Annotated in this window: 46 protein-coding genes and 1 tRNA gene; 28 read left to right on the top strand and 19 right to left on the bottom strand. The window is 64.9% G+C overall.

Annotation, left to right across the window (positions count from 1 at the left end; genetic code table 11):
- The first annotated feature begins 259 nt into the window (after nt 1-259).
- The 8 genes from dnaK to I6F28_RS29655 all read left to right on the top strand — a co-directional run bounded on the left by dnaK (nt 260) and on the right by I6F28_RS29655 (nt 7,530).
- Nucleotides 260-2,161, top strand: a complete 1,902-nt coding sequence (gene dnaK, locus I6F28_RS29690; protein ID WP_036003245.1) for a molecular chaperone DnaK — start codon at nt 260-262, stop codon at nt 2,159-2,161.
- A gap of 272 nt (nt 2,162-2,433) precedes the next feature.
- Nucleotides 2,434-3,570: a molecular chaperone DnaJ gene (gene dnaJ, locus I6F28_RS29685; RefSeq protein ID WP_225142479.1), complete on the top strand. Its 1,137-nt coding sequence runs from the start codon at nt 2,434-2,436 to the stop codon at nt 3,568-3,570.
- An 88-nt stretch (nt 3,571-3,658) separates the two neighbouring features.
- Nucleotides 3,659-4,258 (top strand): class I SAM-dependent methyltransferase, encoded by a 600-nt coding sequence (locus I6F28_RS29680; RefSeq protein WP_036003251.1) that lies wholly within the window; start codon nt 3,659-3,661, stop codon nt 4,256-4,258.
- 55 nt (nt 4,259-4,313) lie between these two features.
- Nucleotides 4,314-4,892 (top strand): NADPH-dependent FMN reductase, encoded by a 579-nt coding sequence (locus I6F28_RS29675; protein ID WP_225142477.1) that lies wholly within the window; start codon nt 4,314-4,316, stop codon nt 4,890-4,892.
- Between the two features lie 6 nt (nt 4,893-4,898).
- Entirely contained in the window at nt 4,899-5,609 is a 711-nt protein-coding gene (gene pyrF / locus I6F28_RS29670; protein ID WP_036024347.1) for an orotidine-5'-phosphate decarboxylase, read from the top strand.
- 26 nt (nt 5,610-5,635) lie between these two features.
- Nucleotides 5,636-5,947, top strand: a complete 312-nt coding sequence (locus I6F28_RS29665) for a DUF1330 domain-containing protein (RefSeq protein WP_036003256.1) — start codon at nt 5,636-5,638, stop codon at nt 5,945-5,947.
- Nucleotides 5,948-6,064: 117 nt separating this feature from the next.
- Complete coding sequence (dapB, locus tag I6F28_RS29660; protein WP_225142475.1) at nt 6,065-6,880, top strand: 4-hydroxy-tetrahydrodipicolinate reductase; 816 nt, start codon at nt 6,065-6,067, stop codon at nt 6,878-6,880.
- Between the two features lie 26 nt (nt 6,881-6,906).
- Nucleotides 6,907-7,530 (top strand): 2,3-bisphosphoglycerate-dependent phosphoglycerate mutase, encoded by a 624-nt coding sequence (locus I6F28_RS29655; protein WP_036003261.1) that lies wholly within the window; start codon nt 6,907-6,909, stop codon nt 7,528-7,530.
- A gap of 149 nt (nt 7,531-7,679) precedes the next feature.
- Here I6F28_RS29655 and I6F28_RS29650 read toward each other — a convergent pair whose 3' ends face one another.
- On the bottom strand, nt 7,680-8,576 hold the full coding sequence (locus I6F28_RS29650; RefSeq protein ID WP_225142473.1) for a methylated-DNA--[protein]-cysteine S-methyltransferase: 897 nt from the start codon (nt 8,574-8,576) through the stop codon (nt 7,680-7,682).
- Nucleotides 8,577-8,630: 54 nt separating this feature from the next.
- The gene (locus tag I6F28_RS29645) at nt 8,631-9,164 is read right to left on the bottom strand and encodes a DUF2244 domain-containing protein (RefSeq protein WP_109141919.1); all 534 of its coding nucleotides are present in this window, start codon (nt 9,162-9,164) and stop codon (nt 8,631-8,633) included.
- A 22-nt stretch (nt 9,165-9,186) separates the two neighbouring features.
- On the opposite strand from I6F28_RS29645, the gene nth reads away from it, so the two are divergent.
- On the top strand, nt 9,187-9,939 hold the full coding sequence (nth, locus tag I6F28_RS29640) for an endonuclease III (RefSeq protein WP_225142471.1): 753 nt from the start codon (nt 9,187-9,189) through the stop codon (nt 9,937-9,939).
- 20 nt (nt 9,940-9,959) lie between these two features.
- Here the strand turns inward: nth and I6F28_RS29635 are convergent, their stop codons facing one another.
- The 3 genes from I6F28_RS29635 to I6F28_RS29625 form a co-directional block, all read right to left on the bottom strand.
- The gene (locus I6F28_RS29635) at nt 9,960-10,700 is read right to left on the bottom strand and encodes a sulfate transporter family protein (RefSeq protein WP_036003292.1); all 741 of its coding nucleotides are present in this window, start codon (nt 10,698-10,700) and stop codon (nt 9,960-9,962) included.
- Nucleotides 10,701-10,837: 137 nt separating this feature from the next.
- Nucleotides 10,838-11,284 carry a nickel-responsive transcriptional regulator NikR gene (gene nikR / locus I6F28_RS29630; protein ID WP_036003294.1) on the bottom strand — a complete coding sequence of 149 codons (447 nt, stop codon included), beginning with the start codon at nt 11,282-11,284 and terminating at the stop codon, nt 10,838-10,840.
- A 124-nt stretch (nt 11,285-11,408) separates the two neighbouring features.
- Complete coding sequence (locus I6F28_RS29625; protein ID WP_225142469.1) at nt 11,409-13,859, bottom strand: heavy metal translocating P-type ATPase; 2,451 nt, start codon at nt 13,857-13,859, stop codon at nt 11,409-11,411.
- A gap of 63 nt (nt 13,860-13,922) precedes the next feature.
- Here I6F28_RS29625 and I6F28_RS29620 point away from each other — a divergent pair, with 63 nt between their 5' ends.
- On the top strand, nt 13,923-14,198 hold the full coding sequence (locus I6F28_RS29620; protein ID WP_036003300.1) for a metal-sensitive transcriptional regulator: 276 nt from the start codon (nt 13,923-13,925) through the stop codon (nt 14,196-14,198).
- A 152-nt stretch (nt 14,199-14,350) separates the two neighbouring features.
- On the opposite strand, the gene I6F28_RS29615 is transcribed toward I6F28_RS29620, so the two are convergent.
- Nucleotides 14,351-15,316: a YiiX/YebB-like N1pC/P60 family cysteine hydrolase gene (locus I6F28_RS29615; protein WP_225142467.1), complete on the bottom strand. Its 966-nt coding sequence runs from the start codon at nt 15,314-15,316 to the stop codon at nt 14,351-14,353.
- A 189-nt stretch (nt 15,317-15,505) separates the two neighbouring features.
- On the opposite strand from I6F28_RS29615, the gene I6F28_RS29610 reads away from it, so the two are divergent.
- Nucleotides 15,506-16,894: a flavin monoamine oxidase family protein gene (locus I6F28_RS29610; RefSeq protein WP_225142465.1), complete on the top strand. Its 1,389-nt coding sequence runs from the start codon at nt 15,506-15,508 to the stop codon at nt 16,892-16,894.
- Nucleotides 16,895-17,084: 190 nt separating this feature from the next.
- Here the strand turns inward: I6F28_RS29610 and I6F28_RS29605 are convergent, their stop codons facing one another.
- From I6F28_RS29605 to rpmI, 5 genes are all read right to left on the bottom strand, one after another.
- Nucleotides 17,085-17,855, bottom strand: coding sequence for a sulfite exporter TauE/SafE family protein (locus I6F28_RS29605; protein WP_225127997.1), 771 nt, complete (start codon nt 17,853-17,855; stop codon nt 17,085-17,087).
- Nucleotides 17,856-17,910: 55 nt separating this feature from the next.
- Nucleotides 17,911-20,319: a phenylalanine--tRNA ligase subunit beta gene (gene pheT, locus I6F28_RS29600; RefSeq protein ID WP_225142463.1), complete on the bottom strand. Its 2,409-nt coding sequence runs from the start codon at nt 20,317-20,319 to the stop codon at nt 17,911-17,913.
- A complete protein-coding gene (pheS, locus tag I6F28_RS29595) occupies nt 20,316-21,398 on the bottom strand; it encodes a phenylalanine--tRNA ligase subunit alpha (RefSeq protein ID WP_225142461.1) in 1,083 nt (360 codons plus the stop codon). The genes pheT and pheS overlap by 4 nt, the downstream gene beginning before the upstream one ends.
- Nucleotides 21,399-21,612: 214 nt before the next feature.
- The gene (rplT, locus tag I6F28_RS29590) at nt 21,613-21,972 is read right to left on the bottom strand and encodes a 50S ribosomal protein L20 (protein ID WP_027550107.1); all 360 of its coding nucleotides are present in this window, start codon (nt 21,970-21,972) and stop codon (nt 21,613-21,615) included.
- Between the two features lie 80 nt (nt 21,973-22,052).
- Nucleotides 22,053-22,253 carry a 50S ribosomal protein L35 gene (gene rpmI / locus I6F28_RS29585; protein WP_008539890.1) on the bottom strand — a complete coding sequence of 67 codons (201 nt, stop codon included), beginning with the start codon at nt 22,251-22,253 and terminating at the stop codon, nt 22,053-22,055.
- A gap of 275 nt (nt 22,254-22,528) precedes the next feature.
- Here rpmI and I6F28_RS29580 point away from each other — a divergent pair, with 275 nt between their 5' ends.
- Nucleotides 22,529-22,924, top strand: a complete 396-nt coding sequence (locus I6F28_RS29580) for a hypothetical protein (RefSeq protein WP_225142459.1) — start codon at nt 22,529-22,531, stop codon at nt 22,922-22,924.
- A 67-nt stretch (nt 22,925-22,991) separates the two neighbouring features.
- Here the strand turns inward: I6F28_RS29580 and infC are convergent, their stop codons facing one another.
- Entirely contained in the window at nt 22,992-23,531 is a 540-nt protein-coding gene (gene infC / locus I6F28_RS29575; protein ID WP_074447655.1) for a translation initiation factor IF-3, read from the bottom strand.
- Nucleotides 23,532-23,782: 251 nt separating this feature from the next.
- On the opposite strand from infC, the gene I6F28_RS29570 reads away from it, so the two are divergent.
- On the top strand, nt 23,783-24,571 hold the full coding sequence (locus I6F28_RS29570) for an alpha/beta hydrolase (protein WP_225142457.1): 789 nt from the start codon (nt 23,783-23,785) through the stop codon (nt 24,569-24,571).
- Between the two features lie 194 nt (nt 24,572-24,765).
- Entirely contained in the window at nt 24,766-25,233 is a 468-nt protein-coding gene (locus I6F28_RS29565) for a nuclear transport factor 2 family protein (protein WP_036024382.1), read from the top strand.
- Between the two features lie 132 nt (nt 25,234-25,365).
- On the opposite strand, the gene I6F28_RS29560 is transcribed toward I6F28_RS29565, so the two are convergent.
- The 3 genes from I6F28_RS29560 to I6F28_RS29550 form a co-directional block, all read right to left on the bottom strand.
- A complete protein-coding gene (locus I6F28_RS29560; RefSeq protein WP_225142455.1) occupies nt 25,366-26,163 on the bottom strand; it encodes an acyl-CoA thioesterase domain-containing protein in 798 nt (265 codons plus the stop codon).
- Nucleotides 26,164-26,344: 181 nt separating this feature from the next.
- Entirely contained in the window at nt 26,345-27,520 is a 1,176-nt protein-coding gene (gene queG / locus I6F28_RS29555) for a tRNA epoxyqueuosine(34) reductase QueG (RefSeq protein ID WP_225142453.1), read from the bottom strand.
- Complete coding sequence (locus tag I6F28_RS29550) at nt 27,469-28,161, bottom strand: glutathione S-transferase family protein (protein WP_036024387.1); 693 nt, start codon at nt 28,159-28,161, stop codon at nt 27,469-27,471. Before I6F28_RS29550 ends, queG begins: the two co-directional genes overlap by 52 nt.
- Before the next feature lie 169 nt (nt 28,162-28,330).
- Between I6F28_RS29550 and I6F28_RS29545 the strand changes: the two genes are divergently transcribed.
- From I6F28_RS29545 to I6F28_RS29535, 3 genes are all read left to right on the top strand, one after another.
- Nucleotides 28,331-29,137, top strand: a complete 807-nt coding sequence (locus I6F28_RS29545; RefSeq protein WP_036003355.1) for an undecaprenyl-diphosphate phosphatase — start codon at nt 28,331-28,333, stop codon at nt 29,135-29,137.
- Nucleotides 29,138-29,311: 174 nt separating this feature from the next.
- Nucleotides 29,312-30,637, top strand: coding sequence for an FAD-binding oxidoreductase (locus tag I6F28_RS29540; protein WP_225142451.1), 1,326 nt, complete (start codon nt 29,312-29,314; stop codon nt 30,635-30,637).
- 3 nt (nt 30,638-30,640) lie between these two features.
- Nucleotides 30,641-31,381, top strand: coding sequence for an SDR family oxidoreductase (locus I6F28_RS29535; RefSeq protein ID WP_225142449.1), 741 nt, complete (start codon nt 30,641-30,643; stop codon nt 31,379-31,381).
- A gap of 188 nt (nt 31,382-31,569) precedes the next feature.
- Here the strand turns inward: I6F28_RS29535 and I6F28_RS29530 are convergent, their stop codons facing one another.
- The gene (locus I6F28_RS29530) at nt 31,570-32,535 is read right to left on the bottom strand and encodes a complex I NDUFA9 subunit family protein (protein ID WP_225142448.1); all 966 of its coding nucleotides are present in this window, start codon (nt 32,533-32,535) and stop codon (nt 31,570-31,572) included.
- A 151-nt stretch (nt 32,536-32,686) separates the two neighbouring features.
- Between I6F28_RS29530 and I6F28_RS29525 the strand changes: the two genes are divergently transcribed.
- Nucleotides 32,687-32,773: transfer RNA gene (locus tag I6F28_RS29525), tRNA-Leu, on the top strand.
- Between the two features lie 157 nt (nt 32,774-32,930).
- On the opposite strand, the gene I6F28_RS29520 is transcribed toward I6F28_RS29525, so the two are convergent.
- From I6F28_RS29520 to I6F28_RS29510, 3 genes are all read right to left on the bottom strand, one after another.
- Nucleotides 32,931-33,428, bottom strand: coding sequence for a lysozyme inhibitor LprI family protein (locus tag I6F28_RS29520; protein ID WP_057030568.1), 498 nt, complete (start codon nt 33,426-33,428; stop codon nt 32,931-32,933).
- 295 nt (nt 33,429-33,723) lie between these two features.
- Nucleotides 33,724-34,593 (bottom strand): Bug family tripartite tricarboxylate transporter substrate binding protein, encoded by an 870-nt coding sequence (locus I6F28_RS29515; protein WP_193760605.1) that lies wholly within the window; start codon nt 34,591-34,593, stop codon nt 33,724-33,726.
- Nucleotides 34,594-34,866: 273 nt separating this feature from the next.
- Entirely contained in the window at nt 34,867-36,132 is a 1,266-nt protein-coding gene (locus I6F28_RS29510; protein WP_225128024.1) for an MFS transporter, read from the bottom strand.
- Between the two features lie 275 nt (nt 36,133-36,407).
- Here I6F28_RS29510 and I6F28_RS29505 point away from each other — a divergent pair, with 275 nt between their 5' ends.
- The 10 genes from I6F28_RS29505 (at nt 36,408) to I6F28_RS29460 (ending at nt 47,141) form a co-directional block, all read left to right on the top strand.
- On the top strand, nt 36,408-37,718 hold the full coding sequence (locus tag I6F28_RS29505; RefSeq protein ID WP_225142446.1) for a UbiA family prenyltransferase: 1,311 nt from the start codon (nt 36,408-36,410) through the stop codon (nt 37,716-37,718).
- A gap of 208 nt (nt 37,719-37,926) precedes the next feature.
- Nucleotides 37,927-38,541 (top strand): ribonuclease D, encoded by a 615-nt coding sequence (locus I6F28_RS29500; protein ID WP_225142444.1) that lies wholly within the window; start codon nt 37,927-37,929, stop codon nt 38,539-38,541.
- Between the two features lie 164 nt (nt 38,542-38,705).
- Complete coding sequence (lptC, locus tag I6F28_RS29495; RefSeq protein WP_036003378.1) at nt 38,706-39,437, top strand: LPS export ABC transporter periplasmic protein LptC; 732 nt, start codon at nt 38,706-38,708, stop codon at nt 39,435-39,437.
- Nucleotides 39,438-39,442: 5 nt separating this feature from the next.
- Entirely contained in the window at nt 39,443-40,159 is a 717-nt protein-coding gene (locus I6F28_RS29490; RefSeq protein WP_036024401.1) for an LptA/OstA family protein, read from the top strand.
- A 223-nt stretch (nt 40,160-40,382) separates the two neighbouring features.
- A complete protein-coding gene (gene lptB / locus I6F28_RS29485) occupies nt 40,383-41,396 on the top strand; it encodes an LPS export ABC transporter ATP-binding protein (RefSeq protein WP_036024403.1) in 1,014 nt (337 codons plus the stop codon).
- 90 nt (nt 41,397-41,486) lie between these two features.
- The gene (rpoN, locus tag I6F28_RS29480; RefSeq protein WP_225113825.1) at nt 41,487-43,109 is read left to right on the top strand and encodes an RNA polymerase factor sigma-54; all 1,623 of its coding nucleotides are present in this window, start codon (nt 41,487-41,489) and stop codon (nt 43,107-43,109) included.
- An 81-nt stretch (nt 43,110-43,190) separates the two neighbouring features.
- Nucleotides 43,191-43,796 (top strand): ribosome hibernation-promoting factor, HPF/YfiA family, encoded by a 606-nt coding sequence (gene hpf, locus I6F28_RS29475; RefSeq protein WP_036009184.1) that lies wholly within the window; start codon nt 43,191-43,193, stop codon nt 43,794-43,796.
- A 219-nt stretch (nt 43,797-44,015) separates the two neighbouring features.
- Nucleotides 44,016-44,477, top strand: a complete 462-nt coding sequence (gene ptsN / locus I6F28_RS29470) for a PTS IIA-like nitrogen regulatory protein PtsN (RefSeq protein WP_008141251.1) — start codon at nt 44,016-44,018, stop codon at nt 44,475-44,477.
- Nucleotides 44,478-44,824: 347 nt separating this feature from the next.
- Nucleotides 44,825-46,108 (top strand): O-antigen ligase family protein, encoded by a 1,284-nt coding sequence (locus tag I6F28_RS29465; protein ID WP_249782108.1) that lies wholly within the window; start codon nt 44,825-44,827, stop codon nt 46,106-46,108.
- A 13-nt stretch (nt 46,109-46,121) separates the two neighbouring features.
- Nucleotides 46,122-47,141 (top strand): glycoside hydrolase family 5 protein, encoded by a 1,020-nt coding sequence (locus I6F28_RS29460; RefSeq protein ID WP_225142440.1) that lies wholly within the window; start codon nt 46,122-46,124, stop codon nt 47,139-47,141.
- Nucleotides 47,142-47,337: the final 196 nt, after the last annotated feature.

Raw genomic sequence — 47,337 nt, 5'->3', positions numbered from 1 at the left:
CCGGTCTCGTGGGTTTTTTTTTGTATAAAAAGGAAGCGTTAATAATTCCTCACCCGCAAGGGCGGTTGAGCCCGGATATCACCTTCCAAAACCCGATGTTTTAGCGGCAGAAACCTAGCTTCGGTCCTTGCGGGCCCCTCCCCCCCTCCTATATGAGCCTCAATCATCGCAATATCGCGGATGTTTGATCTTAGGGGGTTTCGGTTCGGGTGCCTCTTGGGCCCAGCCAACCTGCCGCAAAAAGAAGGATATCAGGACCATGGGAAAGGTCATTGGGATCGACCTCGGCACCACGAATTCGTGCGTCGCCGTGATGGATGGCAAGAACGCCAAAGTCATCGAGAATTCCGAAGGCATGCGCACGACGCCTTCGATCGTCGCCGTCACGGATGACGGTGAGCGCCTCGTCGGCCAGCCGGCCAAGCGCCAGGCCGTCACCAATCCCGAGCGCACCTTCTTCGCAGTGAAGCGCCTCATCGGCCGCCGCTACGACGACCCGATGGTCGAGAAGGACAAGAAGCTCGTTCCCTACAAGATCGTGAAGGCTTCCAACGGCGACGCCTGGGTCGAGGCCGACGGCCAGACCTACTCGCCCTCGCAGGTCTCGGCTTTCATCCTGCAGAAGATGAAGGAGACCGCGGAAGCCCATCTCGGCCAGAAGGTCGAGCAGGCCGTCATCACCGTTCCTGCCTACTTCAACGACGCCCAGCGCCAGGCGACCAAGGACGCCGGCAAGATCGCGGGCCTCGAAGTGTTGCGCATCATCAACGAGCCGACCGCGGCCGCGCTCGCCTATGGCCTCGACAAGACCAAGGCCGGCACCATCGCGGTATATGACCTCGGCGGCGGTACGTTCGATATCTCCATTCTCGAAATTGGCGACGGCGTGTTCGAGGTGAAGTCGACCAACGGCGATACCTTCCTCGGCGGTGAAGACTTCGACATGCGCCTCGTGGGTTATCTCGCCGACGAGTTCCAGAAGGAGCAGGGCATCAACCTGCGCAACGACAAGCTCGCGCTGCAGCGCCTGAAGGAAGCCGCTGAAAAGGCCAAGATCGAGCTGTCCTCGACGACGCAGACCGAGATCAACCTGCCCTTCATCACCGCGGACCAGACCGGCCCGAAGCATCTGACGATGAAGCTCACCCGCGCCAAGTTCGAGGCGCTGGTCGACGACCTCATCCAGAAGACCGTCGAGCCCTGCCGCAAGGCGCTGAAGGACGCCGGCGTCACCGCCGGTGAGATCGGCGAGGTCGTGCTGGTCGGCGGCATGTCGCGCATGCCGAAGGTCCAGGAAGTCGTGAAGCAGCTGTTCGGCAAGGAGCCGCACAAGGGTGTCAACCCGGACGAAGTCGTGGCGATCGGCGCTGCGATCCAGGCCGGCGTGCTCCAGGGCGACGTCAAGGACGTGCTGCTGCTCGACGTCACCCCGCTGTCGCTGGGTATCGAGACGCTGGGCGGCGTGTTCACCCGCATCATCGACCGCAACACCACGATCCCGACCAAGAAGAGCCAGGTGTTCTCGACGGCTGAAGACAACCAGAATGCCGTCACCATCCGCGTCTTCCAGGGCGAGCGTGAAATGGCAGCCGACAACAAGATGCTTGGCCAGTTCGACCTGATGGGCATTCCGCCGGCGCCGCGCGGCATGCCGCAGATCGAGGTGACCTTCGACATCGACGCCAACGGCATCGTCAACGTCTCGGCCAAGGACAAGGCCACGGGCAAGGAGCAGCAGATCCGCATCCAGGCCTCCGGCGGTCTGTCGGAAGCCGACATCGAGAAGATGGTCAAGGACGCCGAGGCCAATGCCGAGGCGGACAAGAAGCGCCGCGAGGCCGTCACCGCCAAGAACGAGGCGGATGGCCTGGTGCATTCGACCGAGAAGGCTTTGGCCGAGCACGGCTCGAAAGTTGCCGAGAGCGAGCGCCGCGCCATCGAGGATGCCGTCAGCGACCTCAAGGAAGCGTTGAAGGGCGACGATGCCGAGGCGATCAAGGCCAAGACCCAGACGCTGGCGCAGGCTTCGATGAAGCTCGGCGAGGCCATGTACAAGCAGCAGGCCGAGGCCGACGCCAAGAAGGATGCGGCCAAGGACGACGTCGTCGACGCGGAATTCACCGAGGTCGACGACGACAAGAACAACAAGAAGTCCGCTTAAGCCCCGAGAGGGTGACGATGCGGACGGCTTGGACCCCACACACGCTACCGGCCTCCTCCCGCGCGGGGGAGGCCGTCGTGTCGGGACGGACGGGCCAGGACTCCTTTCAAGGCTCCTTCAAAGTCGGCCCCGTTACGATCGATCAATTCCCAGCCGTTATTCTCAGCGCTGCCAGGCTGCCCTCTGCCGCACAGCCGAAGGGCGCTCATACCGCCGCATGTCAGCGTTGTTCCGCGCCAACTTGAATCGCGATTGGATAGACCGAGCCCATCATGTCCACGTCCACCAAGCGCTGCTATTACGAGACCCTCGAAGTCGAACGCGACGCCGACGAAGGCAAGCTGAAATCGTCGTTCCGCAAGCTGGCGATGAAATTTCATCCCGACCGCAACCCCGGGGATGAGACCAGCGAAGTCAAGTTCAAGGAAATCAACGAGGCTTACGAGGTCCTGAAGGACAAGGACAAGCGGGCCGCGTATGACCGTTACGGCCACGCCGCGTTCGAGCAGGGCGGCGGCTTCGGCGGTGGCGCCGGTTTCGGTGCCGGCTTCGCCTCCTCTTTCTCCGACATCTTCGAGGACCTGTTCGGCATGGCCGGGCAGCGCGGCCGCGGCGGCCGCGAGCGCGGCGCCGATCTGCGCTACAACATGGAAATCACCCTTGAGGAAGCCTTTGGCGGCAAGACCGCGCAGATCGAGATTCCTGTCTCGGTCACCTGCGAGGCCTGCTCGGGCATCGGTGCCAAGGCCGGCACCAAGCCGAAGACCTGTTCGACCTGCGGCGGCGCCGGCCGCGTGCGGCAGTCGCAGGGCTTCTTCACGCTGGAGCGGACCTGCCCGGGCTGTCAGGGCCGCGGTCAGATGATCGAGGACGCCTGCCCATCCTGCTCGGGACAAGGGCGGGTCACCCGCGAGCGGACGCTCTCGGTCAACATTCCCCAAGGCGTCGAGGACGGCACACGGATCAGGCTCGCCGGCGAGGGCGAGGCTGGCGTCCGCGGCGGGCCGCCCGGCGATCTCTACATCTTCCTGTCGCTGGCCCAGCACCAGTTCTTCCAGCGTGACGGCGCGGATCTGCATTGCCGCGTGCCGATCTCGATGGTGACCGCCGCGCTCGGCGGCGAATTCGAGGTGCCGACCATCGACAAGGGCAAGACCAAGGTGAAGGTGCCCGCCGGCACCCAGTCGGGCCGCCGATTCCGCATTGCATCAAAGGGCATGCCGGTGCTGCGGTCGCGCCAGATGGGCGACATGTACGTTCAGGTCATGGTCGAGACCCCGCAGAACCTCACCAGGAAGCAGCAGGAATTGCTGGCCGAGTTCGAAAAGCTCTCCTCCGGCAATACCCAGCCGGAAGCCGAGGGTTTCTTCGCCAAGGTCAAGGATTTCTTCGGCAATCGGGCGAACTGACGCGTCTTGACCGTATCGCCTCCGGCCTATACGTCTTTATGACCATTTTCTGACACGCCGCGGTCCTGCGGTTCCGTCCGGTCCCGACATGCCATTGCCATCGTCCGCGCGTGCGTTGAAGAAGCCTCGTCTCGATGACGAGGTGCGCTTTCTCAGGTCGTGGATCGAAAAGCCCTTGCACATGGGCGCGGTGATGCCGTCCGGCAAGCTGCTGGCGCGGACCATGGCTCATTATGTCGATCCCGATTCCGACGCACCGGTGGTCGAGCTCGGACCCGGCACCGGCGCCATCACGTCCGCGCTGATCGAGCGCGGGGTCGACCAGAAACGTCTCGTTCTCGTCGAATACAATCCCGGCTTCTGCGCGCTGCTGCGCGACCGCTACCCGCAAGCCAAGGTGGTGCAGGGCGATGCCTACCGCCTGCGCGACACGCTCTGGAATGTCTTGAGCGCGCCGGCCAGCGCGGTCGTGTCCGGCCTGCCGCTCGTCACCAAACCGATGCTGACGCGGCTGCGGCTCATCCGCGATGCCTTCACCGCGCTCGCGCCCGGTGCGCCCTTCATCCAGTTCACCTATGCGGTGGTGCCGCCGATCCCGAAATCGCTGTCCGGCGTGTCCACAGAGGCCTCGGAACGGATCTGGATGAACCTTCCGCCGGCCCGCGTCTGGGTGTATCGCAAGCATTAAATCCGCCGGCTCCTCCTTGCGCGGCGGGCTCGTTTCGCCGAATGCATGAGATTGGATGCCAGCCCCCAAGATCCTGATCATTCCCGGCTCGCTGCGCACCGGCTCGCACAATGCGAAGCTGGCGGCTGTGGCTGCTTACGAATTCGTCCAGGCCGGCGTCGACGTCACCCGCATCTCGCTCGCCGATTTTCCGCTGCCGATCTATGACGGCGATCTCCAGGCCAAATCGGGCGTGCCCAAGCACGCGATCAATCTGAAGCGCATGATCGGCACGCATCACGGTGTCCTCATCGTCTCGCCCGAATACAACGCCTCGGTGCCGCCGCTCCTGAAGAACGCGATCGACTGGGTCAGCCGCGTGCACGAGCTGCACGAGGCGCGCGGAGAGGTGTTCCGCAACCGGGTCTTCGCGCTTGCCGGCGCGTCCCAGAGCCGGTTAGGTGCCGCCCGCGCGCTGCAGGCGCTGCGGCTGATCCTCTCCGCCTGCCACGCCAACGTGATTGCCAGCCAGCTCACGCTCGCCTTTGCCGACCAGGCCTATGACGACAGGGACAGGCTGAAGAACGAGAGCGATATCGCCGCGCTGAAGCAGCTGGTGACGCAGTTGATCGACGTTTCCCAACGCATGATGTGAGGTGACATGACGCCAGCCGAGATCGCCCCGAAGGACCGCCTGATCGTTGCGCTCGATCTGCCGAGCGTTGATGCCGCGGAGGCGATGATCGCGAAGCTCGGCGACAGCGTCACGTTCTACAAGATCGGCTATCAACTCGCTTATGCCGGCGGCCTGCCGCTGATCGGCAAGCTCGCTGATGCGGGCAAGAAGGTGTTCGCCGATCTCAAGATGCACGATATCGGCAACACCGTGACGCGCGGCGTGGAGAGCGTCGCCAAGCTGGGCGCGACCTTCGTCACCGTGCACGCCTATCCGCAGACCATGAAGGGCGCCGTCGAAGGCCGCGGCAGCGCCAGCCTGAAGATCCTCGCCGTGACGGTGCTGACGTCCTACGACGACGACGATTTGCATGCGGCCGGTTATCGGCTCAGCGTGTCGGAGCTGGTCGAGGCGCGTGCGCAGCAGGCGCAGGTGCTCGGTGTCGATGGCCTCGTGTCCTCGCCGGAGGAGGTGGGTAGCCTGCGCAAGATCGTCGGCCACCAGATGAGCCTCGTCACCCCCGGCATTCGTCCGGCGGGCGCCGCCAGCGGCGACCAGAAGCGCATCATGACGCCTAGCCGTGCGATCGCCGCCGGCGCGGATTATCTGGTCGTCGGGCGCCCGGTTGTGGAAGCCGCCGATCCCAAGGCGGTCGCGGACACCATCCACGCCGAGATCGCGCAAGCGCTCGGCTAACCCACTAAACAACAGGGAGAAGAACAATGGCAAAAGGCTACTGGATCGGGCGTGTCGACGTCAGCAATGACGAGGGCTATAAGCCCTACGCCATCGCCAACGGCCCGATCTTCAAGAAATGGGGCGGCCGCTTCGTCGTCCGCGCCGGCAAGTTCACCGCCGTCGAAGGCGCCAGCCGCAACCGCAACGTCGTGATCGAATTCCCTGACTACGAGACCGCGCTCGCCTGCTACAACTCGCCGGAATACCAGGCCAACATCAAGGTGCGCCAGCCGCACTCGATCGCCGACCTCATCGTCATCGAAGGCTACGACGGCCCGCAGCCGCAGGACGGCTGAAGGCTCTCGTTCTTACCCTCCCGCTCCAGGGGAGGGTAAAGGCACGCGTCGCGCGCGTGGGCCTCGGTTGCCGGAACTGCCTCCCCCCGCTACAACGGCCTCGAAGAGGATCACACCATGTCCGACATGCGCTTGATTGTTGCGGGAGCCGGCGGCCGGATGGGCCGGGCGCTGGTGCGGGCGATTGCCGAAAGCGAGGGCGCCGTGCTGGCGGGCGCGTTGGAGGCGCCGGGCTCCGAGCTGCTCGGCAAGGATGCCGGCGTGCTCGCCGGCCTGCCCGCCAACGGCATCAAGCTCTCCGCCGATCTCTGGGCGATGTGCAAGGAGGCCGACGGCATCCTCGATTTCACGGTGCCTGCGGCGACCATCGCCAACGTTGCGATCGCCGCCGAGCGCGGCCTCGTGCACGTCGTCGGCACGACCGGCCTGTCCGGCTCGGACAATGCCGTGATCAAGAGCGTCACCAATCGCGCCGTGGTGGTGCAGTCGGGCAATATGAGTCTCGGCGTCAATCTGCTCGCCGCCGTGGTCAAGCGCGTTGCCAAGGCGCTCGACCAGAGTTTTGATATCGAGATCGTCGAGACCCATCACCGCATGAAGGTCGATGCACCCTCGGGCACCGCGCTGATGCTGGGGCAGGCCGCAGCGAGCGGCCGCGGTGTTACTCTCGATGACCATTCCGAGCGTGGCCGTGACGGCATCACCGGCGCGCGCCGGCCGGGCAATATCGGCTTCGCCTCCTTGCGTGGCGGCACCGTGGCCGGCGACCACAGCGTCACCTTCCTCGGCCCGTTCGAGCGCCTGACGCTGTCGCATCAGGCCGAGGACCGCATGCTGTTCGCCCATGGTGCGCTCAAGGCGGCGCTGTGGGCGCACGGCAAGAAGCCGGGGCACTACACCATGGCCGACGTGCTCGGCCTCGACGATATCTGATCCAATCAAGCAACGGAAAGCAGTCAATGAGCGAACGCCTTCTCGTGCTCGTGCGCCACGGCCAGAGCGAATGGAATCTGAAAAACCTGTTCACGGGCTGGAAGGACCCTGACCTCACCGAGCTCGGCGTGAAGGAAGCCAAAGAAGCCGGCCGCAAGCTGAAGGCACAGGGCCTGGTGTTCGACGTCGCCTACACCTCGGTGCTGACGCGCGCGCAGCACACGCTCGATCTCATCCTCGCTGAGCTCGGCCAGGAGGGTCTGCCGACTTCGAAGGACCTCGCGCTCAACGAGCGCGACTACGGTGATCTCTCCGGTCTCAACAAGGACGACGCCCGCAAGAAATGGGGCGAGGAGCAGGTGCTGATCTGGCGCCGCTCCTACGACGTGCCGCCGCCCGGCGGCGAAAGCCTGAAGGACACGCTCGCGCGCGCGTTGCCGTACTACGTGCAGGAGATCCTGCCCGGTGTGCTCAACGGCAAGCGCACGCTGGTTGCCGCCCACGGCAACTCGCTGCGCGCGCTGATCATGGTGCTGGAGAAGCTCTCGCCCGAAGGCATTTTGAAGCGCGAGCTCGCCACCGGCGTGCCGATCATCTACCGCCTCAACGCGGATTCGACCGTGGCCTCGAAGCTGGATCTGGCGGGGTAGACTTTGCCGCAAGCGCGGTGCCGTAGGGTGGGTTAGACGGCGACTGCGCAAAGCGCAGTCGCTGGCGTAACCCACCACTTCTGTTCTGCGGAAACCAGAGAGGTGGGTTACGCTGCGCACCCACCCTACGAAATCCTACTGCATCTTGCCTACTGCAGCCCAAGCCGCCCGGCCTCCCAGCCCAGCATCGCCTGCTTGCGGGTGATGCCCCAATGATAGCCGGTGAGCGTGCCGCTCTTGCCGAGCGCGCGGTGGCAGGGCACGACGAACGAGACCGGGTTCTTGCCGACCGCAGCACCGACGGCGCGTGAAGCCTTGGGATTCCTGATGTTGCAGGCGATGTCGGAATAGGACACTGCGCGGCCCATCGGAATCTTCAAGAGCGTCTCCCACACTCGCACTTCGAAATCGGTGCCGATCAGCACCACGCGCAGCGGCTGATCCGGCCGCCACAATTTTGGATCGAAGATGCGCGCGGCGAGCGGCGCGGTGCCTTCGTGATCTTCCACATAGGTGGCGTTCGGCCATCGCCGCGTCATGTCGGCGAGCGCGATCTTCTCCTCGCCGTGATCGGCGAAGGCGAGGCCCGACAGGCCGCGATCGGTGGCGATCACGATCGCGGTGCCGAACGGCGAGGAATGGAAGCCGTAGCGCAGGGTGAGGCCGGCACCGCCGTTCTTCCATTCGCCCGGCGACATCGCTTCATGGGTGACGAAGAGGTCGTGCAGCCGGCCCGGCCCGGACAGGCCGGAGTCGAGCGCCGCGTCAAGGATGCTGGCGGAATCCCTGAGCAGGTTCTTGGCGTGGTCGAGGGTGAGTGCCTGCATGAAAGCCTTCGGCGTGATCGAAGCCCAGCGGCGGAACAGATGGTGCAGCTCATCCGGCGTGACGCCAGCGGCATCCGCCATCGCCTCGATGGTCGGTTGCGCGCGCCAGTTCGCCGAGATGAAGGCGATCGCCCGCCGCACCGAATCATAGTCGCGCAACGCGGCGTTCTGGGTGCCCGGCCTGGCCAGGCGCTGGTCATGTATCGCAAGGGTCATCATGACCGGAAATGTAGGGGAGGCGCTGGCGCGAAACCACCCGATTTCCGACTGTGCTCAGGTCGCCGGATGATAGGTCGGACCGCGCCGCGCGGCGTTGAGAGCCCCCACCAAGGCATTGTAAAAGCTGGCCTTTTCTGCCGGCCCGAGAAAGCCCGCGATGAGCAGGCGGCGGCCGCGGGAGATCAGATAAAGGTGCTCGATGCCGTATTCCTCATCGACCTCCTGGTCGAGCCGGACCCAGAGCGGATTGAAGGTCCATTCGGAAACCTGGCCACGATGGCTGACGCGCCGCACCCGCAATTCCGACGGCGTCACCACGATTTCCTCGCTGGCCCGTGCGGCGCGAAAATTGACCTTGAAGGCCCACCAGATCACGAGCACGTCGAGACCGAAGAAGCCGAACACCGGCCAGGCGCCCATCATCAGGAAAGCGAGGCCCGTGACGAAGCCGACGGCGCTCAGGAACAGCATCACGGCGAGAAAGCCGGTGCGGTTCAGCGAGCGGTGCGGCGTCAGCAGCGCGGAGAAGATCTGAGGCTCATCCTCGCTCTCGGATCGCGACCGCGCTATTTCGTTGCCTGTGCTCATCGTCCATCAGTATATCCCGATCATGGCGAAAATCACCCGCAAGCCGGTCCCGCGCAAAGCGGCGGTGCCGAAGAGAACGGCAAGACCGGTCGCGACCAAGCCGAAAGCGCCCGCGAAGAAATCACTCAAAGCCACAAAGCCGTGGACGCCGGCCGAGGTCCACGAGGTCTTCAGCCGCTTCCGCAAGGCCAATCCGGAGCCCAAGGGCGAGCTCGAGCACGTCAACCCGTTCACGCTGCTGGTCGCGGTGGTGCTGTCGGCACAGGCGACCGATGCCGGCGTCAACAAGGCGACGCGTGCGCTGTTCGAGGTTGCCGACACCCCGCAGAAGATGCTCGATCTCGGCGAGGAGCGCTTGCGCGACTACATCAAGACGATCGGCCTCTACCGCACCAAGGCCAGGAACGTGATCGCGCTGTCGGCCAAGCTGCTCAGTGAATTCGGCGGCGAGGTGCCGCGCACGCGGGCCGAGATCGAGTCGTTGCCCGGCGCAGGTCGCAAGACCGCCAACGACGTGCTCAACATGGCCTTCGGCGAGCACACGATGGCAGTCGACACCCACGTCTTCCGCGTCGGCAATCGCACGGGCCTAGCGCCCGGCAAGACGCCGCTCGAGGTCGAGCTCGGCCTCGAAAAAGTGATCCCGGCCGAGTTCATGCTGCACGCGCATCATTGGCTGATCCTGCACGGCCGTTATACGTGCCTCGCGCGCAAGCCACGCTGCGACGTCTGCCTGGTCAACGATCTCTGTCGCTGGCCGGAGAAGACGGTGTGAGGCAACGCCGCCCCGGGCCGCTATCGCACCTGCCGCGCCGGCTCGATCAGCTCGGGCCGCGGGCCTGACAGGCGCTTGTGCATGTGGACCATGAAGGCCATGCCGAAGATCGGTGTCGCCAGGTTCACGATCGGAATCGAGACGAAGGCGGCGATGAACAGGCCGGCGGTGAAGACCGTCGCGGCATTGTCGCGCCGCATCGCCTTGGCTTCCTCCGGCGGGCGGAAGCGCATCGCGGCGAGCTCGAAATATTCACGGCCAAGCAGCCAGGCGGCGGCGAGGAAGAAGATCAGGAAACCGGCGCCGGCGAACAGCACCAGCGGCAGAGCGGCGAGATAGACCAGGATGGCCACGAGCGCGGTCTTGATGCCCTCGAGCATCGCCCGGCTGAACGGCAGTGCCGCGCCCGGCCGCTCGGCCGGATAATGCTCGCGCTCGACGATGTCGGCGACGTCGTCGACGAACAGGCTCGCCACCAGCGAGGTGATCGCCGGCATCAGGAAGATGCCGCCGAACACGACGCCGAGACCCGTCGCGATCGAGACGATCCAGGAGAGAACCTCGATCGAAGAATGCCAGCCCGGCCCGAGCAGGCCTTCCAGCCACACCTCGCCGGAGGTCGCAAACCAGCTGAGCAGCCGCTGCAAGCCGATCGCCAGCACGGTGATCAGCACCAGCGCAAGCCCGATCGACCGCCACAGGATCGAGCGCATCGGCGGCGAGATCAATTGCGACAGCGCCTTAATGGCGGCATCCAGCATTGGGGACCCTCTGAGGTAGACACTGCGCGAGAGGTAGACACCGGATGCGGCTTCGGCAAGGGCGGTGGGCCGTCTCTCCTTGTCGGTGAAGGTGGCGCGATTTCTTCTTTACCCTCCCCTGGAGGGTAAGATTCAGCCTAGTCGTGTCTATGCCCGTGCTTGCGCGCCTTCGCCGGCTTGCCATCCCCGGTCGGGATCATCACCACGCGGCCGTAGCGCACGCCGCGTTCGGCGATGATGTGGTCGGCGAAATGTCTGACTTCGGAGGCAGCGCCGCGCAACGCCGTCATCTCCATGCAATTGTTGTCGTCGAGGTGAACATGCAGCGTCGCCAGCGCGAGGTCGTGGTGGCCGTGGAATTCCTGCACCAGCCGTTTCGACAGATCGCGCGCCGCGTGGTCATAGACGTAGACGAGGCCGGCGACGCATTGGCCAGTTTGCGCGGTGTCCTCGGCGCTCTGCTGCAGGCCGGCGCGCGCGAGGTCGCGGATGATCTCGGAGCGGTTCTGGTAACCGCGCGCTTCGGCCGCGGCGTCGATCTCCGCCAGGAGATCGTCCTCGATCGTGATGGTAATCCGCTGCATCAGATGCTCCCGCTTATGTCCTCTGAACCGTAGCCCGGATGGAGCGAAGCGCAATCCGGGACGGTGCAATATGCGGCAGGACCCCCGGATTTCGCTTACGCTCCATCCGGGCTACACAGCGTCCTTACAGCCGCGTCGCACGCAGCCGCAGCGCGTTGCCGACCACGCTCACCGAGGACAGCGCCATCGCCGCCGCGGCGATGATCGGGGAGAGCAGCAGACCGAACGCCGGATAGAGAACGCCGGCGGCGATCGGAATCCCGGCGGCGTTGTAGACGAAGGCGAAGAACAGGTTCTGCCGGATGTTGCTCATCGTCGCCTGCGACAGTTTTCGCGCGCGGACGATGCCGACGAGGTCGCCCTTGAGCAGCGTCACGCCGGCGCTCTCCATCGCCACGTCGGTGCCGGTGCCCATGGCGATGCCGACCTCGGCCGCCGCCAGCGCCGGGGCGTCGTTGACGCCGTCGCCGGCCATGGCGACGCTGCGGCCGGCCTTCTGCAGCTTGGTCACCACCGCGCTCTTCTGGTCGGGCAGCACTTCGGCCTCGACCTCGGCAATGCCGAGCCGGCGCGCCACGGCCTCGGCCGTGGTGCGGTTGTCTCCGGTCAGCATGATCACCTTGATGCCTTCCGCCGCGAGCGCCTTCAGCGCCTCCGGCGTCGAGGCCTTGACCGGATCTGCGATCGCAAACAGGCCGGCAAGCCGGCCGTCGACGGCCATGTTGATCACGGTGGCGCCGTCACCGCGCAGCCGCTCGGCTTCGGCGGCAAGCGAATGGGTGTCGACGCCGATCGACGACAGATATCTGGCATTGCCGAGCACGATGGTCTTGCCGTCGACCTTGCCCGTCGCGCCCTTGCCCGTCGGCGAGTCGAACTGCTCGACCTGGCCGAGGGTGAGCTGCTTTTCCTTGGCCGCGCGCACGATGGCGTCGGCCAGCGGATGCTCGCTGGCGCGCTCGACGGTGGCCGCCAGCCGGAGGATGTCTTCTTCCGCGAAGCCGGACGCCGGCGCGATCGTCACCACCTTGGGCTTGCCTTCGGTCAGCGTGCCGGTCTTGTCGACCACCAGCGTGTCGATCTTCTCCATCCGCTCCAGCGCTTCGGCGTTCTTGATCAGCACGCCGCCTTGCGCGCCGCGGCCGACGCCGACCATGATCGACATCGGGGTGGCCAAGCCCAGCGCACAGGGACAGGCGATGATCAGCACGCTGACCGCGGCGACGAGGCCGAAGGCGAGCCGCGGCTCCGGTCCGAACCAGGCCCAGGCGACAAAGGCCGCGACGGCGATGACGATCACCAGCGGCACGAACCAGCCGGAGACCTGATCGGCCAGGCGCTGGATCGGCGCGCGCGAGCGCTGCGCATCCGCGACCATCTGCACGATCTGCGACAGCAGCGTCTCGCGCCCGACCTTGTCGGCGCGCATGATGAAGCTGCCGGACTGGTTCAGCGTGCCGGCGATGACTTTTGCGCCAGCCTCCTTGGAGACCGGCATGGATTCGCCCGTCACCAGCGATTCATCGAGCGACGAGCGGCCTTCGAGGATGACGCCGTCGACCGGCACCTTCTCGCCGGGACGGACGCGCAGGCGATCGCCGGCGTGCAGCGTGTCGATCTCGACCTCGTGCTCGCTGCCGTCGGCGTCGACGCGGCGCGCGGTCTTCGGCGCGAGCTGCAGCAGCGCCTTGATCGCGCCCGAGGTCGCATCGCGGGCGCGCAGCTCGAGCACCTGGCCGAGCAGCACCAGGACGGTGATGACGGCGGCCGCCTCGAAATAGACTGCGACCGCGCCCTCATGGCCGCGGAAGGTGGCGGGGAAGATCTGCGGCGTGACCGTGCCGAGCACGCTGTAGACATAGGCAACGCCCGTACCCATCGCGATCAGCGTGAACATGTTGAGATTGCGCGTCAGCAGCGATTGCCAGCCGCGAACGAAGAACGGCCAGCCGGCCCACAGCACCACGGGCGTTGCAAAGACGAGCTGGATCCAATTCGACACGGTCGGATCGATCCAGCTGTGGGGGCCTGCGAGATGGCCGCCCATCTCCAGCGCGATCGGCGGCAGGGACAGCACGCCGCCGATCCAGAACCGCCGCGTCATGTCGGCGAGCTCGGGATTGGGGCCGGTCTCAAGGCTTGCGACCTCAGGCTCCAGCGCCATGCCGCAGATCGGGCACGTGCCCGGACCGACTTGGCGGATCTGCGGGTGCATGGGACAGGTGTAGATCGTGCCCGCGGGCATCTCCGGTTCGGGCGCCTTGTCATTGGCAAGATACTTGGCGGGATCGGCGGCGAACTTGGTGCGGCAGCCGGCGGAGCAGAAATGGAATGTCTCGCCGCGATGTGTGATGCGATGCTTCGAGGTCGCGAGATCGACCATCATGCCGCAGACGGGATCTTTGACCTTGGTTGCGGCGTCGCCGTGGTGATGGTCGTGGCCGGCATGATCGCCGTGGCCGCCGCAGCACGAGGAAGCCTCGGGTTTCGCCGCCGGCGCTGCAGCTTTCGTGGAACAGCCGCATCCGGAATGCGTTGCCGCGCTGTGACGATGCTCGTGCTCGTTGTTGTTCATTGCCATGTTCCGGCCTTTGCGCTTGCTCTTGAAACCTATACCCGGTAGGGGTATATAGACCCCATGCGCAAAGACATCAAGGCATCCGTCGGAAAACGCCTCGGCCGGATCGAGGGCCAGGTTCGTGGCCTCTCGAGAATGGTAGAGGAAGACCGCTACTGCATCGACATCGTGACGCAAATCGCGGCGGTGCGCGCCGCGTTGCGCCGGGTCGAGGAAGAGGTTTTGAAGGATCACGTCGCCCATTGCGTCGAGCACGCCATCGCGAGCGGCGACAAGGCCGACCAGCGCGCCAAGATCGCGGAGCTGATGGCGGTGATCGGACGGGCGGATCGGTAGCGCGCGCGCTCTCCACCGTCATTGCTTCGCTGCGCTCGTGGCGAAGTCTCGTAGGTGGGCAAAGCGGAGCGCGCCCACTATCGGCCACTGATCGCGGAAGAACGTGGGCACGGCGCCTCGCGCCTCTGCCCACCGTACGAGATCGTGCGAACCTAAGCCGTCTTCTCCCGCGCCCGCGCGCGATACATCGCGAGCTCGCTCAGATGCACGAAGTGCTCGGAGAACGTTGCGCTCGTTCCCGCAGGCGGCGCGCTCACTTCTTGAGCCGGAATTTCAACCGACGTCGCTTTGTCAGCCGCTTCAGGAACGAGGGGCGGCGCCACGAGCGCTTCTGGAAACACACTGAATGAGCCCGCCACCTCCTCGAGCGGCTTCTGCTTGTCTGCCCAGTGCAAGGCGGTGTAGTCGAACCCGTGCACGATGGTGGGTTTGACGACTTCGAAATAGGGCGAGATATCGAAGTCGCGGGGCATGTAGAGCGAGGAATCGCGGATGTGCAGGATCTCGCGCCGTGCGGCGCGGCTGCCGGCCTTGGTGATCTTCGGCAGGATCGGGTAGCGCACGGCGTCGAAGGCCTGCGCGATCAGGGCCGAGCAGATGATCTTGGTCGGGTCGCCCGAGCCGATCGCGATCATGCGTCGGCGCCAGCGCTGCGGTATCGGCAGCGGGAACAGATAGCGCATGAGGTCGACGATGTTCTTGGTGTCGTAGCCGAAGCCGATGCGGTTGATCGCATAGCGGCACACCGTGGTGCGATCCTCATAGGACAGCCCGACCGGACGGCAGACGCGGGTATGATAGGGGAAATATTTCGACAGCGGCGCCGAGGTGACGCCCTCGCCGATATTGGCCTCGATCAGAACATGCGGCTCGCCATTGGGCTCCTCTGCCCCATCGATCGGACCGACATAGAGCGCGGCGTGCGACCAAGTCGACTGCGTCAGGTATTTGATGATGCCGGAGATGCGGTTGTTGCCCTCGACCAGCAGCACGTCGCCGGGCTCGATGATGCCGCGCAGATGCTCGGGGTCGCTCGGCGTGAACGGCTCATAGCCCGGCACCTCCTTTGAGAGGTACGCGGCAATCACCTTGCCGACAGAATCCAGGACCGTCCCCATCTCAACCCCCCACGGCCTTTTCCGGCCGTCTTTTTCCCTTCTCTATCATGGTCGAAACGTGTTGCAATTCGGTTCATCACTCTGTGAGATCAAGCATGGTTGATTCACCATCCTGGTTGCTGCGCAACATTGGATACGGCAAGGTTCGCGGGCTGTTCACGTTCGCCGCAAGTCCCCGGAAACCATGACATGACAATCACGCGCCGCGGCTTTCTTTCGGCGTCGGCGGCCCTTGCGGCGATGCCGGTGCTGCGCGCATCGGCCGCGCCCCTGCCGCGCGAGGCTGACATCGTCGTGATTGGCGCGGGGGCGGCGGGAATTGCCGCGGCGCGGCGCATCATCGCGACGGGCCGCAAGGTCATCGTGGTGGAGGCGGCCGCGCAGGTCGGCGGCCGCTGCATCACCGACAGCACCACCTTCGACACGCCGTTCGACCGGGGCGCGCGCTGGATGTACAATCCCGACACCAACCCGATGATCCGGCTGGCGCGCAGTGCCGGGCTGGACGTGCTGCCGGCGCCCTCGGGCCAGAAGATGCGCATCGGCCGCCGCAATGCCCGCGCGGGCGAGACCGAGCAGTTCCTGGCCGCCCTAGTGCGCGCCAACCGCGCCATCGACGAGGCCGGGCGGGGCAAGCTCGACACCTCCTGCGCATCGGTGATGCCGAAGGATCTCGGCGACTGGGCCGGCGCGGCCGAGTTCATGCTGGGCGCGAGCTTTGCCGGCAAGGACCTGAAGGAGCTCTCCGCGATCGACAAGGGACGCGCGCAGGACCGCAACGCGGCGATCGCCTGCCGGCAGGGTTTGGGCACACTGATCGCTAGGCTCGCCGAGCAGGCGCCGGTGGCGCTGTCGACGCCGGCGAGCCGCATCGCCTGGAGCAATCGCGACGTCAGCATCGAGACGCAAGCCGGCAAGATCGCGGCGCGCGCCGCCATCGTCACGGTCTCGACCAATGTGCTGACATCGGGCGCGATCAAGTTCGCGCCCGACATTCCCAAGCGGACGCTGGATGCGGCATCGAAGCTCAGCCTCGGTAGCTACGATCGCATCGTGCTGCAGCTGCCGGGCAATCCGCTCGGCCTGTCGCGCGACGATATCCTGGTCGAGCAGAGCAATTCGACCCGCACGGCGCTGATGTTCGCCAATATCGGCGGCTCCTCGCTGTGCTCGATCGATGTCGGCGGCTCGTTCGGCCGCGATCTCGCCGAGCAGGGCGAGAAGGCGATGGTGGCTTTCGCCAGGGAATGGATCACGAAGCTGTTCGGCAGCGAGGCCGCTTCCGTGGTGCAGAAGACCAGCGCCACGCGCTGGAACGCCTCGCCTTACGTCATGGGCGCGATGTCGGCAGCCTCGCCGGGCGGCCAGCTGTCGCGAAGGACCCTGGCCGAGCCGATCGGCAATGTGTTCCTCGCCGGCGAAGCCACGCACGAGACGCTCTGGGGCACCGTCGACGGCGCCTGGGAAAGCGGCGAACGCGCCGCCGATGCAGCCCTGCGCAAGATCGGCGCGCTGAAGGACGAGCCGGCCGACGTGCCGACCCAGTCGACGAAGAAGCGGCGCGTGCCGAAGCAGTAAGACGATCAAGCCGCGATAAATTCCACTGTCGTCCGGACAGGCGCAGCGAAGCGGAGCGCAGATTCGGGGCCCATACTCACAGGGAGTGGTTTGGCGAAGACTCGGAGTTGCCACCTTGCCCCATAACCACTCCCCGGGGTTATGGGTCCCGGGCTCGCGCTACGCGCGCCCCGGGACGACAGCGGAGATGTTATCGCAGCACGCCATCCAGCACCGGCAATCCAAAGATCACCGCCATCGCAATCAGCGCGTAGCAGATGCCGCGAAACACCCTCTCGCTGGCGCGGCCGAACAATGAGCTGCCGAACGCAACGCCAACCGCATAGACCGGGCCGACGATCAGCGACAGCACCAGCGATTCGCGGCTGATCAGGCCGGTCGTCGCGTAGCTGACCATCGAGAAGAAATCCGAGGCGCCGAAGAACAGCACGATATTGGCGCGCGCGACCATCGGCGCGATCGGGCGGCCGAGCCAGTAGCCGACGATCGGCGGGCCGCCGGTTTGCGCGAGCCCGCTGCAGAAGCCGGAGAGGCCGCCGATGCCCACCGACAGCCAGGCATGGTCCTTGCCGCGATAGCGCCAGCCCGACAGCAGCAGAAGGAGCAGCGCCGCTACGAAGCAGGAGATGATCCAGCGCGTGGTAACGGGTTCGAGCACGCTGAGGAAATAGGTGCCGATGGGTACGCCGATCAGCGCGCCCAGCACTATCACGGCCGTGGCCTTGCGATCGGCCTTCCGCCATGCATCCGGCAGCAGCGGCGCGGCTGCGACGAAATCGATCACCAGCAGTAGCGCAGCAACGAGCCGCGGCGCCGCGATGCTGCTCGCCAGCGGCATGAAGATCAGCGCCGAACCGAAGCCGGAGAAGCCGCGCGCGGTGCCCGAAATGAAAGCGACGGCGCAGAGCGCCGCCGCAATCGTGAGGCTGACGTCCTTCGGAAGGAAGTCAGCGAACGTCATGCTCTATGACCCTCGAGCATGACGTCGTCCGAAAACCGCTTCACACTTTTCGGCGTCATGCTCGCAAGACGCCGCCGGTCTTCTTCGTGACCTCGGCCACGATCTTCGTTGCGACGGCCTCGATCTCCTGATCGGTCAGGGTTTTCTCGCGCGGCTGAAGCGTGACCGCGATCGCGATCGACTTCTTGCCGTCATCGATGCCCTTGCCTTCGTAGATATCGAAGACATTGACGCCGGTGATCAGCTTCTTGTCGACGCCTTGTGCGGCACGCACGATGTCGCCGGCCTTCGCGCTGCGGTCGACAATGAAAGCGAAGTCGCGCGTAACCGGCTGGAACGCCGAGAGCTCGATCAAGGGTTTTGCGCGCGTCGGCTTCTTCTTCGCCTCGGGGATGCGGTCGAGGATCACCTCGAACACGATCAGCGGCCCGTCGGCGCCGAGCGCCTCGAGCGCCCTGGGGTGCACTTCGCCGAAATATCCGAGCCCGTTCTGCGGTCCGATCTGGATCGTACCGGAGCGGCCCGGATGCAGCCAGCCGGGACCACCCGCCACGATCTGCAGCGCCTGCATCGGCGCGCCGGCGGCCGCCAGCACCGCCAGCGCATCGGCCTTGGCGTCGAACACGTCGGCCTGCGCCGAGCCGGTCCAGTGCCGGCCGAGCCCTTCGGACGAAGCAAGGCCGCGGCGCACGCCACTCGCCGCCATGAACTGGTCCTGCGGGCGATCGCCCTTGAACACCTGGCCGACCTCGAACAGCGCGACATCGCCGAAGCCGCGATCGGCATTGGCCTGCGCCGCCGCGATCAGGCCGGCCAGCAGGGTCGGGCGCATGTCGGAGAGATCCGAGGCGATCGGGTTGGCAACCTCGAGCTCGCGCTGTCCGCCGCCGAACAATTCGGCCGCAGGCTTGGCGATGAACGACCAGGTCACGGCTTCGACCATGCCGCGGCTCGCGAGCGCGCGCCGCGCGCGGCGGTTGCGCAGCTGCAGCGGCGTCAGCACCGGCTTGCGCGGCTCGTCGCCGCGCTCGAACGGCGTCATCGGCACCTTGTCGACGCCGAAGATGCGGACGATCTCCTCGACGATGTCGGCCTTGCCGTGCACGTCGGAGCGCCACGAGGGCACTGCGACCTTTACCACCGGGCCGGGACCCGCCATCATGAAGCCGAGATGGGTCAGGATGCGCTTCATCTCGACCTGCGGCACCTCGATGCCGGAGAGGCGCTTCACTTCCGTGACCGGGAAGTCGATCATGTGGTCGTCGGCGAATGATCTGCCGACCACGATCGTTTCGGACGGCGTGCCGCCGCACATCTCCATCACCAGCTTGGTCGCGAGCTCGATGCCGGGCACCATGAAGGCCGGATCGACGCCGCGTTCGAAGCGGTAGCGCGCGTCCGAATTGATGCCGAGCTTGCGACCGGTCTGGGCGATGTTGATCTCGTTCCACAGCGCCGATTCGATCAGCACGTCTGTGGTGTTCTCGTCGCAGCCCGATGCTTCGCCGCCCATGATGCCGGCGAGCGATTCGACGCCGTGCTCGTCCGCGATCACGCAAATGGCGGGATCGAGATTGTAGGTGCGGCCGTCGAGCGCCAGCAGGCTCTCGCCCTCGCGCGCGCGGCGCACGACGAGATTGCCCTTCACCTTCTTGGCGTCGAACACGTGCAGCGGGCGTGCGCGGTCGTAGGTCACAAAATTGGTGATGTCGACCAGCGCGTTGATCGGACGCAGGCCGATCGCGGTCAGCCGCTTCTGCAGCCATTCCGGTGACGGCCCATTCTTGACCCCGCGCACGAGACGGAGCGCAAAGCCCGGGCACAGCGTGGCATCCTCGACCGTCACCTTCACGGGACAGGGGAATTCGCCCTTGACCGGCTTGATGGTGGGATCCTTGAACTTGCCCATGTCGGCGGCGGCGAGATCGCGCGCGATGCCGTGCACGCCGGTGCAGTCCTGCCGGTTCGGCGTCAGATTGATCTCGATGACGGGATCCCCGAGGCCGGCCCATTCGGCATAGGCCGCACCAATGGGCGCGTCCGCCGGCAATTCCATGATGCCGTCATGATCATTGGAGATCTGCAGCTCGGCCGCCGAGCACAGCATGCCGCGGCTCTCGACGCCGCGGATGGTGCCGACACCGAGCGTGATATCCTTGCCGGGAATGTAGGTGCCGGGCGGCGAGAACACGCTGACGAGCCCGGCGCGCGCATTCGGCGCGCCGCACACCACCTGCACCGGCGCACCACCGTCGCCGGTGTCGACCATGCAGACGCGCAGGCGATCCGCATTCGGATGCTGCTCGGCCGAGATCACCTTCGCAATGGTGAACGGCTTCAGCGCCTTCGCCTTGTCCTCGATGTTCTCGACCTCGAGCCCGATCATGGTGAGCTTGTCGGCGAGCTTTTCCAGCGGCTCGTCAGTGTCGAGATGATCCTTCAGCCAGGAGAGGGTGAATTTCACGAGCTCAGCCCTCCGGCAAGCGTTGGCACTTCGAGCGGCTTGAAGCCATAGTGGCTCAGCCAGCGGACGTCGCTGTCGAACAGCTGGCGCAAATCGGCGATGCCGTATTTCAGCATGGCGATGCGGTCGATGCCCATGCCCCAGGCGAAGCCCTGGTACTCGTCGGGATCGATGCCGCAGGCGCGCAGCACGTTCGGATGCACCATGCCGCAGCCGAGAATCTCGAGCCAATCCTCGCCCTCGCCGAAGCGGATCTCGCCCCTGTCGCGGCGGCACTGGATATCGACTTCGAGCGAAGGCTCGGTGAACGGGAAGAACGAGGGCCGGAAGCGCATGTTGATGTGGTCGACCTCGAAGAACGCCTTGCAGAACTCGTGCAGGATCCATTTGAGATGGCCGAGATGCGAGCTCTTGTCGATGACGAGGCCCTCGACCTGGTGGAATTGCGGCGTGTGGGTCGCGTCCGAATCGATGCGATAGGTGCGGCCCGGGCAGATCACGCGGATCGGCGGCTTCTGGCTCAGCATGGTGCGCACCTGCACCGGCGAGGTGTGGGTCCGCAGCAGCATGCGCGAGCCGTCCTGCTTCGGATGGAAGAAGAACGTGTCGTGCATTTCGCGCGCCGGATGGCCTTCCGGGAAATTCAGCTTGGTGAAGTTGTAATCGTCGGTCTCGATGTCGGGGCCTTCGGCCACCGAGAATCCCATGTCGGCGAAGATGGTGGTGAGCTCGTCCCAGACCTGGCTCAGCGGATGGATGCGGCCGGCCTCAGCCGGCGCATCGCGCAGCGGCAGGGTCACGTCGACGGTCTCGGACGCCAGCCGCGCATCGAGCCCCGCCGACTTCAGCACGTCGCGCCGTACCGCGAGCGCCTGGCTGACTTCGTCCTTGGCCTGGTTGATCGCCGCGCCTTGCGTCTTGCGCTCGTCCGGCGACATCTTGCCGAGCGTGGCGAGCAGCGCCGAGATCGAGCCCTTCTTGCCGAGGGCTGCAACACGCACGGCCTCGAGCGCGGCCTCGTCGGCAGCGGCGGCGATGTCGGCGATGATCTGGGCTTGGAGCTGGGCAAGATCGGTCATGGCAATCCCTTTTGGCCAGGATGCTGAGCCGATGATCCTAGCCCGTCACGCCCGGCCAAAAGCGCGAAGCGCATCTTCGCGTTAGATTCGCCGGGCATCCACGTCGGAGAAGTGTATGCGCGAGAGATGACGGCCGGGGCGATGAACGCGCGACACGCGCCTCTGCCCGGGCCATCACAAGCTGAACGCTGCGCAAGTCGCGCAGTGGGGCGGCTTACGCCGCCAGCGCGGCTTTGGCCTTCTCGGCGATCGCTTGGAACGCGGCGGGCTCGCGGATCGCGAGATCCGACAGCACCTTGCGGTCCACGGTGATGCCCGACTTGGCAAGGCCGTCGATAAATCGGCTGTAGGTCAGGCCGAACGGACGGACCGCGGCGTTGAGGCGCTGGATCCAGAGCGCGCGGAAGGTGCGCTTGCGACGCTTGCGGTCGCGGAAGGCGTATTGCTGGGCCTTCTCCACGGCCGGCTTGGCGGCGCGGATGGTGTTCTTGCGGCGGCCATAGAAGCCCTTGGCGGCCTTGTAGACTTTCTTGTGCTTGGCGTGGGCGGTCACACCGCGTTTGACGCGAGACATGACGAAATCCTTCAGAGATGACTTTGGTTATCGGATCGCCGCGGGATGCGCGGCAGAGGTGGCAATGATCGTGGACCCGATCAGGCGTTCGGCAAGAAGTACTTCTTGACGTTGTCGCCGTCGGTCTTGAACAGCACGCGGGTGCCGCGGAGCTGACGGATCTGCTTCTTCGTCCGCTTGATCATGCCGTGACGCTTGCCGCGCTGGGCGTGCATCACTTTGCCGGTGGCAGTCACCTTGAAGCGCTTTTTAGCGCCCGATTTGGTCTTCAGCTTGGGCATTTGGCTCTCCTAATGGCCACAGAGATCCGCCCGCGAAGGCGGCTGGACCGTCAAAAATGCTCGTTAGAGCGTTGATTGTGCTCAAGTTTTGCGAACAGGCGCGAAACCCGCACGAGACACCGCCACGGCAGCCCGTAAATCAGCCGGGCGGTGAAGGCTGGGCTTATGACAGAGGAGAGGCCAATTGGCAACGATGAACCGCCGCAACCTGCCCGCCGACTATTGAACGCTGCCACCCCTCATGTCCAAGCTTTCTCGCCTGAAGCAGGTCCAAAATGGCTCATTTCCCGCAACTTCTGATTTCATTCGCCCGCCCGCGCCCTCTGGCGCTGTTCGCCGTGCTCGCCGCGGCTGCGCTGCCACAGGTGGCTGACGCCCGCGCCGGCGGCTATGACGGCATCTGGAACGTCACCTTCGCCACCACCCGCGGCAATTGCACCTCGGGCTACAGCGTTCCCTTCACCGTGACCGGCACCCGCGTCTCCTCCGCCGGCGGCGGCCGGGTCTCGGGCCGGGTCAACCGTTCCGGCGCTGTCGCCGTGCAGGTCTCGGTCGGCGCCTCCCACGCCAGTGGCGGCGGCCGGCTTGCCGGCGTGAACGGCGCCGGGTCGTGGAAGGGAATTATCTCCGGCGACCAGTGCAGCGGAACCTGGCAGGCGACGAGGACCTGACACACAAAACGGCCCGCCGGGGATCCGGACGGGCCGTTGAATTCTCGAGGTCCTAAAGCGTTGCGCGTCAGCGCGGCGCCAGCACCATTACGACCTGGCGACCTTCGAACCGCGCGTCCTGCTCGACCTTGGCGAGCTCGGCGACGTCGGTCTTGATCTTGTCGAGCAGCTTGGTGCCGATCTCCTGGTGCGCCATTTCGCGGCCGCGATAGCGCAGCGTGATCTTGACCTTGTCGCCCTCTTCGAAGAAGCGCTGCATCGCGCGCATCTTCACGTCGTAATCGTGGTCGTCGATCATCGGACGGAGCTTGATCTCCTTGATCTCGACGGTCTTCTGCCGTTTGCGGGCTTCCGCGGCTTTCTTCTGAGCGGAATACTTATACTTCCCGTAGTCCATGATCTTGCAGACGGGAGGGCTGGTATTCGGCGAAATCTCGACCAGATCCATCCCGACTTCCTGCGCCATGCGGATGGCGACGACGGTCTCGACCGTACCTTTGTTGTCACCGGTCTGGTCGATCAGCTGGATCTGCGCATTGCGGATATCATCATTGATGCGCGGCCCGTCTTTGCTGGCAGCGGGCGGAGCTTTATTAGGACGGCGAATGGGTGGTTCTCCAAAGTTGTGAAAGAAGCGGCTATTTTGAAGGAAGATGCGTTTGCCGGCAAGCAAGTCGCTGGTGCGAGGCGCGAAAAACCCTCAAATGCGAGGCATTTTGGTCACGGCCCTCGGCACGCTGACCGACATAGACACCTTGCCTCTGTTCCGCAAGCGTCCCAAAGGACCAATACCGATGCCGGTCGTACTTTCGGAACAGGTCCGGACAGCTCAAACCGCACAGCCAGAGTAAACGTTCCATGACCGATGCAATTCCCGATGCCGTGCTTGAGTTCATCGAGGTGGGCGAGGGGCCGTCCGCACGCAGAATCGCGGTGCGCCGCCGTCCCGGAAAAGGCCCCGGCTTGGTCTGGCTGGGCGGATTCAAGTCGGACATGCAGGGCGGCAAGGCCGTGGCGCTGGATGCCTGGGCCCACGAGCACGGCCGCGCAATCGTCCGGTTCGATTATTCCGGCCACGGCGAATCCAGCGGCGATTTCGCCATTGGGACGATCGGCAGCTGGCTCGAGGATAGCGTTGCGGTGTTCGAACGCTTCTGCGACGGCCCGCAAATCCTGATCGGCTCGTCGATGGGCGGCTGGATGGCGCTGCTGCTCGCCCGCGAGATCAGGAAGCGTGCCGGCAAAGCGTCGCTTGCAGGGCTCGTGCTGATCGCGCCGGCGCCCGATTTCACCGAAGAGCTGATGTGGAAGAATTTTTCGCCCGCAGTGAAGAAGGAAATCGAGACCAAGGGTTTCTGGCTGCGCCCGTCGGAATATGGCGACGGCTCGCCCTATCCGATCACGCGGAACCTGATCGAGGAGGGACGCAATCACCTCGTGCTGGGCAGCGCCATCGATCTCGGCTGCCCCGTCCGCATCCTGCAAGGCGCGAAGGACCCTGATGTGCCCTGGCAGCACGCGTTTGCGCTGACTCATCGCCTGCCGGCCGACGACGTCGTGCTGACCATGATCCAGGACGGCGATCACCGCCTCTCCCGCCCGCAGGACATCGCGCGCATTCTTGCGGCGGTGGCTGAGATCGGGTGATGTGTCATCTTCCTTCTCCCCTTGCGGGAGAAGGTGGCTTCGCGAAGCGAAGTCGGATGAGGGGTTCTCTCCACGGGCCCGAATGAGAGTTGGACTCGCGGAAGCAACCCCTCACCCGAACGAAATGCGCGTCAACGAGCGGAGCTGGCCTCTCCCGCAAGGGGAGAGGGCATAACAACTGGGAGGCAACGCCAATGACCACCACCGCCATGCTGCGCGCCTTCTGCGATGCCGTCGAGCAGCGCAACGGCGAAGCCTTCGCCCAGCTGTTCACCGAGGACGGCGTCTATCACGATGTCTTCTACGGCGCCTTCGCCGGCCGCGCGAAGATCGCCGCGATGATCGACGACTGGTTCTACCGCACGGCGACCGATTTCCGCTGGGACATGCATGATCCCGTCACCGACGGCACCACGCTCTATGCGCGCTACACCTTCAGCTATAGATCGACCCTGCCGGAAGCAAACGGCGCGCGGGCGATGTTCGAGGGCGTTGCGATCATGACGCTGAAGGGCGGCAGGATCGCGAGCTATCACGAGGTCGCCAACACCGCGCCGGCGTTCGTCGATTTGAACTTCGCCCCGGAGCGGATCGCGAAGATCGTCGCCAAGCAGGGTGCCGAACTGAAGGCGCGGCCGGAGATGCAGCGGCATTTGGACTAGGTCGTCATTCCGGGGCGCGCGAAGCGCGAGCTATGGTGCGCAATTGCGCACCTGAGAATCCATAACCACCATCGGGAGTATGGATTCCGGGCTCACGCTTCGCGTGCCCCGGAATGACAGGTGGAAAAGTCCCTACCGCTTCGACGGATTCACCATCGGCTTGCGCTGCGCCAGCGCGGCCACGGTCGCGGTGCCGATCGGACCCTGTTCGTCATAGAGCCAGCATTCGCCGATCGCGACGCCGTCGGTGGCTTGGTGGTTCACCACCTCGAAGCCGATCCACTCTGTCACGGGCAGGCGGTGCAGATAGATCGTGACATCGCTGTTGATGTAGCCGAGCCCCTGGTCGCCGGCATTGGCAAACGGGCTCGCAAAATCGGCGCCGGTGGCGACGCGGACGAACGGCGTCATCGGGGTGCCCGCGACGAGCTCACGCACCTCGCTCATCCACAATCTGCGCGGGCCGAGCGAGCCCATATGGCCGACGATCGGGCGTGTCGCCCATTTGCCGTTCATGCCGAGCCTGGGATCGGTCGGCTTGGGGATCTCGGCCGGCTTCGGTGCGTCCCAGTTCGGCGGCGACCAGACATTGCCATCGGGATTTTGCGTCTTGCGCAGCAGCTGGCACGAGGCGCGCGCCATGCTGACCCCGCCGGAAAAGAACTCCGCTTCCACCACGCGGATGCGCATGCCGTCGCGCACCAGCCGCGTCGTCACTTCGATCGGCTTGTCGATAGTCGGCAGCCGGAACATGTCGACCGTGAGCCGCGCCGGCACGAATTCGGGCCCGGAATGGCGCTCCTCGATGACGAAGCCGAGCAGGCCGACGATGACGCGTCCGTGCAGCGATTTCGGATCCCATGGACCGTTGGCGACTTCCGTCGGATGGAATGTATCGCCGTCGCGGGTGAAGAAAGGCATGCTTGTCATGACGCGCGAGATTGCGGGAATGGGCGGGGAAATCAAGGGTGGTGAGAGCATGTGCCAGCCACAACACGAGTGTCATCGCCCGGCTTGACCGGGCGATCCAGTACTCCGCGGCAGTTGTGATTGAATCGATAGGCCGCGGCGTACTGGATTCCCCGCCCTCGCGGGGAATGACTACGGTGAGCTAGGAAGCGGCGCGCCACTCCTTGCGCACACTCTCGTCGTGCTCGTTACTGATCGCAGCACCCTTCATCGCCTCAAACTCTTCGCGCGCCAGCAACTGGCCCAGCGCCCACACCGCCGCGCCGCGCACCAGCGGACTTGCGTCATCCAACAATCGCCACGCCGCCTCAGCCAGCGCCACCTCGCCTGAGTTGCCGATCGCAATCAGCACATTGCGCACGAACCGGTCGCGGCCGATGCGCTTCACCGGCGATTTCGTGAACAGCGCACGGAATGCCGCGTCGTCCAGCCGTGCCAGCTCAGCGAGCGAGGGCGCGCGCAACTCGTCGCGCGCGGCGAGTTTTGCCTCACGCCCCTCTTGCGCAAACTTGTTCCAGGGGCAGGCGGCAAGGCAATCATCGCAGCCATAGATGCGGTTGCCGATGCTCTTGCGAAACTCGTGCGGGATCGGGCCCTTGTTCTCGATGGTCAGATACGAGATGCAGCGCCGCGCATCTAGCTTGTAGGGCGCTGGAAACGCCGCGGTCGGGCAGATGTCGAGGCAGGCTCGGCACGAGCCGCAATGATCGATCTCGGGTTCGTCGCGCGGCAGCTCCAGCGTGGTGTAGATCGCGCCGAGAAACAGCCACGAGCCGAACTCGCGCGAGACGAGATTGGTGTGCTTGCCCTGCCAGCCCAGATGCGCGGCCTGCGCCAGCGGCTTCTCCATCACTGCCGCGGTGTCGACGAACACCTTCACCTCGCTCGGCGCGGTCGCGACCAGCCAGCGCGCCAGCGCCTTCAGCCGCTTCTTGATGAGGTCGTGATAGTCGTCGCCTTGCGCATAGACCGAGATCGCCGCGCGCGCGCGCTGCTTCAGGATCGCGAGCGGATCGGAGTCGGGACCGTAATTGACGCCGAGCATGATCACGCTGCGCACATCGGCCCACAGCCCGCGCGGGTCGACGCGGCGCTCCGGCTGGTTCGCAAGCCAATCCATGTCGCCATGGCCGCCCGAGGCGATGAATTCGAGGAAGTGTTGTCCGGCTGCATCGATCGAGCCCGGCGCGGTGACGCCGATGCAGTCGAAGCCGAGCGCGTGCGCTTCGCGCGCCAGCGCCGCCTTCAGTTCAGTCGGGTCGCAGCTCAGAAATCCAGGTCCACATAGGTCCGCGACGCCGGCACGCCGGCCAGCCATTCGCTGAGGAGCGGACGGAACGACGGGCGGGATTTCACCCGCGCGTACCACGCCTTTGCTGCGTCGTCCTCGCTCCATGGCACGTCGCCCAGATAGTCGATCGCCGAAAGGTGCGCCGCGGCGGCGAGATCCGCGTAGGTGAGCCGGTCGCCGGCGAGGAAGTTGCGGGTCTGCGCCAGCCAGCCGATATAGGCCAGATGATAGCGCACATTGGCCTTCGCTGCGCGCATCACGTCGGCCGAAGGCGGCCCGCCGCCGTTCTCCTCGCTCATGAAGCGCTTGTAGATGCGCTCGGTGACGAGTGGATGCGAGACTTCCTCGAAGAACTTTTCGTTGAACCAGGCCATCAGCCGGCGCACCTCGACACGCTCGGCAAGCGTCTCCGGCATCAGGCGCTTGGGGCCCATCCCGGCCCCATAGGCCTCATCGACATATTCGGCGATGATGGCCGCGCCCGGAATCGGCGGCTGCTCGTCGTCCACCAGCACGGGCGTGGTGCCGGCCGCATTGAGCAGCAGAAACGCCTCGCGCCGCTCCCAGCTGCGCTCCTCGATCAGCTTCAGGTCGAGCCCGTATTCACCCGCGATCAGGCGAATGAAGCGCGAATGCGGACAGAACGGATGATGAAACAGCGTAAACATGAAGCCTTTGACTATGTGATGGTGCTTAAGAATCCATCAATGTTTGTGCGGCGCCACACTAGTCCTTCAAAACCTCGAAGCAAGGGCGTGATTTGGCATTTTGCGATTGCGGCATGGGGTCGAATAGGCGAGAAGAGCCCCGCTTTTCCAGCCGAAATGGACCGTAAATATGTCAGACGCTATACGGGCAGTGATCCTCGGCATCATCGAGGGCGTGACCGAGTTCCTTCCCGTATCCTCGACCGGCCACCTCCTGATCGCCGAGCGCTTCTTTCATCTCGGCGAAGGCGCGTTCTGGGATTCGTTTACGGTTCTGATCCAGCTGGGCGCGATTCTCGCGATCGTGGGGCTGTACTTCCGCAAGCTGTGGGACGTCGTGATCGGCCTGTTCACGGGCGATGCCTATGCTCGCCGCTTCGTGATCGGCGTGCTGGTCGCATTCCTGCCCGCTGTCATCGTCGGCCTCGTCGCCGGTAAGTACATCAAGCTCCTGCTGTTCAATCCGTGGGTCATCTGCTTCACACTGATCGTCGGCGGCGCCGTCCTGCTCTGGGTCGACAAGCTCGAGCTCAAGCCGCGCGAGTATGATGCCACCAGATTTCCGCTCTTGATGTATCTCTATATCGGCATCGCGCAGTGCGTGGCCATGATCCCGGGCGTGTCGCGCTCCGGCGCCAGCATCGTCGCCGCGATGTTGCTCGGAGCCGACAAGCGCGCGGCGGCGGAATTCTCGTTCTTTCTGGCGATCCCCACCATGATCGGCGCGTTCGCCTACGACTTCTACAAGAGCCGCGCCGAGATGACGATGGACCACATCAACATCGTCGCGATCGGCTTCGTGGTGTCGTTCATCACCGCGATCATCGTGGTGAAGACGTTTTTGACCTATGTCACCCGGCACGGTTTCCTGCTGTTCGCCTGGTGGCGCGTCATCGTCGGCACCCTCGGCCTGATCGCGCTGGCGCTGGGACGGTAGGCCCTGTGTCCGTAGCCCGGATGGAGCGCAGCGCATCCCGGTCCGTCATCACTTGGGGCACGATCCCGGAATACGCTGCGCTCCATCCGGGCTACGCTTTCAACGCAATATAAGCTTTTGATCGGTACTCAGTTTCGCAATGCCGGGCGGCGCGCCCGGCGCAGGAGCTGAGCCATGACCCTCGTCAGCGGCTGGGGGCGCTTCCCGGTCATCGATACCGAGATGCTGCGTCCGCGCGCGTTCGCGTCGGTTGCCGACGCCATCGTGTCCGGCACCGTGGCGCGCGGCAATGGCCGTGCCTATGGCGATGCCGCGGTCGGGACCGTCAGGACCGTGACGATGACGGGCTTCGACCGCATCAGGTGGTTCGATCCGGCGACCGGCCGAATCCGCCTCGAGGCCGGCGTGCTGCTCTCGGACCTGATCGAGACCTTCGGCCCGCGCGGCTTCCTGCCCTTCGTGCTGCCCGGCACGCGTTTCGTGTCGATTGGCGGCGCCATCGCCGCCGACGTGCACGGCAAGAATCACCATTGTGAAGGCGGCTTCGGCCGCTATGTCGACAGCATCCTGCTGCGCACGGGCGAGGGCGAATTGATCGAAGCCTCGCGCGAGCAGAACTCCGACGCATTCTTTGCGACAATCGGCGGCATGGGCCTGACCGGGGTCATCCTCGAAGCGACCTTGCGGCTGCGCAAGGTCGAAACGGGATGGATCCGCGAGCGCGTGATCTCGGCATCCGATCTCGATGCCGCGATGCGCGCGCTCGATGCAGGCGATGCCGCAACTTATTCGGTGGCCTGGATCGATTGCGCTGCCCGCGGCAAGGATCTCGGCCGCTCGCTGATCTATGTCGGGGAGCACGCCGGCAAGGACGAGCTTCCTGCCGGCGCCGCGGCGTTTCCCGTCGGCAAGCATCCCGGTCTTGGCGTGCCCATCGATTTGCCCTCGATGACGCTGAACCGCTTTGGCATCCGCGTTTTCAACGAGCTGTATTATCGCATGGGCGCGCGCCGCGCCGGCGGCAGCCATGTGGTCTCGCTCTATCCCTATTTCTTTCCGCTCGACAGCCTTGCCGACTGGAATCGCATCTACGGCAAGCGCGGCTTTCTGCAGCATCAATGCGTGATACCCGAGAACGGCGCGCGGGACGTGGTCGGCGAGATTCTGGGTCGCGTCGCGCGGCGCGGCGATGCCTCCTGCCTCGCGGTGCTGAAGAAGCTCGGCGAGGGCGAGGGCATCCTGTCGTTTCCGCTGCCCGGCTACACGCTGGCGCTGGATTTCCCTGTGCGCGGCGACATCCTGAATTTTCTCGACGAGATCGACCGTCTCGTTGTCGCGGCCGGTGGCCGGCTCTATCTTGCCAAGGATGCGCGCCAGTCGCGCGAGACGCTCGAAGCCGGCTATCCCGCCCTGCCGCGCTTCAACGCGATCCGCAAAGCGCTCGACCCCGCCGGCAACATCCGCTCCAAGCTTTCACAACGTCTGTTCGATGAGGTCTAGGCCGTGACGTCGCGCAAGTCTGTACTGGTGCTGGGCGGCTCATCCGACATCGGCCGCGCCACGGTGCGCGCCTTTGCCAAAGCGGGATACGATGTGGGGCTCGCCGGCCGCGACGTCGGCGCGCTGGAGCCTGACGCCGCCGATCTTCGCGCGCGCTACAATGTCGAGGTCGATGTTCACACATTCGACGTGCTCGACACCGCCTCGTTCGAGGGCTTCGTCGGCGGCCTGCCCGCGCTGCCCGATGTCGTCATCTCGATCGTCGGCCTGCTTGGTGTGCAAGAGCGCGCGCAGAGCGATCTCGCCCAGGCCACCGCGATCATGCGCTCCAACTACGAAGGTCCGGCGCTGATCCTCGGCCTGTTCGCGGAGAAGTTCTTGGGCCGCGGCAGCGGCACGCTGGTCGGCGTGTCCTCGGTCGCCGGCGATCGCGGCCGCGCCTCCAACTATGTCTATGGCTCGGCCAAGGCCGGCTTCTCCGCCTTCCTGTCCGGCCTGCGCGCCCGCGCCAGCCGTGGCGGCGTCCACGTCGTCACGGTCAAGCCCGGCTTCGTCCGCACCAGGATGACCGAAGGCATGAAGCTGATCGGCCCGCTCACCGTCGAAGCCCCCGTCGTCGGCGCTGCGATCCTTCGCGCCGTCGAGAGCAAGACCGACATCGTCTACGTCAGCGGCAGATGGCGCCTCGTGATGCTGATCATCAAGACGCTGCCGGAAGCGGTGTTCAAGAAGCTGAAGTTTTGAAAGTCGTGTAACAGGCCAGTCTTCGCTCCAGCGACAGTGCACCCCCTCGCCCCGTTCTTACGGGGAGAGGGTTGGGGTGAGGGGCCTCTCTCCGCACGAGCGGTCTTCGAGAGACCTGTACCCCCTCACCCGGATTGCTGCGCAATCCGACCTCTCCCCGCAAAGCGGGGCGAGGTAAAGAAGATCCCTCACACGCTCATGCGCTGGAACTGGCCCTGCGGGCGGAAGCGCCAGAGATATTGCGGGGCGATCGCTTCCAGCGAGTCGGCCTGGATGCCGAGGCCTTCCAGCGTCAGCCCGGCCGCCTTCGCCGCATCCGACACGATATTGTCGCGCTCGAGCAGCGTGACCTGGTCCGGCGTCAGCTTGAACGCGCCCGGCGCGAATTGCAGGAAGTTGGCCTGGAAGCGGGCGAGGCCGAACGTCAGCGGCACCAGCATGCGCTTGCGGTCGGTGATTTCGAGGATCGCCTCGATGATCTCGCGCATGGTCAGCACTTCCGGCCCGCCGAGCTCGTAAGTGGCGCCCGCCTTGGCTTTGCCGTCGGCAGCATCCGCGATCGCGCTGGCGACGTCGCCGACATAGACCGGCTGCATCTTGGTCTCGCCGCCGATCAGGGGCAGCACGGGCGACATCCGTGCCAGCGCGGCAAAGCGGTTGGTGAACTGGTCCTCGGGGCCGAACATCACGGACGGGCGGAAGATCGTGGCGGAGGGAACCGCGGCCAGAACCGCGGCTTCGCCGGCCGCCTTGGCCCTGGCATAGCGTGACGGCGACTGCGCATCGGCCCCGATCGCCGAGACATGCACCAGCGCGCTACCTGCGGCGGCCGCCGCCTTGGCGACGGTCTCGGCGCCCCTGGCCTGGACGGCGTCAAACGTCTGCCCGCCGCTCTCGGTGAGCACGCCGACCAGATTGATCACGACATGCGAATCACGCAGCGCCGCCTCGACCGAGGCCGGATAGCGCAGATTCGCCTGCACGGTGTGAACCTGCCCGACCCGGCCGAGCGGCTGCAGGTATCCGGCGAGTTCCGGCCGCCGCACCGCAACCCGGATCCGGTAATCCCGCTTGCACAGGGCCCGGACGACGCTGCGGCCCAAGAACCCCGATCCGCCGAAAACCGTGACGACCGTGTCCAGATTCGATGCCATGGGAGCCGTTCCTGCGGAAAAGAGTGCGCCTTGTCAGGCTTGTATCGGGCCGGTTTGCGATGCGCAATCGGCATCCCGACCCCGGCCTCACGCATGAATTGACAACGGCGTCACCGAACCGTAGTAACCGCCTCCGTGCCCCAAACGGCATGCCCAGGTGGTGGAATTGGTAGACGCGCTGGCTTCAGGTGCCAGTGGCTTAACGGCCGTGAAGGTTCGAGTCCTTTCCTGGGCACCATCCCCTGCTCAAGCGATTGAAATCGCTCATCCGCAGGACATCGAGCTGCTGACCGGTCCGCGACACCGAAGCACGGCGCTCATGGCGCCGAATGGCCGTCGTCGCCACGTCGGAAGGTGCCGGCAAGGCCGGTGACCCGAGCCCCCCCTAGGAAGCCTCAGTGCTCGTTGACCGCAGCGCCCAGCTTGATCAGGCTCAGCGAGCGGTTCGCGGTCTCGCGCAGGCGGCAGTAGCTCGCGCCGCCCCGGTACATGCCGGGGTCGACGTTGTCGAAGACCGCGCAGAGGCGATCACGCGAGGCGGCGAAAACTTTCTGCGAGTCATTGACGGCCTTGATCGCGTCGGCGAACCCGCCGGCCTGAACCTTCTTCAGCGCCTCACTGGTTTTCTGCGTCCAGACGGCGAGTTCGCGCGCCGCGCAGGCCTTCCATCTGGCGACATCGTCATTCGCGCCCTCTGCCGCCTTGATGCAGGGGTCGGCGACGAGCCCGACGCAGGCGCTGCCGAAACCGCCGGTTTTCTCCACCTTCTTCAGGCAGGCATCGATCACGGCAAGGTCGGCTGGCGCGGTGCTCTGGGCGGTGTCTTGGGCGAAAGCCATCGATGCCAGCGGGAGGCCTGCGGCGAGAATCGCGGCGGCAAGCTTGAATTTCACGGGAGATCTCCGTTCGGCGCATCGATGCAACCTTGGTCACCGGAGGCCCGGCGTGGGTTCACCCGAATGTGGAGCAGGAGCCGTTCCTCACACCACCTTCTTCCCGGTCCGCTCCGCCACCGCCTTCTGCACGTCATATCTGGAAACCATCTGGGCGGCTCCGCAACGACGACCGTGCATTTGACACGCCGGCAGACGCCCGGAGTGTCGCCATGATCCGCTCGATGTCGGCTGGGCGCCGAATACGGAGAGCCACGACGAGCAAAGCGGGCTGGGCTGCTAGGCCGCGACGCGGCTAATCCGACGGCTTGACGCCGAGATCGCCCAGGATGCGGAGCATCACGTCGCTGTCGCGCTTGAAGATCCGATTCGTCGTTTCGAAATCGGCCGGCGATGACAGGATGAAGTTGTTCAGCATCTGCTGAACTTTCGGATCGGTTCCGGCTTGGATCAGCAGCGGCGAGAGGCGATCGACGATATCCCGCGGCGTGCCGGACGGCACCGCAAACGTGGTGAAGGGACGCAGATTGTAGAAGTCGCCGACGGCGCCTTGCTCGGTCATGGTCGGCGTGTCCGGATGGGGCGGCAGACGGGTGCCGACCACGCCGATCAGGTTGCCGGTGCCGGCCTGGATGACGGGCGCGGCTGCGGCATAGCTCCCGGCGGCGCCATCAAGCGTCTGTCCGGCGACGTCATTCCACATCGGCGCCTCGCCGCGATACTGGATGACCTGAACCTTTATGCCGTATTGCTTGGCGATCGTCTCGATCAGGACGTGCGGCGTCGAGCCCACGCCGTAGGATCCCCAGTTCACGCTGCCGACTTTCTTGCAGTATTCGATGAACTCGCGCAGGTTGGTCGCACCGGTCTTCTTCGCCGCCACGACCGGACCGCCAGCGCCGATGACCATCGTCAGATAGGTAAAATCATTTTCGGGATCGTAGGGCAGGTCTCTTACCGTGACGCGGTTCTGGATCAGCGACGACGAGATCGTGCACAGGATGGTGGTGCCGTCCGGATCGGCGCGTTTCGCTTCTGCCACGCCGATGACGCCGCCGGCGCCGCCCTTGTTCTCGACGATGACCGGCTTGCCCACCTGCCGCGCCAGGAAGTCGCCGAACGCGCGCGCGATGCCGTCGGTCTGGCCGCCCGGTGGATAGGGCACGATGATCCTGATCGATTTGGACGGCCACGCGGATTGCGCCTCGGTCCTTACAGCCGGCGCGCACAAAGCGACGGCCGAACCCATCACGAATATTCGTCGTGTCAGCTTTCTCATTTCCCGCCCTTGGTCTTGTTGTTTCTTGTCGAGTCGCGAGGACCGATCGAATGAAACTAGCGAAGAACGTGGCTGCGTGACGTGCGGCACTGTGTCCGTAACAAAGCAGGTGACTTCCACCCCGCGGAAAACGAATTCGGACGGCGGCTCCTCTCCCCCTCACACCACCCGCTTTCCCGTCCGCTCCGCCACCGCCTTCTGCACGAAATACATCATCACCAGCGTGACGATCGTCGTGGTCACGACGACGTAGCCGATCCGGTCGAAATGGAGCAGCGCGCCGTCCGCGCCTTGCGCGATGATCGCGCTGGCGAGCACCGAGCCGAGCCCGCCGGACAGTTGCTGGAGCGAGGCGCTGACCGCGCTGAACGAGCCGCGCTGGCCGGGCTCCGGGATCGCCGACATCAGCGCCTGCGAGGGGATCATGCGCGAGAAGATGCCGACGAACATCAGCACGTTGACCAGAATCGCGGTCGCGAGCGAGACGTGGCCGAGATGGGTGTAGATCAGCACCATGAGGACGGTCATGGCGCAGCCGAACACGAAGGTCGGATATTTGCCGAACGCGTCGCTGGCGCGGCCGACCAGCGGTCCCGTGACGATGCTGAACAGGCCGGAGACGAGATAGATCGTCGGCAGATGCGTGATGTCGATGCCGAGATTGTGCACGGTGTAGGCGCTGGAGAACGGCATCAGCATGTAGCCGCCGGTCGCCAGCAGCGTCGTGACGGCGAAGGCGAGCGTGTAGCGCGGCTCACCGACCGTCGCGACCAGATGGCGGAACGGGTTTCTGTCCTGCTTCAGCTTCAGATGCGCGTCGACCGGCTCCATGGCAAAGGCGATGATGGCGATCGTCACGATCGACAGCACCACGATGGCGATGAAGCAGACATGCCAGCTCCAGTAATTGGCGAGAAACAGGCCGGCGGGAATGCCGAGCACCTGGCTGGCGGCGAACGCCGTCTGGATGATTCCCATCACGCGGCCGCGCATCTGCAACGAGAACAGGTCGGTGATGATGGCGAGCACGACCGCGCCGATCACGCCGCCGAACAATCCGGTCACGATCCGGCCGATCAGCAGCACATGGTAGTTCGGCGCCACCGCGCACAACAGCGTGCCGAGCGTGAAGCCGACATAGAAGAACAGCAGGAGGCGCTTGCGATCGAAACGATCGGCAAAGCCGGCGGCGAGGATGCCCGATAGTCCCGCACTGAACGCGTAGGCCGATACGGCAACGCCGAACTGCCCCGCCGTGATGCCGAGCGCGGGCATCAGGATAGCGCCGAGCGGCGACATGATGATGAAATCGAGGATGATCGTGAACTGCGTCAGCGCCAGCAGCGCGATGAGGAGCGCCTGGTAGCGCGAAAATCCGCGCGGACCCTGGTCGTCGATCGGCGCAGCGAGCGTTGGTTCGGTCATGGCACCTGATCCAGGGTGGGACCCCCGGGGAGGGAAATTGGCAGATAGGGTGGGCCGGGACGATATCCACGGCGCGCGAAGCAAAAGTTCTGACGGTACAGGAAGCTCGCGCCGGATTGTGGGATCCGGGCAACAGCGCCTCGGGCGGAAGCCGCCCCCATCTCTCCAGGTGAATTAAGCAGCCTTTAGTGAATGTTCCCATAGGGTTGGCCGTCCAATTTCCTGCTCCCCCGGCCGAATGCCGGTCATGTCACGGCAAGTCAGAGCGTTTTCGGATGGAGCAGCGTGCCTCCCAGTATGATCCTGGCCTGTCCGAGCCGTCGGCGGCCCGGACCCTCGTCATCGACCTCGAAGGCGCGCTGCTGCGTTCCGAACTGCTGATGGAGGCGCTGTTCTCCAGCCCCGGCCGCATGCTGGCGCGCTTCGGTGCGGGCGGACGGGCGGGGATGGCGGCGCTCACGGCGATCCTGGCGCGAGCCGAGATCGACTACGCCCATCTGCCTTATGATTCCGATGTGATGAACCGGGCGCTGGCGGCACGGGCGCGCGGTGAGAAGATCTATCTCGTCGCGGATCGGCTCGCCGCTCATGCCGCGGCGATCGCAGCGCATCTCGGCTTCGATGGCGTCGTCACGCACGCCGATCTCGCGGCGGGGCGCGTGCCGTTCGATTGTGCCTCCATCACGCGCATCGAAAATCGCGAGGTCCGCAGAGCCGGCCTCGCCACCTGGGTGAAGGCGCTGCGGGTCCATCAATACGCCAAGAACACGCTGGTGTTCGTGCCTGCGCTCACGGCGCATCAGCTGAACCTTTCGACACTCGGCTACGCGCTGCTCGCATTCCTGGCGTTCTCGGCCTGCGCCTCGGGCGCCTATCTGATGAACGATCTGCTCGATCTCGCCGCCGACCGGCAGCATCCGAGCAAGCGCCACCGCGCGCTCGCGGCGGGCGATTTGCCGATCTCCTCGGCGCTGTCGGCCATTCCTGCATTGTGGTTGTTCGCGCTTGCCGCCAGCCTCTGCATCTCGCCGCTGTTTCTCGGCGTGCTCGGCCTCTATCTCGCCACCACGATCGCCTATTCGCTCGTGCTCAAGCGCAAGATGCTGGTCGACATCGTCACGCTTGCCGGCCTCTACACGCTTCGCATCGTCGCCGGCGCAGTCGGCGTCGGCGTGGTGCTGTCGGAATGGCTGTTGATCTTCTCGCTGTTCGTGTTCACCTCGCTCGCCCTGATCAAGCGCTTCAGCGAGCTCAGCATGCGCGAGAGCGTGGGCCTCGCCGATCCCTCCAACCGCGACTATCGCGTCACCGACCTTAACGTCATCGCCGCGATGGCGGCGGCAAGCGCCATGAACGCGGTGACCGTGTTCTCGCTCTACGTCTCGTCCTCGGCGGTGACGCCGCTCTACAGCCGCCCCTGGATGCTGTGGCTGCTCACGCCGCTGCTGCTGTACTGGTTCGGCCGTGCGCTGATGATGGCGCATCGCCGCGAGATGCCGGACGATCCGATCCTATACGCGTTCCGGGACGGCCCCAGCCGCACCGCAGTCGCGGCGATGATCTGCATCATGCTCGCCGCGATCTGACCGACCCGTAAGATCACGGCCGCTTGCGTGACCTGTTGCGACTGGCTACATCGCGATCCATTCGACTAAAGCGCGATGCGATTAAGATGAATCGTCATCGCGCTTTAGGTTATTGATTGAGCATGATCTTTTCGGAAAACCGCTGCACACTTTTCCGGATCATGCTCTAGCCTATGATATCGACGCACCGATTCGACCCGAGGGTTTCATGACCGTACGCCTGCACCGCGGCGACCTGCCCGACCTGTCCCGCTACACCGGAGCGGTGGCGATCGACACCGAGACCATGGGGCTGAACCCGCACCGCGACCGTCTCTGTGTGGTGCAGCTCTCGCCCGGCGACGGCAGCGCCGACGTGGTGCAGATCCCCAAGGGCCACACCGACGCGCCGAACCTGAAGGCGCTGCTCGCCAATCCTGTGGTCACGAAGATATTCCACTTCGCGCGGTTCGACGTTGCGGTGCTGTACCAGACCTTCGGCGTCATGACCGGGCCGATTTATTGCACCAAGATTGCGTCCCGCCTGACCCGCACCTACACCGACCGCCACGGCCTCAAGGACCTCGTCCGCGAGGTGCTCAACATCGACCTCTCCAAGCAGCAGCAGTCCAGCGACTGGGGTTCCGACAGCCTGAGCGAGCCGCAGCTCGCCTACGCCGCCTCCGACGTGCTGCATCTGCATGCCTTGCGCGAGCGACTGGACGCCATGCTGGTGCGGGAAGGCCGCAGCCAGCTGGCGCAGGCCTGTTTCGACTTCCTGCCGACCCGCGCCCTGCTGGACCTCCAGGGCTGGGCGGAAGAGGACATTTTCGCGCACTCCTGAAGGCCCCCCGTGGCGGTTGGCCCGGGATTGCCGCCCCGTTTCGGACACTTTCGTAACGGCCTGTCGCCGGCTGCATATTTGGGCGGCGCCGGATAGAATGGGGTGCGCCCCCTCGACCGGACAAGGCGAGCGATACGTCAGGAGACAGGTAAGCAGGAACCCCGGTGAATTCGGCCCAGAACCCCACCTACGACGCCGCGCTTGCGGCGAAGTTTGCCAGCGCGGCCCGCCACAGCCGCCTGGTGCGGATTCTGCGCATCGCGGTCCCGGGTGCTGTGGTGCTGTCCATGGCTGTCATCGTCGGCGTCTCGATCTTCAATCCGTTCCGCATGCTGATGCCGAAGCTGCCGCTCGACTCCGGTAATCTGGTGGTGTCGGGCACCAAGATCACGATGGAATCGCCGCACCTCGCCGGCTACACGCCGGACCAGCGGCCCTACGAGCTCTGGGCCAAGACCGCGACGCAGGACATCACCGATCCCGATCATGTCGATCTCAATGACCTGCGTGCGAAAGTGCTGATGGAGGACAAGTCGACCCTGTTCCTCGATGCCCGCACCGGCCGCTTCGACAACAAGCAGCAGCAGCTCGATCTGCGCAAGGACATCTTGCTGCGCACCTCGACCGGCTACGAGGCGCGGCTCAATTCCGCCTTCGTCGACATGGGCAAGGGCACGGTCTCCTCGGACGAGCGCGTCGACGTCAAGCTGACCAACGGCACGCTGAGTGCGGATCGCCTGCGAATTACCGAAGGCGGCGACGTCATCCGCTTCGAGGGCAATGTGGTGATGCATCTGGACAAGCTGGATGAACCCGCCGCTGCTCAGCCTGGACCAACCGAGCCTGCGCCGACGAAGACGCGCACGCCTCAGAACAAGTCTGCCAATTCGAAGTGATTTTCATGATGAAGTTCTTCTCGCGCAACGACAACAGGCGCAGCGCGATCGTCAGCGCAGCCGCGCTTGCCTTTGGTGTCTTGATCGCATCCGGTGAAGGCCGCACGCAGAGTTCGGCGACTGCGCCCAACAACGCGCTGCAGGGCTTTACGCAAAACCGCGATCAGCCAATTCAGATCGAAGCGGCCTCGCTCGAGATGCGCGACAAGAAGAAGGAGGCGACCTTCTCCGGTAATGTGAAGGTCGTGCAGGGCGACACCACCATGACCTCGAAGACGCTGGTGGTGTTTTACGATTCGGGCGGCGGCGACAAACCGGCCGCGCCGCAGCCTGCGGCGAAAGCGACCAAGAGCGCGCCGATGCAGTCGGCGCAGCCGGGTCCGGGCGGCAGCTCCTCGATCAAGCGGCTCGAGGCGCGCGGCAATGTCGTGGTCACCCAGAAGGACCAGGTGGTGACGGGGGAGACCGCCGTGTTCGACACCAAGACCAACCTGATCACCATGTTCGGCGGGGGCTCGGGCCAAGTCGTCATGACCCAGTGCAAGAACGTCATGCGGGGCGATCGGCTGACTGTCGATATGACGACCGGCGTGTCACGTGTGGAATCCGACAGCGGCCGGGTTCAGGTCCTGCTGCCGCAGGGCTCCAGCAACGATTGCGGTTCGGGCAAGCCCGGCGGCGCGCCGCCTTTGCAGTTACCCGGTGCAAGTAAACCAAAATGAATTCAACGGCTTGGTTCTGATGCGGCCGAACCGAGGGTTGAAGCCTGCCCGGCGAGCCTGTATCTAGCGCGCAGGGCTTTCGAAGCGGGTCCGCCGCTTTTCGGGCGTGTTTCACTGGGCATGAGACATTCCTTCACCCATGCTGCGTCGGCCAATCGCTCAGGCTGGCGCGACAGATCGCGCGGATTTCGCGCAAGACGACGCCAAAGGCTAGAAGGCGGGGATGGTCGATCTCTTCAGCATGTTCCGTCGGCGCCCCGCCAAGCGCGGCCGGCCAGGATTTGCGCGTCAGGACATCACTGCGCTCGGGGACAGCGTCGGCGGCCTCGTGCCCAGTCCCGTCAGGGACACGCCGATTGCCCGCGACCAGCCCCGCGGGCCCGACCAGTTCCAAGGTGACTACACGGGCGACTACGAGGCCGACTATCAGGCCGAGCCGCGTCCGCAGGCGGTTCATCCCGTCCGAACGGCCGCCAGGTCCAACGGTGCCGGCGCGCCGCAGCTGTTGAAGCGGCCCGGCTTCCTGGCTGTGCATAGTGTGGAAAAGGCCTTCGGCAGCCGCCAGGTGGTGCGCGGCGTCAGCATCTATGTGCGTCGCGGCGAGGCCGTCGGCCTGCTCGGCCCGAACGGCGCCGGCAAGACCACCGTGTTCTACATGATCACCGGCCTGATCAAGGCCGATCGCGGCGCGATCGAGCTCGACGGCCACGACGTCACCAAGCTGCCGATGTATCAGCGCGCCCGGCTCGGCATCGGCTATCTGCCGCAGGAAGCCTCGATCTTCCGCGGCCTCACCGTCGAGCAGAACATCCGCGCCGTGCTCGAAGTGGTCGAGCCCTCGCGCAAGAAGCGCGAGCAGCAGCTCGACTCGCTGCTCGACGAGTTCAACATCACGCGCTTACGGAAATCACCGTCGATCGCGCTGTCCGGCGGCGAGCGTCGCCGCGTCGAAATCGCGCGCGCGCTGGCGACGCGGCCGAACTACATGCTGCTCGACGAGCCCTTCGCCGGCATCGACCCGATCGCGGTCGGCGACATCCAGGACCTCGTCCGCCATCTCACCAATCGCGGCATCGGCGTGCTGATTACCGACCACAATGTCCGCGAGACGCTCGGCCTCACCGACCGTGCCTATATCGTCTATGCCGGGGAAATCTTGACCGAGGGAACCCCGGATGAGATCGTTGCCGATCCGGACGTGCGCCGCCTTTACCTTGGCGAGGAATTCCGCCTCTAGCCCTTTTTTCCAATTCGTCAAGACGTGTACATCGGGCTGAGACTAGGATAAGCAAAAATCGGACCAACTTTTGGGATCGGTTCTTGCTTCATGGCGCTTACGCAGAGATTAGAGTTCCGGCAATCGCAGTCGCTGGTCATGACGCCGCAGCTGATGCAGGCGATCAAGCTGCTGCAATTGTCCAATCTCGATCTCACGACCTTCGTGGAAGAGGAGCTCGAGCGAAACCCGCTGCTGGAACGGGCCAGTGACGAGGCCCCCGCGGGCGAAGCTCCGGCCGAGGCGGCCAATTACGGCGATTCCGACGGCCAGAACGACGGTCCGGGCGAGGACGGCTTCGGCGGCAGCGCGGAAGGCTTCGAGCCGGGCCAGGAAGAATGGATGAGCAAGGATCTCGGCACCCGCGCCGAGATCGAGCAAACCCTGGACACCGGCCTCGACAACGTCTTCTCCGAGGAGCCGGCCGAGGCGGCCGCGCGCAACGCGCAGGATGCCGCGCCAACCACCTATACCGAATGGGGCGGCGGCGCCTCCGGTGACGAAGACTACAATCTCGAAGCTTTTGTCGCGGCCGAGACGACGTTGTCGGGCCATCTCGCCGAGCAGCTCTCGGTCGCCTTCACCGCGCCCGCGCAACGCATGATCGGCCAGTACCTGATCGACCTCGTCGACGAGGCCGGCTATCTGCCGCCCGATCTCGGCCAAGCCGCCGAGCGTCTCGGCGCGTCGCAAGCCGAGGTCGAAAGCGTCCTCGCCGTGCTGCAAAAATTCGATCCGCCCGGGGTCTGCGCGCGTTCCTTAAGCGAATGCCTGGCGATCCAGCTGCGCGAGCTCGACCGCTACGACCCCGCGATGCAGGCGCTGGTCGAGCATCTCGATCTGCTCGCCAAGCGCGACATCGCGGCTCTTCGCAAGATCTGCGGCGTCGACGACGAGGACATCGCCGACATGATCGGCGAGATCCGCCGCCTCAATCCCAAGCCCGGCATGAAGTTCGGCTCGGCGCGCCTGCAGACCATGGTGCCCGACGTCTATGTCCGCCCGGGTCCCGACGGCGGCTGGCATGTCGAGCTCAACAGCGACACCTTGCCGCGCGTGCTCGTCAACCAGACCTATTATTCCGAGCTGTCGAAGAAGATCGGCAAGGACGGCGACAAGTCCTATTTCACGGATGCGTTGCAGAACGCGACCTGGCTCGTGCGCGCGCTCGACCAGCGCGCCCGCACCATCCTGAAAGTGGCGACCGAGATCGTGCGCCAGCAGGACGGGTTCTTCACTCACGGTGTCGCCCATCTGCGCCCGCTCAATCTGAAGGCCGTCGCCGACGCTATCCAGATGCACGAATCCACGGTGTCGCGTGTCACCGCCAACAAATACATGGCGACCAACCGCGGCACGTTCGAGCTGAAATATTTCTTCACGGCCTCGATCGCCTCGGCCGACGGGGGCGAAGCGCATTCGGCGGAAGCGGTGCGTCACCACATCAAGCAGCTGATCGATTCGGAGGAGCCCTCCGCGATCCTGTCGGACGACACCATCGTGGAACGCTTGCGCGCCTCGGGCATTGATATTGCCCGCCGCACGGTCGCGAAGTACCGCGAAGCCATGCGCATACCTTCCTCGGTGCAACGCCGCCGCGACAAGCAGAGCGCTCTTGGTAACGTCCTCTCTACCGCCTTGTCCGATCGCTCCCGCAATCCCGAACCGGCCTGATTGCGCTGGCGCCAAATCGCGCTACTCTCGATGCCCCATCGAGACCGATCCAAGCTGGGCACCAACCAAGCGAGGCATCACATGACTCTCAGAATCTCGGGAAAGAGCATCAGCGTCGGCGAGGCGCTGCGCGGCCGCGTTGCCGACCGCACCGACGAGGTGCTGCGCAAATATTTCGACGGCAATTATTCCGGCCACATCACGCTGAGCAAGGACGGCTTCGGCTTTCGCACCGATTGCGCCCTGCATCTCGATTCGGGAATCACGCTGGAAGCCGATTCGAACGCACCGGATGCCTATGCCAGTGCCGACCAGGCGCTGGTGATGATCGAGAAGCGGCTGCGGCGCTACAAGAACCGGCTCAAGGACCGCTCCGCGCGCAAGGCCCATGCCGCCTCCGAGGCGATGGCTGCGCTCGACGCCACCAGCTATGTGCTGGAAGCGCCCGGAGAGGGCGAAGAGGAAGTCGCCGGCTACAGCCCCGTCATCATCGCGGAACAAACCACGTCGCTGAAGCGGCTCTCGGTCAGCGAAGCCGTCATGGAACTCGATCTCAGCGGGGCACCCTGCCTGGTATTCCAGCATGGCTCGTCCGGTCGGGTGAACATCATTTACCGCAGGGCGGACGGCAATGTGGGTTGGATCGACCCGCCGGGAGCCAAGGTGGACGGCCAGGGCGGTGGCTAGGCCCGCCAGCCGGCGCCCGTACCATCCCGGCCCTTAACAATGACGGGGGCAAAGCCGCACGCGGGAGTTGGCACCGGGATTGCGTTGGAGTAGAAGCCCCCCACATCTGGATCGGGGCTAAGTCCGCCTCCTGCTTCATGTTATTGACGCCGGCCGAGCTTGGTCTATCAAGCTGGCCAAATCGGAACCTGACGGTTTAATTCACCTCGGAAAGCTTCCATGCCGATTACCGATCTGGTCGCACCCGAGGCGATTCTCCCGGCATTGAAAGTCAACAGCAAGAAGCAGGCGCTGCAGGAGCTTGCGGCCAAGGCCGCTGAGCTGACCGGGCAGAACGAGCGCTCGGTGTTCGAGGTGCTGCTGCAGCGGGAGAAGCTCGGCACCACCGCGGTCGGCTATGGCGTCGCCATTCCGCACGGCAAGCTGCCCAAGCTGGAGAAGATCTTCGGCCTGTTCGCGCGGCTCGATCGTCCGATCGACTTCGAGGCGATGGACGGCCAGCCGGTCGATCTCGTCTTCCTGCTGCTGGCCCCCGAAGGCGCCGGCGCCGATCACCTCAAGGCGCTCGCCCGCATCGCCCGCCTGCTGCGCGACCAGGACATCGCCAAGAAGCTCCGCGCCTCGCGCGATGCGCAGGCGATCTATTCGGTGCTCGCGCTGCCGCCGGCAACGGCGGCGTAACCTTCCGTCTTTCCCGCCCGGCAAGGGCCCGATCGTCCCTCGCACCTGATTGTGAGGGCAGCGTCCCGTCATGCCACCTTGATCTCAAAGGTAGAAGGTAGGACAATCTTCCCGCTTGAGACGCACGGCACATTGGGCGGCGCCAACATCCGCTGAGAGCCGTTCGAAGCCGTGGACTGAGCGGACGTGACTGGGAATGGAATGACGCCGTTGCGCCTCGCGGCCGCGGCGGGAGAACGGCGCTGGGAATCAGGCCTCGACCGGCCGATGCCCACGGCAGGCGCGCGTGCGAAGGCGCCCGTGGTGCGCGGTGAGGCAAGATTTGCCGCGCGTCAGGCGGTCAGCTCATGACCAGCCTGCACGATTCCGAGGAGGACGACAGCGCGATCTGGCAAGCGCCCGGCGTCGGCGTGGAGAAGCTCGCCAGAATCGTGATGCGTGGCTCGATCACCGTCAATGTGATCGCGTCGATGGGTGTCTTCAACCCCGCGCTGCTTCCCGCAGAATGGAGCTTCGTGCAACAGGCCGTTGCGCTCCTGATGTGGGTCATCCTGATCTACGCCAGTGCGTTCGTGCGACCCTGCCTGCGCGTGCAGCCCAATCCCGATTTCATCGCGCTGGTCGCATTCTATGCTCTCGCCGCTGTTTCCGTGCTCTGGACCGGCCTCGCCACCGCGGCGATCATGAAGAGCGCGGCCCTCGTGATGACGACCTTTGGTGCGTACTGCCTGATCACGCGGATCGACATTGACGAGATCGTCGGAGCGACGGCGCTGGGGCTCTTCATCTTGGTCGCCGCCTCGGCCCTGTGCGCGGTTTTCGTGCCCGAGATCGGCGTCGATCAGAGCTGGATGCACAACGGCCAGTGGCAGGGAATCTACGAATCGAAGCAGACCCTCGGTTTCATCAGCGCCTATCTGATGTTCTTTGCCTGCTATCAGAAGATGACGGGCCAGGGCTGGACAGTTTTTCTGCTGATGTTTCTCCTGGCATCGACATGCGTCATCGCCTCGGAATCCCGTGGTGCCGGTGCCGTTGCAATTGCCGCCGGTGCACTACTCATGACCTCCCTATGGTCGATCCGCTGCATGAGGATTTACGCGGTGCTGCCGGTCGTCATGTGCATCCTGGCTGCGCTCCTGATCCTGTATTTCTATGTCACGGGCTACGATTCCATCCATCTCGGCGAATCGACCATCAATCTGACCGAGCGAACCTTCATCTGGCAGTACGCCATCGGCCATTTCGACGATGCGCCGCTGCTGGGCTTCGGCATCAACGGGTTCTGGACGCGCCCTGCCATTTACGACTACTTCAACCAGAACCACGGCTGGGTGCTGGACAATTATCATAGCGGCTACATTGCGGTGGCGATGGAAACGGGATTCCTGGGATCCGTGCTTTTCGTGGCGAGCGTCTATCTGTTCTCGGAAAAGGTCCTGTACCTGATCGCCACGCGGACGATCGACCGTCGCCACTGCGCTCTCATCATCGGATTCGTCGTCCTCAGCTTTCAATCGAATTTCACGGAGACGATGTTCCTTCGCTCGACGATGTTCACTTCGGTGCTGCTCGTCGCATTCTTCTTCGCGGTGTGCAGGCCGGTGCCACAGCAAGGCCTGCAGCAATGATGGGGCAGCCAGGATGAATGCCATCTGCGTCCGCTGGGCTGTAACTTTCGGTCTCGCAATGACGCTATCCGTGCTTGCTATCTGCTCCCCGGCAGAGGCCGCCGGACAGGCCGCGTCCGCTACCCCAAAATTGGGGCGCGGCATCAACATCCTCGGTTATGACGGCATTTGGGAGGGAGGCCGGAACGCGCCATTTCGTCTGGACAACCTCACCGCGATCAGGCGCGCCGGGTTCTCGCACGTCCGGATCAATTTCTTCGGCTTCAAGTTCATGGACCCGGAGAATGCGCTGGATGAGATCGTCATGAGGCGGCTCGATGCGGTGATCGAGGAGGTGCTCGCCCGAAATCTCATCCCCATCCTGGACGAGCACGATACCCATATCTGTCAGCACGACATCTCGGAGTGCGCCGGGAAGCTGAAAGCGTTCTGGACGCAAATCGCCGCGCGCTATGCCGGAAAATATCCGAGGCTCGTCTTCGAGGTGCTCAATGAGCCGGGCGGGCAGATGACGTCCGCCGCCTGGAACGCCCTTCTGAACGAATGTCTCGGCATCATCCGCTCCACCAACCCCCGGCGGCCGGTGATCGCCGCGGTTCTCAACGTCGACGAGCTTCCCGTCGAGGACCTGGTCCTGCCGTCAGATGACCGAAACATCATCGTCACGTTCCACTATTACGCGCCGATCCGTTTCACCCATCAGGGCGCACCGTGGTCGCCGACGTTCTCGCAAATAGGCCCGCTTGATTGGGGCACGCCGGAGGACGAACGGAAGGCGCGCGCCGATTTCGACAAGATCCGGTCCTGGTCCGAACGGGAGAAGCGTCCGATCTATCTCGGTGAGTTCGGCGTATACGAGGCCGCGCCAGCCGAAGCACGGACGAGATATCTGTCGTTCGTGGCGCGAAGCGCGGAGCGGCTCGGCTGGGCCTGGGCCTATTGGCAATTCGATCATGATTTCGCAGCCTTCGACAGCGCGCGTCAAAGCTGGAAGCCGGAGATCATGCGGGCGCTGATTCCGGCGGGGCGGTGAGGCAGGGGCGTGACCTGAACTCGGCCGCGCCGGTGCGAAGCCATCCGACGATCGGATAGTTCAGCCTGGAGCGCCGTCATCAGGCTTAAGGCGCCGTGTTGCGGCGCGTTGTGATCAAACAGTATCGAAGTACCAAATGTATCGGAGTGTTGCTCCTCGAATACAGCGCGCGGAGGCCGGCCGATGTACCTTACCG

The organism is Bradyrhizobium sp. NBAIM14, assembly GCF_020193895.1.
GTDB classification, from domain to species: Bacteria; Pseudomonadota; Alphaproteobacteria; order Rhizobiales; family Xanthobacteraceae; genus Bradyrhizobium; species Bradyrhizobium yuanmingense.
Note: the sequence above shows the minus strand (reverse complement) of the source record. Positions and strands in the feature narration are given on the sequence as shown.

Bases quoted from the DNA above. Each gene is read 5' to 3' on its own strand.
- I6F28_RS29675 (WP_225142477.1), top strand. From the start codon at position 4,314: ATGCCAGCCCCCAAGATCCTGATCATTCCCGGCTCGCTGCGCACCGGC.
- I6F28_RS29500 (WP_225142444.1), top strand. From the start codon at position 37,927: ATGACCGTACGCCTGCACCGCGGCGACCTGCCCGACCTGTCCCGCTAC.
- dnaJ (WP_225142479.1), top strand. From the start codon at position 2,434: ATGTCCACGTCCACCAAGCGCTGCTATTACGAGACCCTCGAAGTCGAA.
- queG (WP_225142453.1), bottom strand. From the start codon at position 27,520: ATGGCTGGCCGGCGTGCCGGCGTCGCGGACCTATGTGGACCTGGATTT.
- I6F28_RS29460 (WP_225142440.1), top strand. From the start codon at position 46,122: ATGAATGCCATCTGCGTCCGCTGGGCTGTAACTTTCGGTCTCGCAATG.
- dnaK (WP_036003245.1), top strand. From the start codon at position 260: ATGGGAAAGGTCATTGGGATCGACCTCGGCACCACGAATTCGTGCGTC.
- hpf (WP_036009184.1), top strand. From the start codon at position 43,191: ATGACTCTCAGAATCTCGGGAAAGAGCATCAGCGTCGGCGAGGCGCTG.
- I6F28_RS29540 (WP_225142451.1), top strand. From the start codon at position 29,312: ATGACCCTCGTCAGCGGCTGGGGGCGCTTCCCGGTCATCGATACCGAG.
- I6F28_RS29545 (WP_036003355.1), top strand. From the start codon at position 28,331: ATGTCAGACGCTATACGGGCAGTGATCCTCGGCATCATCGAGGGCGTG.
- I6F28_RS29610 (WP_225142465.1), top strand. From the start codon at position 15,506: ATGACAATCACGCGCCGCGGCTTTCTTTCGGCGTCGGCGGCCCTTGCG.
- I6F28_RS29580 (WP_225142459.1), top strand. From the start codon at position 22,529: ATGGCTCATTTCCCGCAACTTCTGATTTCATTCGCCCGCCCGCGCCCT.
- ptsN (WP_008141251.1), top strand. From the start codon at position 44,016: ATGCCGATTACCGATCTGGTCGCACCCGAGGCGATTCTCCCGGCATTG.
- lptB (WP_036024403.1), top strand. From the start codon at position 40,383: ATGGTCGATCTCTTCAGCATGTTCCGTCGGCGCCCCGCCAAGCGCGGC.
- I6F28_RS29645 (WP_109141919.1), bottom strand. From the start codon at position 9,164: ATGAGCACAGGCAACGAAATAGCGCGGTCGCGATCCGAGAGCGAGGAT.
- I6F28_RS29655 (WP_036003261.1), top strand. From the start codon at position 6,907: ATGAGCGAACGCCTTCTCGTGCTCGTGCGCCACGGCCAGAGCGAATGG.
- I6F28_RS29490 (WP_036024401.1), top strand. From the start codon at position 39,443: ATGATGAAGTTCTTCTCGCGCAACGACAACAGGCGCAGCGCGATCGTC.
- I6F28_RS29510 (WP_225128024.1), bottom strand. From the start codon at position 36,132: ATGACCGAACCAACGCTCGCTGCGCCGATCGACGACCAGGGTCCGCGC.
- I6F28_RS29550 (WP_036024387.1), bottom strand. From the start codon at position 28,161: ATGTTTACGCTGTTTCATCATCCGTTCTGTCCGCATTCGCGCTTCATT.
- I6F28_RS29465 (WP_249782108.1), top strand. From the start codon at position 44,825: ATGACCAGCCTGCACGATTCCGAGGAGGACGACAGCGCGATCTGGCAA.
- nikR (WP_036003294.1), bottom strand. From the start codon at position 11,284: ATGCAGCGGATTACCATCACGATCGAGGACGATCTCCTGGCGGAGATC.
- I6F28_RS29680 (WP_036003251.1), top strand. From the start codon at position 3,659: ATGCCATTGCCATCGTCCGCGCGTGCGTTGAAGAAGCCTCGTCTCGAT.
- I6F28_RS29565 (WP_036024382.1), top strand. From the start codon at position 24,766: ATGACCACCACCGCCATGCTGCGCGCCTTCTGCGATGCCGTCGAGCAG.
- I6F28_RS29530 (WP_225142448.1), bottom strand. From the start codon at position 32,535: ATGGCATCGAATCTGGACACGGTCGTCACGGTTTTCGGCGGATCGGGG.
- pheS (WP_225142461.1), bottom strand. From the start codon at position 21,398: ATGACCGATCTTGCCCAGCTCCAAGCCCAGATCATCGCCGACATCGCC.
- rplT (WP_027550107.1), bottom strand. From the start codon at position 21,972: ATGTCTCGCGTCAAACGCGGTGTGACCGCCCACGCCAAGCACAAGAAA.
- I6F28_RS29560 (WP_225142455.1), bottom strand. From the start codon at position 26,163: ATGACAAGCATGCCTTTCTTCACCCGCGACGGCGATACATTCCATCCG.
- I6F28_RS29635 (WP_036003292.1), bottom strand. From the start codon at position 10,700: ATGCTGGATGCCGCCATTAAGGCGCTGTCGCAATTGATCTCGCCGCCG.
- I6F28_RS29665 (WP_036003256.1), top strand. From the start codon at position 5,636: ATGGCAAAAGGCTACTGGATCGGGCGTGTCGACGTCAGCAATGACGAG.
- nth (WP_225142471.1), top strand. From the start codon at position 9,187: ATGGCGAAAATCACCCGCAAGCCGGTCCCGCGCAAAGCGGCGGTGCCG.
- I6F28_RS29650 (WP_225142473.1), bottom strand. From the start codon at position 8,576: ATGATGACCCTTGCGATACATGACCAGCGCCTGGCCAGGCCGGGCACC.
- I6F28_RS29605 (WP_225127997.1), bottom strand. From the start codon at position 17,855: ATGACGTTCGCTGACTTCCTTCCGAAGGACGTCAGCCTCACGATTGCG.
- I6F28_RS29505 (WP_225142446.1), top strand. From the start codon at position 36,408: ATGGAGCAGCGTGCCTCCCAGTATGATCCTGGCCTGTCCGAGCCGTCG.
- rpoN (WP_225113825.1), top strand. From the start codon at position 41,487: ATGGCGCTTACGCAGAGATTAGAGTTCCGGCAATCGCAGTCGCTGGTC.
- I6F28_RS29570 (WP_225142457.1), top strand. From the start codon at position 23,783: ATGACCGATGCAATTCCCGATGCCGTGCTTGAGTTCATCGAGGTGGGC.
- pyrF (WP_036024347.1), top strand. From the start codon at position 4,899: ATGACGCCAGCCGAGATCGCCCCGAAGGACCGCCTGATCGTTGCGCTC.
- I6F28_RS29620 (WP_036003300.1), top strand. From the start codon at position 13,923: ATGCGCAAAGACATCAAGGCATCCGTCGGAAAACGCCTCGGCCGGATC.
- dapB (WP_225142475.1), top strand. From the start codon at position 6,065: ATGTCCGACATGCGCTTGATTGTTGCGGGAGCCGGCGGCCGGATGGGC.
- I6F28_RS29625 (WP_225142469.1), bottom strand. From the start codon at position 13,859: ATGAACAACAACGAGCACGAGCATCGTCACAGCGCGGCAACGCATTCC.
- rpmI (WP_008539890.1), bottom strand. From the start codon at position 22,253: ATGCCCAAGCTGAAGACCAAATCGGGCGCTAAAAAGCGCTTCAAGGTG.
- I6F28_RS29615 (WP_225142467.1), bottom strand. From the start codon at position 15,316: ATGGGGACGGTCCTGGATTCTGTCGGCAAGGTGATTGCCGCGTACCTC.